The 47825-nt window shown below is 43.3% G+C and carries 44 protein-coding genes, 11 tRNA genes, 1 rRNA gene and 1 riboswitch; of the genes, 9 read left to right on the top strand and 47 right to left on the bottom strand.

The annotated features are described in order from the left end of the window. Window positions 1-27: 27 nt before the first annotated feature. The 13 genes from E2L07_RS10325 to E2L07_RS10265 form a co-directional block, all read right to left on the bottom strand. Window positions 28-1577, bottom strand: a 16S ribosomal RNA gene (locus E2L07_RS10325). A gap of 191 nt (window positions 1578-1768) precedes the next feature. Next, window positions 1769-1845: transfer RNA gene (locus E2L07_RS10320), tRNA-Ile, on the bottom strand. Between the two features lie 39 nt (window positions 1846-1884). Next, a tRNA-Gly gene (locus E2L07_RS10315) sits at window positions 1885-1958 on the bottom strand. 6 nt (window positions 1959-1964) lie between these two features. Beyond that, window positions 1965-2041: transfer RNA gene (locus E2L07_RS10310), tRNA-Pro, on the bottom strand. A gap of 20 nt (window positions 2042-2061) precedes the next feature. After that, window positions 2062-2138, bottom strand: a tRNA-Arg gene (locus E2L07_RS10305). A gap of 9 nt (window positions 2139-2147) precedes the next feature. After that, window positions 2148-2232 (bottom strand) — tRNA-Leu (locus tag E2L07_RS10300). Between the two features lie 15 nt (window positions 2233-2247). Beyond that, window positions 2248-2330 (bottom strand) — tRNA-Leu (locus E2L07_RS10295). A 27-nt stretch (window positions 2331-2357) separates the two neighbouring features. Further along, a tRNA-Asp gene (locus E2L07_RS10290) sits at window positions 2358-2434 on the bottom strand. 7 nt (window positions 2435-2441) lie between these two features. After that, a tRNA-Val gene (locus E2L07_RS10285) sits at window positions 2442-2517 on the bottom strand. Window positions 2518-2553: 36 nt separating this feature from the next. Next, window positions 2554-2625: transfer RNA gene (locus tag E2L07_RS10280), tRNA-Glu, on the bottom strand. Window positions 2626-2635: 10 nt separating this feature from the next. Next, a tRNA-Ser gene (locus E2L07_RS10275) sits at window positions 2636-2726 on the bottom strand. 2 nt (window positions 2727-2728) lie between these two features. Then, a tRNA-Asn gene (locus E2L07_RS10270) sits at window positions 2729-2803 on the bottom strand. A 133-nt stretch (window positions 2804-2936) separates the two neighbouring features. After that, window positions 2937-3392, bottom strand: a complete 456-nt coding sequence (locus tag E2L07_RS10265) for a SprT family protein (RefSeq protein ID WP_134229523.1) — start codon at window positions 3390-3392, stop codon at window positions 2937-2939. A 91-nt stretch (window positions 3393-3483) separates the two neighbouring features. Between E2L07_RS10265 and cmpA the strand changes: the two genes are divergently transcribed. Beyond that, window positions 3484-3618, top strand: a complete 135-nt coding sequence (gene cmpA / locus E2L07_RS10260) for a cortex morphogenetic protein CmpA (protein ID WP_134229522.1) — start codon at window positions 3484-3486, stop codon at window positions 3616-3618. A 69-nt stretch (window positions 3619-3687) separates the two neighbouring features. Here cmpA and E2L07_RS10255 read toward each other — a convergent pair whose 3' ends face one another. The 14 genes from E2L07_RS10255 to acpS all read right to left on the bottom strand — a co-directional run bounded on the left by E2L07_RS10255 (window position 3688) and on the right by acpS (window position 14839). Further along, on the bottom strand, window positions 3688-5874 hold the full coding sequence (locus E2L07_RS10255; RefSeq protein WP_134229521.1) for a Tex family protein: 2187 nt from the start codon (window positions 5872-5874) through the stop codon (window positions 3688-3690). Window positions 5875-5993: 119 nt separating this feature from the next. After that, window positions 5994-6614, bottom strand: a complete 621-nt coding sequence (locus tag E2L07_RS10250; RefSeq protein WP_053432228.1) for a PP2C family serine/threonine-protein phosphatase — start codon at window positions 6612-6614, stop codon at window positions 5994-5996. Further along, a complete protein-coding gene (sigB, locus tag E2L07_RS10245; protein ID WP_083445651.1) occupies window positions 6615-7400 on the bottom strand; it encodes an RNA polymerase sigma factor SigB in 786 nt (261 codons plus the stop codon). It abuts the gene before it with no gap. After that, on the bottom strand, window positions 7360-7848 hold the full coding sequence (gene rsbW, locus E2L07_RS10240; protein WP_053432226.1) for an anti-sigma B factor RsbW: 489 nt from the start codon (window positions 7846-7848) through the stop codon (window positions 7360-7362). The genes sigB and rsbW overlap by 41 nt, the downstream gene beginning before the upstream one ends. Then, on the bottom strand, window positions 7845-8177 hold the full coding sequence (locus E2L07_RS10235; RefSeq protein WP_053432225.1) for an STAS domain-containing protein: 333 nt from the start codon (window positions 8175-8177) through the stop codon (window positions 7845-7847). Before E2L07_RS10235 ends, rsbW begins: the two co-directional genes overlap by 4 nt. Window positions 8178-8248: 71 nt before the next feature. Then, window positions 8249-9262, bottom strand: coding sequence for a PP2C family protein-serine/threonine phosphatase (locus E2L07_RS10230; RefSeq protein ID WP_010896704.1), 1014 nt, complete (start codon window positions 9260-9262; stop codon window positions 8249-8251). Between the two features lie 14 nt (window positions 9263-9276). After that, window positions 9277-9696 carry an anti-sigma regulatory factor gene (locus E2L07_RS10225; RefSeq protein ID WP_053432224.1) on the bottom strand — a complete coding sequence of 140 codons (420 nt, stop codon included), beginning with the start codon at window positions 9694-9696 and terminating at the stop codon, window positions 9277-9279. A 4-nt stretch (window positions 9697-9700) separates the two neighbouring features. After that, window positions 9701-10057: an STAS domain-containing protein gene (locus E2L07_RS10220; RefSeq protein WP_053432223.1), complete on the bottom strand. Its 357-nt coding sequence runs from the start codon at window positions 10055-10057 to the stop codon at window positions 9701-9703. 14 nt (window positions 10058-10071) lie between these two features. Further along, entirely contained in the window at window positions 10072-10887 is an 816-nt protein-coding gene (locus E2L07_RS10215; RefSeq protein WP_053432222.1) for an RsbT co-antagonist protein RsbRA, read from the bottom strand. A gap of 181 nt (window positions 10888-11068) precedes the next feature. After that, entirely contained in the window at window positions 11069-11419 is a 351-nt protein-coding gene (locus E2L07_RS10210) for a type II toxin-antitoxin system PemK/MazF family toxin (protein WP_010896700.1), read from the bottom strand. Window positions 11420-11422: 3 nt separating this feature from the next. Next, a complete protein-coding gene (locus E2L07_RS10205) occupies window positions 11423-11719 on the bottom strand; it encodes a CopG family ribbon-helix-helix protein (protein WP_041820192.1) in 297 nt (98 codons plus the stop codon). 175 nt (window positions 11720-11894) lie between these two features. After that, window positions 11895-13061: an alanine racemase gene (gene alr, locus E2L07_RS10200; protein ID WP_134229520.1), complete on the bottom strand. Its 1167-nt coding sequence runs from the start codon at window positions 13059-13061 to the stop codon at window positions 11895-11897. A gap of 227 nt (window positions 13062-13288) precedes the next feature. Then, complete coding sequence (locus E2L07_RS10195) at window positions 13289-14293, bottom strand: LolA family protein (protein ID WP_134229519.1); 1005 nt, start codon at window positions 14291-14293, stop codon at window positions 13289-13291. A gap of 186 nt (window positions 14294-14479) precedes the next feature. Then, a complete protein-coding gene (gene acpS / locus E2L07_RS10190; RefSeq protein ID WP_134229518.1) occupies window positions 14480-14839 on the bottom strand; it encodes a holo-ACP synthase in 360 nt (119 codons plus the stop codon). Between the two features lie 221 nt (window positions 14840-15060). Between acpS and E2L07_RS10185 the strand changes: the two genes are divergently transcribed. Next, a complete protein-coding gene (locus E2L07_RS10185; RefSeq protein WP_134229517.1) occupies window positions 15061-15807 on the top strand; it encodes a rhomboid family intramembrane serine protease in 747 nt (248 codons plus the stop codon). 60 nt (window positions 15808-15867) lie between these two features. On the opposite strand, the gene E2L07_RS10180 is transcribed toward E2L07_RS10185, so the two are convergent. The 5 genes from E2L07_RS10180 to E2L07_RS10160 all read right to left on the bottom strand — a co-directional run bounded on the left by E2L07_RS10180 (window position 15868) and on the right by E2L07_RS10160 (window position 22005). Beyond that, window positions 15868-16770 carry a metal ABC transporter substrate-binding protein gene (locus tag E2L07_RS10180; protein ID WP_053432218.1) on the bottom strand — a complete coding sequence of 301 codons (903 nt, stop codon included), beginning with the start codon at window positions 16768-16770 and terminating at the stop codon, window positions 15868-15870. 287 nt (window positions 16771-17057) lie between these two features. Beyond that, window positions 17058-17375, bottom strand: coding sequence for a DUF2325 domain-containing protein (locus tag E2L07_RS10175; RefSeq protein ID WP_010896693.1), 318 nt, complete (start codon window positions 17373-17375; stop codon window positions 17058-17060). 406 nt (window positions 17376-17781) lie between these two features. Continuing rightward, the gene (locus E2L07_RS10170) at window positions 17782-19461 is read right to left on the bottom strand and encodes an ABC transporter permease (RefSeq protein WP_134229516.1); all 1680 of its coding nucleotides are present in this window, start codon (window positions 19459-19461) and stop codon (window positions 17782-17784) included. Window positions 19462-19495: 34 nt separating this feature from the next. Then, entirely contained in the window at window positions 19496-20614 is a 1119-nt protein-coding gene (locus E2L07_RS10165; protein ID WP_134229515.1) for an extracellular solute-binding protein, read from the bottom strand. A 341-nt stretch (window positions 20615-20955) separates the two neighbouring features. Next, window positions 20956-22005 (bottom strand): ABC transporter ATP-binding protein, encoded by a 1050-nt coding sequence (locus E2L07_RS10160; protein ID WP_134229514.1) that lies wholly within the window; start codon window positions 22003-22005, stop codon window positions 20956-20958. Between the two features lie 246 nt (window positions 22006-22251). Here E2L07_RS10160 and mgtE point away from each other — a divergent pair, with 246 nt between their 5' ends. Next, window positions 22252-23613, top strand: a complete 1362-nt coding sequence (gene mgtE / locus E2L07_RS10155) for a magnesium transporter (RefSeq protein WP_041820189.1) — start codon at window positions 22252-22254, stop codon at window positions 23611-23613. A 216-nt stretch (window positions 23614-23829) separates the two neighbouring features. Here mgtE and E2L07_RS10150 read toward each other — a convergent pair whose 3' ends face one another. Next, entirely contained in the window at window positions 23830-23976 is a 147-nt protein-coding gene (locus E2L07_RS10150) for a BH0509 family protein (protein ID WP_010896687.1), read from the bottom strand. Window positions 23977-24175: 199 nt separating this feature from the next. On the opposite strand from E2L07_RS10150, the gene E2L07_RS10145 reads away from it, so the two are divergent. The 4 genes from E2L07_RS10145 to E2L07_RS10130 all read left to right on the top strand — a co-directional run bounded on the left by E2L07_RS10145 (window position 24176) and on the right by E2L07_RS10130 (window position 27105). Next, window positions 24176-24484: a winged helix-turn-helix transcriptional regulator gene (locus E2L07_RS10145; protein ID WP_010896686.1), complete on the top strand. Its 309-nt coding sequence runs from the start codon at window positions 24176-24178 to the stop codon at window positions 24482-24484. 71 nt (window positions 24485-24555) lie between these two features. Further along, entirely contained in the window at window positions 24556-24807 is a 252-nt protein-coding gene (locus E2L07_RS10140; protein WP_010896685.1) for a DUF1292 domain-containing protein, read from the top strand. A 63-nt stretch (window positions 24808-24870) separates the two neighbouring features. Next, window positions 24871-25653, top strand: a complete 783-nt coding sequence (locus tag E2L07_RS10135; protein ID WP_134229513.1) for an SDR family oxidoreductase — start codon at window positions 24871-24873, stop codon at window positions 25651-25653. A 132-nt stretch (window positions 25654-25785) separates the two neighbouring features. Beyond that, the gene (locus tag E2L07_RS10130; RefSeq protein ID WP_166740056.1) at window positions 25786-27105 is read left to right on the top strand and encodes a globin-coupled sensor protein; all 1320 of its coding nucleotides are present in this window, start codon (window positions 25786-25788) and stop codon (window positions 27103-27105) included. A gap of 15 nt (window positions 27106-27120) precedes the next feature. Here E2L07_RS10130 and E2L07_RS10125 read toward each other — a convergent pair whose 3' ends face one another. Beyond that, a complete protein-coding gene (locus tag E2L07_RS10125) occupies window positions 27121-27510 on the bottom strand; it encodes a hypothetical protein (RefSeq protein ID WP_134229512.1) in 390 nt (129 codons plus the stop codon). A 280-nt stretch (window positions 27511-27790) separates the two neighbouring features. Between E2L07_RS10125 and E2L07_RS10120 the strand changes: the two genes are divergently transcribed. Beyond that, window positions 27791-28315: a GNAT family N-acetyltransferase gene (locus E2L07_RS10120; protein ID WP_134229511.1), complete on the top strand. Its 525-nt coding sequence runs from the start codon at window positions 27791-27793 to the stop codon at window positions 28313-28315. A 65-nt stretch (window positions 28316-28380) separates the two neighbouring features. Here the strand turns inward: E2L07_RS10120 and E2L07_RS10115 are convergent, their stop codons facing one another. The 4 genes from E2L07_RS10115 to E2L07_RS10100 form a co-directional block, all read right to left on the bottom strand. Further along, window positions 28381-29418, bottom strand: a complete 1038-nt coding sequence (locus tag E2L07_RS10115) for a ribonucleotide-diphosphate reductase subunit beta (RefSeq protein WP_010896680.1) — start codon at window positions 29416-29418, stop codon at window positions 28381-28383. Between the two features lie 14 nt (window positions 29419-29432). Further along, window positions 29433-31607, bottom strand: a complete 2175-nt coding sequence (locus tag E2L07_RS10110; protein ID WP_243854941.1) for a ribonucleoside-diphosphate reductase subunit alpha — start codon at window positions 31605-31607, stop codon at window positions 29433-29435. 161 nt (window positions 31608-31768) lie between these two features. After that, window positions 31769-31965, bottom strand: a riboswitch (cobalamin riboswitch). 222 nt (window positions 31966-32187) lie between these two features. After that, window positions 32188-32739, bottom strand: coding sequence for a shikimate kinase (locus E2L07_RS10105; RefSeq protein WP_053432210.1), 552 nt, complete (start codon window positions 32737-32739; stop codon window positions 32188-32190). Between the two features lie 19 nt (window positions 32740-32758). Continuing rightward, complete coding sequence (locus E2L07_RS10100; RefSeq protein WP_134229509.1) at window positions 32759-33400, bottom strand: restriction endonuclease; 642 nt, start codon at window positions 33398-33400, stop codon at window positions 32759-32761. Between the two features lie 208 nt (window positions 33401-33608). On the opposite strand from E2L07_RS10100, the gene E2L07_RS10095 reads away from it, so the two are divergent. Further along, window positions 33609-33758 (top strand): YjcZ family sporulation protein, encoded by a 150-nt coding sequence (locus tag E2L07_RS10095; RefSeq protein ID WP_010896676.1) that lies wholly within the window; start codon window positions 33609-33611, stop codon window positions 33756-33758. Between the two features lie 57 nt (window positions 33759-33815). On the opposite strand, the gene E2L07_RS10090 is transcribed toward E2L07_RS10095, so the two are convergent. The 9 genes from E2L07_RS10090 to istA all read right to left on the bottom strand — a co-directional run bounded on the left by E2L07_RS10090 (window position 33816) and on the right by istA (window position 47672). Beyond that, on the bottom strand, window positions 33816-34559 hold the full coding sequence (locus tag E2L07_RS10090) for a Cof-type HAD-IIB family hydrolase (protein WP_010896675.1): 744 nt from the start codon (window positions 34557-34559) through the stop codon (window positions 33816-33818). 89 nt (window positions 34560-34648) lie between these two features. Continuing rightward, entirely contained in the window at window positions 34649-34975 is a 327-nt protein-coding gene (locus tag E2L07_RS10085; RefSeq protein WP_010896674.1) for a cupin domain-containing protein, read from the bottom strand. Between the two features lie 92 nt (window positions 34976-35067). Continuing rightward, the gene (locus E2L07_RS10080) at window positions 35068-36192 is read right to left on the bottom strand and encodes a prenyltransferase/squalene oxidase repeat-containing protein (RefSeq protein ID WP_134229508.1); all 1125 of its coding nucleotides are present in this window, start codon (window positions 36190-36192) and stop codon (window positions 35068-35070) included. A 373-nt stretch (window positions 36193-36565) separates the two neighbouring features. Continuing rightward, window positions 36566-37879, bottom strand: coding sequence for a transposase (locus E2L07_RS10075; protein ID WP_243854939.1), 1314 nt, complete (start codon window positions 37877-37879; stop codon window positions 36566-36568). A gap of 339 nt (window positions 37880-38218) precedes the next feature. Then, complete coding sequence (locus E2L07_RS10070; RefSeq protein WP_243854940.1) at window positions 38219-42433, bottom strand: bacterial Ig-like domain-containing protein; 4215 nt, start codon at window positions 42431-42433, stop codon at window positions 38219-38221. A gap of 88 nt (window positions 42434-42521) precedes the next feature. Then, window positions 42522-43805 carry a glucuronate isomerase gene (locus tag E2L07_RS10065; RefSeq protein WP_134229507.1) on the bottom strand — a complete coding sequence of 428 codons (1284 nt, stop codon included), beginning with the start codon at window positions 43803-43805 and terminating at the stop codon, window positions 42522-42524. After that, window positions 43789-45327 carry a tagaturonate reductase gene (locus tag E2L07_RS10060; RefSeq protein WP_134229506.1) on the bottom strand — a complete coding sequence of 513 codons (1539 nt, stop codon included), beginning with the start codon at window positions 45325-45327 and terminating at the stop codon, window positions 43789-43791. Before E2L07_RS10060 ends, E2L07_RS10065 begins: the two co-directional genes overlap by 17 nt. A gap of 198 nt (window positions 45328-45525) precedes the next feature. Then, on the bottom strand, window positions 45526-46251 hold the full coding sequence (istB, locus tag E2L07_RS10055) for an IS21-like element helper ATPase IstB (protein ID WP_134229505.1): 726 nt from the start codon (window positions 46249-46251) through the stop codon (window positions 45526-45528). Then, window positions 46248-47672 (bottom strand): IS21 family transposase, encoded by a 1425-nt coding sequence (gene istA / locus E2L07_RS10050; RefSeq protein ID WP_134229504.1) that lies wholly within the window; start codon window positions 47670-47672, stop codon window positions 46248-46250. The genes istB and istA overlap by 4 nt, the downstream gene beginning before the upstream one ends. Between the last annotated feature and the right edge of the window lie 153 nt (window positions 47673-47825).

Raw genomic sequence — 47825 nt, 5'->3', positions numbered from 1 at the left:
GGTCGACTAGAGTTAAAAACTCCGTAGAAAGGAGGTGATCCAGCCGCACCTTCCGATACGGCTACCTTGTTACGACTTCACCCCAATCATCTGTCCCACCTTAGGCGGCTGGCTCCAAAAGGTTACCCCACCGACTTCGGGTGTTACAAACTCTCGTGGTGTGACGGGCGGTGTGTACAAGGCCCGGGAACGTATTCACCGCGGCATGCTGATCCGCGATTACTAGCAATTCCGGCTTCATGCAGGCGAGTTGCAGCCTGCAATCCGAACTGAGAATGGCTTTCTGGGATTGGCTTCACCTCGCGGCTTCGCAACCCTTTGTACCATCCATTGTAGCACGTGTGTAGCCCAGGTCATAAGGGGCATGATGATTTGACGTCATCCCCACCTTCCTCCGGTTTGTCACCGGCAGTCACCTTAGAGTGCCCAACTGAATGCTGGCAACTAAGGTCAAGGGTTGCGCTCGTTGCGGGACTTAACCCAACATCTCACGACACGAGCTGACGACAACCATGCACCACCTGTCACTTTGTCCCCCGAAGGGGAAAGCCCTATCTCTAGGGTGGTCAAAGGATGTCAAGACCTGGTAAGGTTCTTCGCGTTGCTTCGAATTAAACCACATGCTCCACTGCTTGTGCGGGCCCCCGTCAATTCCTTTGAGTTTCAACCTTGCGGTCGTACTCCCCAGGCGGAGTGCTTAATGTGTTAACTTCGGCACTAAGGGCGTCGAAACCCCTAACACCTAGCACTCATCGTTTACGGCGTGGACTACCAGGGTATCTAATCCTGTTTGCTCCCCACGCTTTCGCGCCTCAGCGTCAGTTACAGACCAGAGAGTCGCCTTCGCCACTGGTGTTCCTCCACATCTCTACGCATTTCACCGCTACACGTGGAATTCCACTCTCCTCTTCTGTACTCAAGTCTCCCAGTTTCCAATGACCCTCCCCGGTTGAGCCGGGGGCTTTCACATCAGACTTAAGAGACCGCCTGCGCGCGCTTTACGCCCAATAATTCCGGACAACGCTTGCCACCTACGTATTACCGCGGCTGCTGGCACGTAGTTAGCCGTGGCTTTCTCGTTAGGTACCGTCAAGGTGCCGCCCTTTCGAACGGCACTTGTTCTTCCCTAACAACAGAGTTTTACGATCCGAAAACCTTCATCACTCACGCGGCGTTGCTCCGTCAGACTTTCGTCCATTGCGGAAGATTCCCTACTGCTGCCTCCCGTAGGAGTCTGGGCCGTGTCTCAGTCCCAGTGTGGCCGATCACCCTCTCAGGTCGGCTACGCATCGTCGCCTTGGTGAGCCGTTACCCCACCAACTAGCTAATGCGCCGCGGGCCCATCTGTAAGTGATAGCCGAAACCATCTTTCAAAAAAGAACCATGCAGTTCTTTTTATTATCCGGTATTAGCACCGATTTCTCGATGTTATCCCAGTCTTACAGGCAGGTTGCCCACGTGTTACTCACCCGTTCGCCGCTAACCTCCAGGAGCAAGCTCCCTTTGGTCCGCTCGACTTGCATGTATTAGGCACGCCGCCAGCGTTCGTCCTGAGCCAGGATCAAACTCTCCATAAAAGTTTGATAAAGCTCATATTTCACAGGATGTTGTTTCCTGCGACACTTCATATAATGAAGTAAATTGACGAGATACCTTGTATCTCTTTATTTCGCTTGGCTTTTGTTCAGTTTTCAAAGAACTGTAGTCGTTTAACAGCGACTTCTCCATAATAACAAGCGTCAAATCATTTGTCAACACTTTATTTTTATGGTGGGCCTGAGTGGACTTGAACCACCGACCTCACGCTTATCAGGCGTGCGCTCTAACCAGCTGAGCTACAGGCCCATAAATGAAGGCAAAAAAATAAACCTTACATAACATTTATGGAGCGGGTGATGGGAATCGAACCCACGACATCAGCTTGGAAGGCTGAGGTTTTACCACTAAACTACACCCGCATATGATGGTCGGGAAGACAGGATTTGAACCTGCGACCCCTTGGTCCCAAACCAAGTGCTCTACCAAGCTGAGCTACTTCCCGGACAATTCTCACTCAAAACATGGCGCGCCCGAGAGGAGTCGAACCCCTAACCTTTTGATCCGTAGTCAAACGCTCTATCCAATTGAGCTACGGGCGCTTTATACTATGCGGTTGAGAGGACTCGAACCTCCACGGGGTCAACCCCCCACTAGGCCCTCAACCTAGCGCGTCTGCCATTCCGCCACAACCGCTTATTCATTTAAAAGTGCGGGTGAAGGGAGTCGAACCCCCACGTCACAAGGACACTAGATCCTAAGTCTAGCGCGTCTGCCAATTCCGCCACACCCGCATGGAATCTTTGAAAATAATGAAATAATGGCGGTCCGGACGGGACTCGAACCCGCGACCTCCTGCGTGACAGGCAGGCATTCTAACCAACTGAACTACCGGACCAATAAAATGGTGGAGGATGACGGGATCGAACCGCCGACCCCCTGCTTGTAAGGCAGGTGCTCTCCCAGCTGAGCTAATCCTCCGAATGCTCAGGGCGTCGAAGACACCCTTAAAAATGATGACCCGTACGGGATTCGAACCCGTGTTACCGCCGTGAAAGGGCGGTGTCTTAACCACTTGACCAACGGGCCATTTTGAAAATGGCGGAGAAGGAGGGATTTGAACCCTCGCGCCGCTCACACGACCTACTCCCTTAGCAGGGGAGCCCCTTCAGCCACTTGGGTACTTCTCCATTGGCTCCGCAGGTAGGACTCGAACCTACGACCGATCGGTTAACAGCCGATTGCTCTACCACTGAGCTACTGCGGAATGTTTCTTCACTTTCGACTTTTTATATTTTAAAGAAAGTCATCCATTCTGTCAATGACCTTTTTAATATTCATTTATAAACAAGTGTCTCGTTCAGCGACTTCTATAATATAGCACATGACAAATTCAAAAATCAACCCTTAATTTTTTTTAGTCTTCCATTGCATTTTCCGCAAACATAACGAGAGGTATCAACCTTACGCTTGCGTTCAAACCTTGTCCCGCAACCCGTACACACATAGAGATGGCGAGTCTTTACACTGTTCTGTGCATGAGGAATTTTGGCACAGTATCGAGGCGCATCGACTTCTTTTAATAGTAATTTAAAATCTGCATCACGATGGCGGTATCCCTTCTTTTGCAGATGCAAGTGATAATGACACAATTCATGCTTAATGATCCCGATGAGTTCGTCAAGACCAAATAGCTCAAGATGCTTCGGGTTTAGTTCAATATCATGGCCATGCAATAAATACCGCCCTCCTGTTGTACGTAGCCGAGGATTAAACCGTGCCTTGTGACGGAACTTCATTCCAAATGACTTTAAGGAAATATCCTCTACTAACTGTTGCAATTCCTGCTCCGTCATATCCTGCGCCTCCATAAAATAGTGTTAAACACTGACAAACTGTATCACATATAATGTTTCATACGATCATACCGTTAGGGGAGATGGCAAAATGCCCAACTGGCTCATCAACCAATTGCGAACTGCATTTGCTCATAAAAATCGCTACAAAGTCAAATTGTTGAACCAATGTTGGTTTTATTACCAAAAAAAAGAATATCCGAAGCAAACTTCACGAAACATATGATTTACACCCTCGTTGAAATCTCTTCTATCATAATCAAAGAAGAAAGGCGAAATACACGCCTTTCCTTCTTTACAGGTTTTGGTCCTCTGGTCTAAGCATCGTTAATGCAATTCGACCTTTTTTTATATCCACATCTTCAACCCAAACTGTTACAATTTCACCAACTGTGACTACTTCTAACGGATGCTTTATATAGCGGTTCGCCAATTTTGAAATATGGACAAGACCGTCTTGTTTAACCCCGATGTCAACAAATACACCAAAATCGACAACGTTCCGTACGGTCCCTTGCAACTCCATCCCTGGCAAAAGATCTTCTAATTGAAGAACATCTTGCTTTAGTAAAGGCTTTGCCACTTCATCACGCGGATCTCTCGTCGGCCGAATGAGTGCATCAATCATGTCCTTAAGTGTCGGCACACCAACGTCTAATGTGGCTGCCATCGCCGATACATCTAATGCTTGAAGCTTTTTCTTTAAATCTTCTGTTCCAACATCAGCAGCGGTAGCACCTACTTCAGACAGAAGCTTACCTGTTACCTTATAGGATTCTGGATGAATGGCTGTCGCATCTAATAAATTATCTCCATCCATAATACGGAGGAAACCAATGCATTGCTCATATGTTTTTGCACCTAATCTCGGAATATCCTTTAACTGTGCCCGTGCTGTAAAACGACCAGCTTCCTCTCGCTTTTTAACAATGTTTTTCGCAACCGTCTTTGATAAGCCCGCCACATATTGAAGTAAAGAAGGGGAAGCTGTATTCACATTCACCCCCACTTGGTTAACCACCGTTTCGACGACAAATGTTAGCGACTCATTTAACCTTTTTTGTGATACATCGTGTTGATACTGACCCACTCCAACGGATTTCGGATCAATTTTAACTAATTCCGCCAATGGATCTTGAAGTCGTCTCGCAATCGAAACTGCACTCCGTTCCTCTACTTGCAGATCTGGAAATTCTTCACGTCCGATTTCAGATGCTGAATAAACACTAGCCCCCGCTTCATTTACGATTAAATAGTAGATCGTTTGCGGTAGATCCTTGATTAAATCCGCAATAAACTGCTCTGACTCACGAGAGGCTGTCCCATTTCCAATCGCAATCATTTCTACACCATAATCAGCGATCAACTTTTTCACGATTTTTTTTGCCGCTTCTACTTCATTTCTTGGCGGCGTCGGGTAAATGACTTGGATATCAAGAACCTTCCCCGTCTCATCAACGATCGCTAGCTTACAACCCGTACGGTACGCAGGGTCCAACCCAAGCACGACTTTTCCTTTAATTGGCGGCTGCAAAAGAAGACTGCGCAAGTTTTCAGCAAAAATATGAATGGCTTGCTCTTCTGCTTTTTCTGTCAGCTCATGACGAATTTCCCGTTCAATCGAAGGTACAATCAAACGTTTGTATCCATCTTCAATCGCCGCTTTTACGTAAGGAACAGCAGGAGAACCAAACCGACGTATGAACGTTTTTTCACTCATTTCGATGATTCGATCAACAGGAAAACGAATAGTTACTCGCAATACATCTTCTTTCTCACCTCGGTTGAGCGCTAACGTACGGTGAGGAACGAGCGTGCGGACAGGCTCTTCGTAGTCATAATACATTTCATAGACGCCTTTTTCATCCAACTCTTCTTTTTTAACTTTTGCTATGACCGATCCTTCTTTAAAGCCGAGCGATCGAATGCGCTTCCGCAAATCTGCATCGTCAGCGATCCATTCAGCTATAATATCTTGTGCCCCTTGAAGGACGTCTTCTACTTTCGTTAACTCGTGCTCGACAGAAAGATACACTTCTGCCTCCTGCAAAGGATCACCATCTCGCGGTAAGGAAAAGAGCCATTCCGCCAAAGGCTCTAACCCTTTCTCCTTGGCTACTGTCGCACGTGTCCGCCGTTTTTGTTTATATGGGCGGTAAAGATCTTCAACCTCTTGCAGCTTTTGTGCTTGTTCAACTGCTTTCTTCCATTCATCGGTTAACTTCCCTTGCTCCTCCACTAGACGAATAACTTCTTCCTTTCGCTCATGGAGCTGATTTGCATAGGTCCATTTTTCCGATACTTCTCGGATTTTGACTTCATCCATCCCACCTGTCAATTCTTTACGGTAGCGAGCTATAAACGGGACTGTATTTCCCTCATGTAATAATTGAATGACTTGCTTTATGTAATTTGGCTTTAATGATAACTCTTTGGCAAGTGTTTTGATCGTATGTTCTTCAAATCCCAGTGATACACTCATATAAACATCTCTCCATCTCACATAACATTGGCTTCATCATAGCACAGTCATCCATTAAGGTAAAAGACCGTCAGGCGATGACAGCACCAAAGTTTTCAATTGCTCAAAAGCGAAAAAACCTACTCCGATCGAGCAGGCTTACTCAGTTTACCGACTAAAATCGTTAAGTCATCCGTAGATCCTTTCTCTTCCAGCATTTCGATAAACAGGTCTGGAGTCACAGTTGAATCTAACACAGAGTATAGCAAGAATTTTTCATCCTTCACTCCGTCTGAATGAAGGATAAACACGCTCCCCTCCTCGTACGGAAACACCTTTTCCTCTACAGTTAAGTCTTTTTTTCCTGATAAATAGCCTTGCACAGGAAGGGGCCTCACCCTCTTACCGCTCGGGGCACATAAATGGAAGCAGACATTTCCAATGTTCGTATACTTAATATGCTGCTGAAGGTAGTCAATTTTTAGAATGGTAAGAACAGCCCCCCTTTTACTAAAAAGAGATTCATTGCAGCGCTCCATAATAGTTGGAAGGTTCTCTGCTGCATGTTCTTTAATGGTCTGTACAGCCGCTAACGCTGATTCTGAAGCCCCTTGTCCACTGCCAAGACCATCAACGACGGCACAGAGTGTATATTCATCCTGATTTACGACGACATGTGCATCACCGCAGCAGTCATTTCCTTTTTTCGTTCTTTGCCAAACAACGATCGTCGCACGCTCATGATTATACGTTTCAACCATTTATATGCACTCCGACAGTTCAACCCGAATGGAGTCGCGTAGTTTTTTTAAGGCGCGTCGCTGCAATCGAGAAACATGCATTTGTGAAATCCCCAAACGGTGCCCTGTCTCCTTTTGACTCAAATGCTCAAAGTACGTGCAAAGCAAAATTTGCTTCTCCCGCTCATCTAACACTTGAAACGCTTTTTCCAGCAACATTTGCTGATCCGCTTTTTCATAGCCCCCATCTTCTTGACCGACTAAATCTAAAAGGGTCACCTCACCGCCCTCTGGATCCGCTTCAAGGGAACGATCTACAGATAGGGCTTGATAGCTTTTCCCCATCTCCATTGTTTCAAGCACTTCTTCTTCAGATACTCCTAGAAAGTCTGCAATTTCTTCAACTCTTGGAGAACGTTGAAGTTCCGATGCAAGCTCATCTGCTGCTTTTTTGATTTTTGGCCCTAGCTCTTTTATGCGACGCGGAACATGGACGCTCCATGTTTTGTCGCGAATGAATCGTTTAATTTCACCAATGATCGTCGGGACTGCAAAGGATTCAAAACTTCGTCCGTACTTTGGATCATATCGTTCAAAAGCCGCAAGTAACCCAACCATCCCCACTTGAACCAAATCATCGTCATGGGCACGACTGCGGGAAAATTTTCTTGCAAGGGAATGGACAAGCGGTTCATAATGCTTTACAAGCTTAGTTTGGACCTCCTCGTCAGCCCCTTGCTGATAAGATTCAATCCAATCGTATACATCATCGTTGTTCCGTTTGTGTTGCAGAGATTCCTTCGACACGATTGTCCACCTCATCTCTTTGAAGGAACTTGGTCATAGCTAAGACCACCCCTGAGTCCTCTTTCATTTCTACTTTATCCATAAGCGTGTTAATGAGGAAAAGCCCGAGTCCTCCTTCCTTTAAATCCTGAATTGGTTTTGAACCATCAATTGGGCCTAACGATTCGCGAAAAGCATCCATATCGAAACTTTGTCCTTGGTCGGTCACAATGACCTCCATTCGATCCTCGTATAAATGAAAGGACAACCCCATGGTCCCACCTTCGTCATATGCATGGTCAACAACATTTGTACAAGCTTCCGCTACAGCGATTTTAATATCTTCAATATCGTCATACGTATAGCCTAAGCGATTCGCAATGCCAGATACAGTTAAACGAACAACACCAACAAACTCCGATTTCGCTGGTACTGTCATCTCAATCGTTTCAGGCTGATGAACCCTCATCTCGCTTCCTCCCTTTCATGATCGTCAATTTCAATTACTTCATCGAGCCCTGTAATATCAAACAGACGCCGAACACGCGGTGTTACCCCTGTTAATTTTAAGAAGCTCCCGTGTTGGTGAGCTGACTTCAATGCCCCAATAAATATTCCTAATCCCGTACTGTCAATGTAATGAACATCGGCTAAATGGACAACCACTTGGCGCCCCTTGATTTCTGTAAGGGGCAACAGCTTCTCTCGTAATTCTTGAGCCGTATATGCATCAATCTCACCTTCCACATTGAGCAAAACGGTGTCTTGATCTTTTTCAAGGTGAATGTCTAAGTTCATTTGATTACCTCCCACATGGTTCCGGTCATTGTAAAGCAATGTTTTTACTCCATACCACGTTTACGATTAGCTTAAACCTTTCTCCTGACAATCATAAGTGTAAAATCATCACGGAGGTTGTACCCTTGAATTTGAGCAAGCTCTTGATATACTTTTTCTACCATATCCTGCGCGGGTAATTGTTTATACTTTCTCAAATAAGACACCACTTCATCTCGCTCAATAAACTCATCTCCCACACGGCATTCGGTGACACCATCGGATAAAAAGACGATAAAGTCGTCGAGGTTCACATCACGCTTATATTCATGAAATACCGCTTTGCGGGATACGCCTAACACGAGCCCCTTCGCCTTTAAATCCTCGAACGTATCTGTGGCAGCACGGTAGTAGAAGCCCGGCTCGTGCCCTGCACTAGAATAGTGGAATTGATGAGCTCTCGCGTCGTAATAGCCGTACATCATTGTAATAAACATACTATCTCCAATATTCTGCTCTACAACTTTGTTCAAATTCTCAAGCAAAGCAGCTGGCTGTAGGCGTTGCTCAGGCAAGCTATCCATTCCGTACTTAATCATTGACATGCAGAGGGCTGCTGGAACCCCTTTGCCGATAATATCAGCAATGGCAAAGCCAATACAATCGTTCTCATATTGAATGTAATGATAGAAATCGCCGCTCATTTTTTCCGCCGGGACACTGATGATTCCTATATCTAATGATGGAACATTTAGTTTCTCTTTGGGTAATAATGTTTGCTGCATATTAGCCGCCACGTCAATTTCAGACTCCAGCTCCTGCTGCCTGTCACGTAAGCTTTGATGCTCACGATAGGCGAGACCATAGCCAACCATGACTTCTAGCAAAAACTCAAATGAATCTTGGACGTCTTTAGATAAGGAAGGAAACAAGTCACTAAGCACTGTTCGATGAAGACTGACCAACTCCTCTGGTGACACTTTTTGCTCTAACAATTGTTTGCTCAGTTGTTCCGCTTGATAAAGCCCTTGTTCTGATTTGTTTTGCAAGTATCGTGTTAAAATGGTTCGATATTGTTCGTTTAACAGATCTTTTGTATGCTTCAAAAGCGGACCCTCCCTTATAAACGAAGCCACTTAATAGCAGTTATCACAGTACCTTGCCCTTTAGTTGATTCAATGTAAAACTCATCCATAAGCCGTTTAACCCCTGGCAATCCAGCACCTAATCCGCCTGATGTTGTAAAGCCGTCCTCCATGACTTGCTTTATATCTTCAATTCCTGGTCCTTTATCCTCAGAAATGATTTTTATCCCTTTGGTCATCCCATGCTTTCCTAGTCGTTCGACTTCCTCTAAGACAATTTGGCCACGCTCGGCGTATAAATAAATATTTCTTGCTAATTCTGAGATCGCCGTCGTAATTCTTGCTTGATCTACATTTCCAAAGCCAACTTGCTTTGCTAGGGCCCGTCCTTCTTGCCTTGCTGCAACTATCCCCCATTCATTCCTAATTTCGACACTACAGGAATGGGCTTTCATTGTGTTATCCCTCCAATTCCTGCTGCAATTTCTCTAGACCTTGATCAAGGTCTAGTGCCGTCGGAACATTTTCTAGCTTAATGCCCATGTCGATCAGCGTAATTGCAACAGCTGGTTGAATGCCCGTAAGGACAACCTTCGCCCCCATCAGGTTTGCCATATTCACAACATCCCCTAAAACTTTGGCAATAAATGAATCAATTGTTTCAACAGATGTTAAGTCAATCACGACCCCTTCTGAGCCTTCTTGATGGATTTTCGTTAAAAGATCTTCCTGAAAACGCAACGCCATTTGGTCATCTAATTCCACCTGTATGCTGATGAGTAGATACTGTTTGAGCTTCAAAATAGGAATTCTCATGTTTAACCTCCACGTTACTTATCCACCATTTTCTTTCCCAGTTGTTCAAGTGCTGCTTCGATGCCTTTCTGCAATGTACTTTTTGTAGGGAACTGTTGTAAGTTAATCCCTAAATTCACAATCGTTTGGGCGATCTCAGGGCGTATACCAACAAGAATACACTGAGCACCAACGAGGCGAACGGCCTCAGCTGCTTGAATAATATGATGAGCCACCATCGTATCAACCACAGGAACACCGGTAATATCAATGAGAACCACTTGAGATCTATGTTTAATCACACCATCTAATAGGTTTTCCATAATAAGCTTCGCTCGCTGTGTATCAATCGTTCCGATGAGAGGCATTACGGTAACCCCTTCAAATACAGGCATAAGCGGAGCGGATAATTCTAATAACGACAGCTTTTGCATTTCAATTGTATCTTCCCATGAACCTGTATAATCGTGGACAAGTTCATTCACCATTCTGTCGACCCATTCCTCTACTTCATAGAAATACTTCAACACTTGCTGTAAATCCTTCTCCTCTGCTAAAACGGCAAGTACTGTGCGGCGAAATGCCTGCAAGCCTTTCGTGAAATAAATGAGCGGCCAACCGCCTTGAATCAGCCGTTCTGTAAAGGGAGCCAACCGTTCGCCGGCTTCCTGTTGAGACGTTTGGATCGCAGCAAAAGTGTGCTCCATGAATTCCTGGCTTGTCCGCAGAAAAAGGTCATCTGATATTTTATCGAGATAGATTTCACTGCGAATTTCGTGTAATTCACTCTCCCATTGTTTCACTAGCTCATCTTTCTTCTCATTAACAAATGACACAATAAAGGATTCCATTGACCTTCCCCCATTTTTCATTGTTACTGTTATTATTTCATGACACCTTCATACTTGCCAAGCTCACACATCTACTCTCATGTAAATAAGAGCGTTATTTGAAAAGTTCTCACAAAAACACAAAAAGCCTATACACCATTGTGCTAGACTTTTTAAGTTATTTCATATTTTTTGTTTCAACTTAGAAGTCGATTAGACCTAAACTAATAAGCAGGGCATCATTTACCTTCGACATCATATCATCGTCAAGATGGGTAATCTTGTCCGTCAGCCTCTGTTTATCAATTGTTCGAATTTGCTCAAGCAAAATAACGGAATCGCGATCGAAACCATAGCGCTTCGCATTAATTTCTACATGAGTCGGCAACTTCGCCTTTTGGATTTGTGCGGTGATTGCAGCCACAATGACAGTGGGACTGAACCGATTTCCAATATCATTTTGTATGACGAGAACCGGCCGAACTCCGCCTTGTTCAGAACCAACGACAGGAGACAAGTCGGCAAAGTACACGTCGCCTCGCTTTACAATCAAATTCTACACCCCACTTACTAAGCGATCTAGGGTGTGCTCAGCTTCCTCCTCAGCCAAAAAAGCTTCAGACGCAATATTAAGATTAATTTTCGCCATCTCTAAGTAGCCCTGCTGCATTTTTTCACGAATTTGACGTTTTTTTCGTTCACGTAAATACATTTTTGTGGCTTGAGAGAAAAACTCACTCCGATTAACCTTCTCTTGTTTAATAACGCCGTCCACTTCATTTAGCAAATGTTGTGGTAAATTCACGACAATTCGTTTTGTGCTTGATTCTGACACAAAGGACACCCCCAACATCACCTTCAACCTAGTCATTCAATCATTCTAACTTATCATAGCATTTGCGACAACCGATTGCAAAGAGCCTTTTCAACTAAACAGGCTATATTTTTCGGCAAAACTCCCTATTATTCTCATGGGGATAGTCGACAAACAAATGATTGACGGAGAGCTGATACACCCTATATCCGACTCACAAAAGGTTATTTTTAACAGATATTATTTGTCCATCTCGAAAATATATACGCGGTACCCGCCACGAAATCACGCAAGGAATTTCATAGTTAATGGTGTTCAGCCGTTTTGCTACTTCGTCCATCGTAATTTGCTTCCCATCACTTTCCCCGATTAACGTTACTGTATCGCCAATTGAATGTTTTTTCGGTAAACGAATCATGCATTGATCCATACAAATCAGACCAACAAAAGGAGCCCGCTTTCCATCGATCAAAACATGCCCTCCAGCATTGGAGTGATGGCGAATCCAACCATCTGCGTACCCGATCGGCAGAGTACCAATCCATTCAGCACCCTCTGTCACATAAGTAGCTCCATAGCTAATGCCTTCTCCTTTCGGTAGTTTTTTCACGTTGGAGAGGCGGGATTTTAATGAAAAAGCCTGCTTTAATGGGAATGGAAGCTCATCTGTTATTTCAGGGGATGGGGTGAGCCCGTACATGGCGATGCCAAAGCGGAACATATTAAAATTTTTCTCAGGAAACCTAAGGCCTGCTGCACTATTGCCGCAATGAACGTACCGAATGGGCAACTGCCATTCACGAATGTACTCAAGCCACTGATTAAATCGTTGACATTGCTTCTTAAAATACGTTAAATCCTTCTCATCAGCTGTGGCAAAATGGGTAAAAACTCCTTCTAATTCAAAGCATTCGTGGGATGAGATAAAATCCATACATGAGCGAATATCCTCTTCTCGCCGTAATCCAATTCGTCCCATTCCAGTATCTAGCTTTAAATGAATGGCTAGCTTGTCTCTAGTGTGCAAGCGAGAGATCGCTTGTTCCAGCCAGTCCAATTGATAAACGGTTAACGTAATACGATGTTTGATGGCTAGCTGAACATGCTCAGCGTCCACTAGACCCATGACCAGAATGGGGGCATCGATTCCTGCTTTTCGCAATGCGAGGGCTTCATCTAAAAAAGCGACAGACAAATAAGACGCCCCTGCGCGTAAAGCAGCTTGACTGACTTCTACAGCACCATGACCATAACCGTTTGCTTTTACGACAGCCATCAAATTCATTTCCCTGTCTTTATAAAGACGAAGAGCGTTCGTTACATTTTGTTCAATCGCATCTAAGTCAACTTCTACCCAAGTGTCTCGATAAAAATGTTCCACGTCTCGTGCTCACCATCCTACACTACATCTTATCCCTAGATTATCAAACTCTTCCCTCCCATTGTCAATTCTCATTATGACCTTTAGAAAAAACCTTACTCATCGCTAAACCTCTTCACGGAGCGCTCGTTTTCCTTATTATTTTCATCCATTGTCGTAGGTAAACCTTCTTAAATGTGCAAGTGAAAACAAGCCCAGTCTATCCAGTGACTGAGCTTGCCCTCCTATTATTTTTCTTGGGTTCCATAGACTGAACGAGCAATCGCCATCATCTCTTCTTGATCCATATCTGGGGCTGCTAAGAAGAAATCGACACCGTTATAAGACCACATAATGGAATCCTCAGACATCACACCAACTGTGAAGCCAAGATCCACTGGTTCACCGTCTGCATGCATTGGCGTTGATGCCGGAACAATGCGGCTTTGCTCTTGGATAATGGTATAGGACTGTTCTCCACCATATTGGAGCACAACCCGCTTTCCGTCTTCTGTCTCAATTTCCTTCGAACCGATATACTCTGACCCTTGAGGCTCATACATCGGGTAATGGACAACAAACGGTTCGGACGGTTCGGCCATTGTTGGTTCATCGATTTGCGCCCCCGTCATATTGCGCTCCATTTCAAAGTCTCCCTCATTAAAGCTAGCCTCGAGTTCAAAATCTCTAAAATCAACTTGAACGAGTAATTCTAAATCCGCATTCATAATTTTAACTTGAACTGGTGTTAAATCTCTCTTATTCAAAGTAATCTCTTGAGCATGTAAGTTTTTGTTTTGATAATTGGTCTTTGTTTCGAAGACGTAATGATCCTCCGTAGACGTAAATGTGCGCTCCCCATCAATTAAAATGTCTTGGATAAGCGACTCATACAAATAGACTTGACTGCTATTCGTCGGCCAATCGCTTTGAAAACGGAAGCTTTTGTTTAACGATGGTGTCAACACAAACACACCGTCGTCATTACGAAGAATAATTTGACTTTGGTCTTTGTTTTCATTTTCTAACGCTACGCGGTAGTAGTTCTTTTCTTGATGCCATACTTCCACATCATACGTTTGTGGGTCCTTTCCTGTTTGCAAGGTCATCGTTGCATGGGTTTTATACCCGGACATGTCTGCTAGCCGCTTCTCCAAATCCGTAACCACTTCATCTTGTGACTTCTCCCCGCATCCTGTTAGCAAAACTGCAAACATAAGGCCGAGGATCATAAACCAAGATACTTTTCTCAAATCATTTCACCCCTTCGTCTCATTTGAACGATTAGAAAACAACTCCACCCATTGGTCCGTTGTTTTCCTTTCAGCTACCGAGAAAAATAAAAATAAGGTGCACAATGAGGCACATTTCTTCTCTAGGTTAGCTGCTCACCCTAATCGCACTACATCTATATGAGACAAACTGGGGCAATATGCAGACTAGCTTGACAAGCGTTCCAAAATTACTTGAGCAATCGCATAAGATTGGCTATGGGAAATGGACACATGAATGGTCGCATCAAGATTCACACTTAAGACTGGCTTCCCACGCTCATCAGAAAGAACCTCCACATCATGCCAGCCATACTCAGCGGAAATTCCTGTCCCTACAGCTTTCACAAATGCTTCCTTGGCCGCAAACCGCCCGGCAATATATTCGAGCCTTCTCCTTCTTGAAAGGCGAGCAAAGACTTCCTGTTCATTTTCAGTCAAAATCTTTTTTACGAACCTCGGATGCTTCTCAACCATACTCTGGATTCGTTCTAACTCAACGATATCGATGCCTGTTCCGATAATCATAGATCGCCCTCTTTTCTTCATAGTTACAACACCTAGGTAATATTATTAGTTGAATCCAAGCGACTCGCAACCATGTTTTGTTATACTATAAAGTGAAACTTCATTCTGCATCTCCACAGTTGCCTATTCCCACACACTTCGGGGCACACAAACGTTGCAACAGAACATGGCACACGCAGTTTTTGTTCGAACCGAATCACTCCATTAAAAGGAGGAACACGATGTTTATTCGCAACGAATCGTTTTACACATTCAGACGAAGTTACCCAATTATTACTGCCCTTGTCTTCATTCATATTGCTCTGTTTGTATGGATACACCTTTTACCTGGTGGCGCTTGGGTTTACGCAACAGGCGTTGGCTTTAATTTAGCTGTCAGCCAAGGTGAATATTGGCGACTCATTACTCCTGTTTTTCTTCATGTCTCGATCGGCCATCTCGTATTTAACTCGTTTGCCCTCGTCATTTTTGGGCCAGCCTTAGAGCGAATGCTAGGGAAAGGAAAGTTTTTGTTTGTCTATCTCCTTTCGGGGTTCATCGCTAACGTAGCAACCTATTATCTTGGTGGTCTTGCTTATCCGTATCATCTAGGGGCATCAGGAGCCATTTTCGGCTTGTTTGGTATCTTCGTATACATGGTTATTTATCGCAAGGACTTAATAGACCCAGCTAATACCCAATTGGTCATCACCATCATTATCATCGGCTTAGTCATGACCTTTTTGAGCTCAAACATTAATGTATTCGCCCATTTGTTTGGCATGATTGGCGGTGCAGCATTAGCCCCTATTGTACTTGCAAAAGCAAGACCCTTTTATGCGTTTGCTGTTGCTGCTGATGATCGGCAGGTTCGTTTTGATCCGAACCGTTGGAAAAAGCGACGCTTCACGAGAGGGATCGGAAAGAAAATTCTCTGGGTCGGACTCGGTTTACTAATTGCCATCGGGATCTTAAGCCGATTATTTTAAATAATTGTCAGCAGAACAAAAACGAAAAGAGCTCCCAATAAAGGGTAGCTCTTTTTCAAATTACTGAGACAATCCACTCACGAAAGTATCAACATTGTGCTTCATCATATCGATATAAGTTTCCGCACCTGATCCTTCTAAACCGACAGCATCGGTATACACTTCACCAGCAATATCTACACCAGAATCATTGGATACTGTCGTCATGAAGCTTTTGTTTACCGTTGTTTCCACAAACACGGCTGGAAGGTCAAGTTCCTTTACAATGTCTACAACCCGCGAAATTTGACCAGGCGTCCCTTCTTCATGAGAATTCAGTTCCCAAATTCCTACTGTATCAAAGCCGTACGCTTCTCCAAAATAGCGATAGGCATTTTCGCTGATCACAATTGTGCGTTGTTCCTCTGGAATGGTCGTTACTTGATCATGAATCCAGTCCTCTAATTCCTGCAAATCTTGTAAATAAGCCTCGGCATTCGCCACGTAAATCTCAGCTCCGTCTGGATCCCTTTCGACTAAATCATCTCGAATCACTTCTACGTATTTCATAACATTTTTAACATCTAACCAAGCATGTGGATCCAGTCCGTCCGATTCTTCAAGTGGCAAAGCATCTATCGTTGGACTCACTTCTACGACATCCACATCTGATGTGTTTTCCACAAGTCGCTGTAACCATTCCTCTAAACCGAGGCCGTTGACATAAAATACGTCAGCATCAGAAACGGCTTGAAAATCACTTGGGACTGGTTCATACTCGTGGGGCTCCTCTCCAATTGGAACAATGTATGTGACGGAAGACCGTTCCCCCGCAATATTCTCAAGGACATCTCCCAAAATAGAAAAGCTTGTGACAATCTTTAAGCCTTCCCCATCCTCACTAGTACCCGTATCTTCTGCTCCGCATCCAGCAACGATTAGCGCAATGACCATCATGACAAAACTAAAACAAACCTTTTTCATCTTCATCCCCCTTCAATTTCACTAATAGCCAAAAAGTTTCCCCAAGGCAAAACAAGCTACAAAAAAATAGATTGTCTCAGGACAAACTTTTTTGTTCCTTTTAATTATTTTTACCTCACGCAACTTATTGTTTCATATTTTTCTCCATAAGTCTAGTGAAAATTAGTTTTTCTTTTTTATTTTAGTAGATAAAATTTCCAAATCATTAAGTTCTCTTTGTTCAGCAAACATGAAAAACACTACTAAAAAAATTATTAGTAGTGCTTTTCCACATCACCTAGAATCTTCTATTTGAATTGACAGCTGTTTCGTTTCGGACAGTAGGCATCACATTGCCCAATCACTTTGTAGATCGAACACCAAGAACGTTTGGCATAACAGATTGGAATGTCTTGCTCGGACGCTCGTTTTTTTAATACTGACGTTAAATTGTGGTTTATGTAATCCGTCAGGACTAAAATTAAATCCACATGGCTAGGAATTTCCTTTTTAACGGCCTTTACCTTTCTTCCTGTCACATGCATAATTTCACTAAAGCCGATTTCATTCAGTTTTTTCGGAATCGTTCCTAAGTGATCCGCACCAACAATCATAATCGAGGACATCCGCCTTCACACTCCTTTACTTGAAAATGATTCTCAATATGTTAGTTCTCATTTTAATTGATAATGATTATCAGTGTCAACAGTTTCCCTGAATAAATTTTTTGAATAAATCATGAACTCGCATATACATTCTTATGTTTTTCTTACTCTACGAACCGAACTCTTTTATACGCTAACAATTCAGCAAAACGCAAAAGCGTCGCCTATATACATAGCCACTGGCGAAGCACTGGAGAGAAAGGGTTCACGGATGATCGACGCCCTCGCTAGACAGCTCTCTATACTTCCTTATTGGAGAACTCGTCTTAGCACCAAGTTCTCACGTCAGAGTCTCCCCTTATGATAATTCCATTTCTTTTAAGGTACAAAAAAAACGCTAAGGGAAAAGCCTTAGCGTTAATAACAATTAATATTTCTTCAATAAATAACGAAGTGGCAACGCCGAAACAAGAACGATGAGTAAAGCAGCAGGTGCCGCCGTGTAATACGTCGCTTCACTCGTTTCAACCCAAATTCGAACCGCAAGTGTATCAAAGCCTGGTGGTCTCAATAGCAATGTTGCTGGCAATTCTTTTATCGAACTAACGAATACGAGTGCTCCTCCTGCTAATACCCCCGGCAAAATCGATGGAATAATGACGGTGAACATTACCTTCCAAGGCGGTTGGCCTAGACTGCGCGCCGCTTCATCAATGCGCGGTGAAATAAGGCTGAGAGAAGCATCCGTCGATTGCATAGCTTGAGGTAAAAATCTCACAACAAAAGCAATCGCAATTAAATAAAACGTATTATACAGTACAGGAATGTATTGATTAAATAAATAGATAATTCCGAGGGCTACGATTACCCCTGGAAGTGCATATCCTGCATAGCTTAACTTTTCGATAAAATGAGATACTTTTGATGGGTAACGTGATCGTAAGTATACAACTGGTAAAGCAAGCAGCATACAAAACAAAGCAGCTAATCCAGATACTTTTAAGCTGTTCCACGCATACCCCCAAAATTTTGCATCGAGAACCCCGCCTCCAACACCGATAACGGTCCAATAGACAAGGACGATCACTGGAAGCAAAACGGATATAGTGAACACGCCGGCGACAAAAAAGAATGCAGGCCATTTCCATTTGCCGAGAGATAATATCTCTGGCTCATGATAGCTGTTCGTTGTTTGATAGTATTTTTGCTTTTTTCGAGTACGTGCTTCGAGCCACAAAATGATGAGCGTGAGTAAAATCAAGACGACACTTAAAACCGTCGCAGAGACATTATCGTAACTTCCCATCTGATAATAGATTGCAGCTGTAAAGGTCGTATAGCGCATCATTGCGATCGCACCGAAGTCTGAGAGCACATAAAGAGCAACTAAGATCGCTCCTGCACCAATCGCTGGGCGAAGAAACGGAAGATTAACCCTCCAAAATACTTGTCCTGTCGTCATTCCTTGCGCACGAGCCACTTCTTCAAAATTTCGATTCATTTTACGAAGCGATGCACCTGCAATCAAATAGACATACGGATACGTGAACATTGTTAAGACAAAAAATATGCCTGCAAATGTGTACACATCGATAGGATAATCACCAAATCGTTGCTGTAGCCACTCTTCTTGCTTCCAGTAACGCCATAGCCAACCTCTAGGGCCGAAAATAATGATGTAAGTGACCGCTCCAACGTACGGAGGGATCACTAGTGGCAATGCTAGAAGCCACTGCCACATTTTTCGACCAGGAAGGCTTGTCCGATTCACGAGCCATGCTAGCGATACTCCAATCGCTACCGCAAACAATGTCACCATGACCGTTAAGGACAATGTATTCCAAAGCAATTGGGGAATTCTCGTATCTAACAGTCGGAGCCAGCGATCAGCACCTGCAAATAACGATTCCCACACGACATAAACAATCGGAATAGCCATTAACAATCCAGTCACAGCCGCAAAGCTTAGTAAAACAGCTCCTGGTGGGGAGCCATTCCAGAGTTTAAGCCAATATGTATTAAATAAACGGCGAGAGGTTGGTGAGCGATGCTCACCAACCTGGCGATGTCCAACCTTCTTTTTTTGATTATGTGGATCAACATTCATGATGTGACATCTCCTACTCACCTATAGAAACGCTTTATAGATCAAGGTCAAGACCAGCTTCTTCAATTAGTTCACGCGTATCTTCCCACACTTCGCCTAGTTTGCTTAACGGCATGTCATGTGTTTTGTAGTCACTAATCGTAGCTGCTCCTTCTGGCGCTTCAATTTCAGGATTAATTGGTACTTCTAACGACTCAAAAGAGAATTCACGTTGATTTTCAGGAAGAAGAATCCACTCAAGGAAAGCTTGTGCATTTTCTCCGTTAGGTGCATCTTTAATTAAACCAACACCTGCTGCGTTAACGACCGCACCCATTTCATCGTCTCCTTGATCAGGATAAATAACGCCTACATTGTTGTCTGTTGGCTCACGCAATTGCTGATGGTAATAATAATTGTTTACAAGACCAAATTTGAACTCGCCAGCACCAACGGCACGGCGAATGTCTCCGTGACCCTCAAGAATTGCGCCTGCATTATCCTTCACTTGAGAGATCCATTCTTTCGTCTCTTCATCACCCAACTCTTGACGAAGTGCAGAAACATGTCCAATCATACCACCGTTACCTCCACGGGTAATCGCGAAGTCGCCTTCCCATTTCGGATCCGTTAATTCTTCAATTGTTTTTGGCATTTCTTCTTCTGATATTAGATCTTTATTATACATTAAAACACGTGTACGTGCGGACAATGCAATCCAAGAATTATCTTCGGCACGATATTTCTCATCGATGGACTCAACGCCTTCTGGATCAGATCCTTCTAACAATCCTTCCAAACGAAGATGCTCAAGAGCACCGATGTCATTGGAAATAAAAATATCCGCTTGAACGTTGCCTGCTTCCCCTTTAATACGGTTCACTGCGTTGTCTCCTGCATGAAGGGGTTGTACGGTAATCCCTGTATCTTGCTCAAATTTTTCTAAAAGAGCATTAACGAAATCTTCGTTACGAGAAGAATAGACAACAAGCTCACCAGTGCCTTCAGCCACTTGCTCCTCTTGCTCTTCCTCCTCAGCACCTTCTGTTGTTTCTTCGGTCTCCTCTGCTGCTAGTTCTTCATTTCCTTCTTCTTCAGTTGCTCCGCATGCAGCAAGTGCGAATAAGGCAACTGCCATTAAAGCAAAAAACAATAGACGAAAACGCTTTGCCATAATCTGGAATAGCCCCCTTGTGATCTTTGTAAAATGTTAACAATAATAAGAAAATAGTTAACACTTTAAGTATATTGAGAATGATAATCGTTGTCAACCAGGTATTTTCTGGGTTGTTTTGTTTTTGAGCATATAATAAAGTGAAACAATATTCAGCGGGATTTTTTCATCCCCTTTTGAATGATCGCTAAGTCTCCTACACGATGTGGACACATAGACGTTGTCATAGTTGCCTTGTAGTGCGAGTCCTAGCTCCAGTTATACGGGGCAAAAATATGCCTTCCAACAGCAAGTTAAAGACTCCAACCGTATGGGAACAGTTGGAGTGTGCTGTCTCCCGTTTATTCCACGAGTGCTACGAGCTCTGGGGTTATATCAAACGAGACAACGATCCCTGGCTGAACATCTTGATCAATTGGCGCATAAAGGATCATCGGTTCAGTCGTCCCTGCTCCGAGGTTGACCACGACTTCCTGATATTCACCGCTATACGTTACCCGCTCCACTTTTCCAGTAAATCGCCCTTCTTCAGCCAACTTACAGCCTTCTGGTCGAATGGAAACCTTCACATTTTCAAGCATTACTTCTGATTGAGCAGGTAATGATACACGGCCGATATGCGTATCGACATGCCGCATGTCTTCACATAACCGTCCTGAAAGAAGGTTCGTTTTTCCTACAAATTGAGCCACAAAGCAATTTTTCGGACAGCGATACATCTCTCTTGGTGTGGCAATTTGCTGGATGACACCTTCATTCATGACAACCACCCGGTCAGCTACAGCAAAGGCATCCTTTTGATCATGTGTGACAATAATCGCCGTTGCATTGGCTTTTCGTAAGATAGTCGTCACTTCAAAACGCATTTTCTCACGAAGACCAGCGTCTAGGTTACTAAATGGTTCATCCATAAGGACAACGTGAGGCTTCGGTGCCAAAGCTCTCGCCAAGGCTACACGTTGCTGCTGACCGCCAGAAAGTTCATGTGGGTAGCGTGCCGCATAGTCAGCAAGCCCGACTAGCTCAAGCACTTCCTTCGCCCGCTCTCGTTTTGCACGTGTCCCCCATTTTGATAACCCAAACATGACATTTTTTGCAATTGTCAAATGAGGAAACAGGGCATAATCCTGAAAGACCATACCAATGCCACGTTTTTCTGGTGGCACAGTAAATTGATTTTCATATACAACCTCACCACCGATCTTAATCGAGCCACTCGTCGGTTGCTCAAAACCAGCAATCATACGTAAGGTTGTCGTTTTTCCGCAGCCACTTGGACCAAGCAGAGCGATAATTTCGCCTTTTTCAATTGTTAAATGAACCGAATCAACAGCCGGTTTTAAAGTGTGAGGAAATGTTTTTGTTAAGTCGCGAAGCTGGATAAAGCTCATGGGGAACCTCCAAAACTCGATCTATCCCTCAAAAATGAGAATGATTTTCATTATGATTGATTATAGCATAGGCTCATGTACATCAGCAACGGAATCCTTATATTTAACCAAATTTTCAAACTTTACTCATCATATTAAAAGAGTAGTTTTCGGTTTTGTCGGGTAATAATGAAGAAGAGATTTACTTCTTCTTTCTTTTTTTGTACAGTTATAGACGCACAGAAACTTGTAGGCAGGTGAGGCGACATGGTGGCAAACATGACAGAAGATCAGCTTCTCGTTCTCATGATTAAATATCTTAAGGATTCTAAACGCGGTGCCCTGCAGCAAATGCTTGATGAGTTGCATCCTTACGACGTTGCACAGCTTTATCGCAGTTTACCGGATAAGCATCATCACAAGTTTTTAACCTTTTTAACACCTGATCAAATTGCCGATTTAATTCAAGAGCTTGATTCAGATATGCAAATCGAGATTTTGCACAGACTCGGGATTGAACGATCATCAAAGGTTATGAACCTTATGGACAACGATGACCTTGCTGACTTGTTGAATGAACTATCCGTTGAACGCATTCAAGAATTTCTCGATGCGATGAAAGACGATGAATCGGAAAAAGTTCAGTCACTTATGGGGTATGATCCAGAAACAGCTGGCGGCCTAATGACAAACCAATTCATTTGGATCAAAGAGGACTATACCGTTCGTCAGGCCGTAGACAAATTAAAAGATTACGCGAGCTTCAGCGAAAACATTTATTATTTGTATGTCATCAATGAGGAAAAGAAATTAGTTGGTGTTGTTTCGTACCGTGACTTATTAATTGCTCATATTGATGATAAAATTAAAGACATTATGTTTAACAGGGTCGTCTCTGTACCGGTTGATATGGACCAGGAAGAAGTCGCTCGAACGATTGAACGCTATGATTTTATTGCGATCCCTGTCGTTGATCAACAGAACACACTTCTCGGAATTATTACGGTGGACGATGTAATCGATGTTGTCATCCGTGAAGCGAACGAAGACATTGAAAAGCTATCTGCTTCTGGTAAAGATATTGACTTCCAGACGAAAGCGTTGACGGCTTCAGCACGCCGGCTTCCTTGGCTCGTACTCCTGTTGTTCATCGGGCTCGTATCAGGTAGCATCATTAGCAACTTTGAAGAAACACTTGAACAAGTCGTCGCTCTGATCTTCTTCATGCCGATGATTGCCGGAATGACGGGGAACACTGGAACACAATCACTTGCAGTTGTCGTTCGCGGGATTGTTACGCAAAACCTGGATCGAAAAACCATCATCCATCTCGTTTTCCGTGAGCTTCGAGTCGGTATCTTAATCGGTCTTACTTGTGGTGTTTTGATTTTTGTTATTGGAACGATTTGGATTAACATTACGTTAGGGTTTGTCGTTGGAGTCTCTTTGCTCCTTACGTTAATTACAGGGACATTGGCAGGAACGATCATCCCTCTATTTCTATATCGGATGGGAGTTGACCCTGCTGTCGCTTCCGGTCCATTAATTACTACCCTTAATGATATCTTTTCATTGATGATTTATTTCGGTATCGCAACCGCCTTCCTTACTCAGCTCCAAGGTCTATAAGATAAAAAACACTGACGAGTCCCCCCTTCGTCAGTGTTTTCTCTTATCGTGTCAAAATAAAATGACCGATGATCCAATAACCAAATCCATACATAAGGACAATGACCGTTATTAAAATAAACAGCGCCTTATTTGACAATCTCACGATACCACCTGCTTAGCGTAAAAAGTTTTTTCCAACAAGTAGTATACTATAAGGCGCGCCCACTTACGAACCTAACCTCGTTCATGATGGCTGTATGCCCGCTCATAAAGATGCTCGATCTCAGCATCTGTCATGACCATTAGCTTCTCCGTTGAAAAATCTTTCCTCTGTGTCAAAAACTCAATCATGTTCTCACGTTCTTGTCGACTCATCATCATGTTCCTTCCTCCTTTTATTATGTGTGTTATAACATAGTATTTATTTTTAAGTTATTATATAACAGAGTTCTGAAAATGGTCAATCTTTTTTGCGAAAATTTAATCAATTAATAAAGTTTAATTGCCTTTACCTACACTCCCCTGCTATTTATCTCGACTGAAAACATGTGGTAAACTAACGTTAGATGAGGTGAAGAAAATGGATTACAATACAATGTGTCCAAAATACGAAGCCGCGATCGATTTATTAGGAAAGAAATGGACAGGGCTTATCATACGAGTGCTTTTAGCTGGTCCAAAACGCTTTAAAGACATTAAAGCGCAAATTCCTGGTATGAGTGATCGTATTTTAACCGAACGGATGAAAGAGCTTGAACAGCTTGAAGTTGTCATTCGTCACGTTTATCCAGAAAAGCCCGTGCGGATCGAGTATGAACTTACGGAAAAGGGGAAGGATTTAACACCTGTGATTGAAGCGATTCAGCAGTGGGGAGAAAAATGGGCATAACCATGAATCCTCACGTTTCTCATTCCTTTCATTGGGCAAACTAAAACGAGACGAAAGGAAGAGGTGACATCATGGTAGATAAAGATCACATCACAATTCGTGATGAACAAGGTAATGAGCATGAATATGAAGTAGAAGCTGTTTTTGAAATGGGAGGACAGCATTACACAATGATTTCTTCTGGTCAGGAGATGGAAATCATGCGAATTGAAGAGCACAATGGCTCCCAGTCGCTTGTGAATGCAACAGAAGACGAAATTGAACAGCTCGTTGCCGCATATGAAATCGCAATAAACGCTGACGAAAACTTCCCAGAACAATAAAGTAGGAGCCAGGTCAAAACGACGGCCTGGCTTGTTTTATTCATTTAATACAGGAGGGAATCGATGAAAAACCTTCATGGAAAACGTGCTATTGTTACAGGGGTTAGTCGTTTAAGTGGGATCGGAGCAGCCATTTGCCGTGAATTTGCCAAACGAGGCGCTGATGTGTTTTTCACTTATTATTTTCACTATGATCAGACCTTAGGCGTAAAGGGAGAAAACGATGAGCCAATGCGTTTGGCGAAGGAACTTGAGTCACATGGAGTTGCCGTAGCACACCTGGAGCTGGATCTATCAGAAGATAATGCATACGTACAAATCTTTAACGCATTTGAACAGCGGTTTGGGACAACAGCCGATATTTTGGTGAACAACGCTTGCGTTTCCGTTAATGATTCCTATGAAACGATTACAAGTGAGAATCTTGATGCCCATTACGTTATCAATGTGCGGGCTACGACATTATTAACCTCTGAATTCGCGAAGCGCTTTTCAAAGGGGCATGGCGGACGAATCATCCAACTAACGACAGGGTGGTCTCAAGGGCCGATGGCAAATGAGCTTTCTTATGCTATCACGAAGTCAACCGTGGAAGCTTTAACGTATACGTTGAAAACCGGGCTGGCAAAAAAAGGGATCACAATCAATGCTGTAAATCCAGGCCCCACCAATTCTGGTTGGATGTCAGATCAGTTGAAACAAGAATTGCTTCCTCGCTTTCCATTCGGTCGTCTCGGTGAGCCAAAGGACGCAGCTAACCTTATTGCCTTCCTTGCAAGCGATGATGCCGAATGGATTACAGGGCAAGTGATTCATTCTGAAGGCGGCTTCCAAAATACCTTGTGAGCGAACTACGAGTCTTTGAATAAAAGGCTCGTTTTTCATTTCACTTTAGAAAATTTACATTTAACCGATAGTATAGATAGGTCTCATTAAATCAAAAGACCCATTACTTATATCATAAAAGGAGTGTAAATGTTGCCCTTATTTACTCGACAATCTAAACCAAGCAAGCGAGAATCTTATTTTTCACACCAGTTCGAACAAGCTGCTGTTAAGTTTGAGCTCCCTGCTGAATCCGAGCTTTCTGCACAGCTCCGTATGATCCACTTAACGCTGGATGATTTAAAACGAATGAAAGCATTACAACCTCTCGTTGAAGAAAACATGGAGGTTCTCGCTGATGCTTTTTATTCAAATATTATAAAGCAACCAAACCTAAACGAAATTATTGAAACTCACAGCTCTGTTGAACGGCTAAAAGAGACACTAAAACAGCATATCCTTGAAATGTTTAACGGAGAAATTGATCAAGCGTTTTTACAAAAGCGCTTACAGATTGCTCAAGCCCATGTCCGTATCGGGTTACAAACGAAGTGGTACGTGTCGGCTTTTCAACAACTAACCGATTCGTTGATTCAACTTCTTGAGCAGCACCTCCAATCACCTTCTGATATTGTCTTGGCCACCCGCTCATTGATAAAGCTCCTTAATCTTGAACAACAGCTCGTGCTGGAGGCGTATGAAAACGAGAATAAGCGGATTGAGGCTGAACATGAGCGTCAAAAAAGAGAATTAATTCAGCATTTAACAGCTGCCGCTCAAGAGTTAGCCGCCATTTCTCAACAAACGAGCGCAGCAAACAAGCAGCTCGTCCATCGCTCAGAAACAGTGGTCGCTTCCGCCAATGAAGGGACTGATTTAGCAATCAAGGCTGAGACACTTTCATTGAATGGTAAAGCACAAATTACGACACAGAGCTCGAACATGGATGCGATTTTACAAAGTGTTAAACATATTCAGACGATCTCGACTGATCTCAATGACCGATCCATTGAAATTACAGAATTTGTTGACGTGGTGAAAGGCATTGCCGACCAAACGAATTTACTAGCGTTAAATGCGACAATTGAAGCATCGAGAGCAGGAGAAAAAGGTAAAGGCTTCGCTGTTGTGGCCAACGAAGTGCGAAAGCTTGCCGATCAAACAAAAGATTCAACAAACACTGTGTCTCAATTAATCGAAAAAACAACAGAGCAGATCGCATCCGTTGTCGATTCAATCGGTACCATTTATCAACTCGTATCAGAGGGCTCAAAAGGGATGGATTCGACGGCTGGAACCTTCCATTCTATTACTGAGGCGATGAATGAGGTCAAAACAAAAAATGAGCAGATGAAAACAGACTTACAGCAACTTCTTTCCGTCACAAAAGAGTTGGATGAATCGTCGCTGCAAGTTTCTCAATCTGCTAATCAGCTCAATCGCTTAACGACTGAGGTAGAAAGTGGTGGATGATGCGTCCACCCTTTTTTATTGAACGAGCATTTTGACATATCGCCCTTCAAGGCCATTGCCACGGACGCCTCCGTATCGGTTGTTATAGCCTTGCTGTACTAAAATTTTTAACAAAGTGGTTCTTCTGCTCGACTCAAACTCAATTTCTGTAAAATCTAATTCTAGGGCAAGGCTTTCTAAATGAGAGATAAGCTCTCTAACTTGTAGTTGATACCTTGACCAATCAACGTATTGATATTGCTGAATACGTACGGTTAAACAATGCTCTGAGCGTGCTTTAAAGATCAAAGAAAGAGACTCATTGATATCAAAGGTGATGCAGCTTGCTTCCTCTACGACCCGTTGCGGCTTTTGTCCAATGAATTGTGGAAATGGTTGCAATACTTCTTTTGTTAGCTTCATCATTTAACGTTCACCCCTTCTATTCATCTTGTACTCTTCCTAGCGTCATCATATCAAAGACTGTATTTCTCTGCTTTTTGCATTATGCTTAAAAACAGCGGAAAAAAAGCCCTCTTCCCCTCCATTTCTTGTCATTCACCGAGCATACATAAACATATTTATCATTTCTGAACAAAATCTTTACAAGTCATTTCCTTCCTCCTAATCCAATCGGTAAAATCCGTTGAAACGTACAACCCCTTGTCCTACAATAAGAAAAAATACTAGAGAAGAGGGACATGTGATGGAGAACGCCACTTTAATTCTACCAAGCCTTGCGTATCAAAACGCCTATCTCGACATGCTTAAAGAATGGGGAAATTCAGGAGAAACGCCTATTCCTTTTACCTTAAGATTAAATCCTATCCCGTTTGAGCATTTACTGAAGACGCTTAAGGATTATCAACACGGAGTTAACCTTCCAGCGAATCGAGTCGCCAACACAACCTATAGGCTAGTTCATGAACAGAAGCGCTTAATTGGAGCAATTAATATTCGCCACACACTTAATGACTGGCTACACCATCGCGGCGGACATATCGGCTATGGAATCCGCCCAAGCGAACGTGGCAAAGGTTACGCGACTTTGATGTTAAAGCTCGGACTCGAAAAAGCCGCTGCACTTGGCTTGGAAAAAGTTCTCATTACATGTGATAAAGAAAATCTTCCATCGGCTCGGACCATTCAAAGGAACGTCGGTGTTCTCGACTCAGAGGTAGTAGATGAGCGGGGGATTGCGATCCAGCGTTATTGGATAAAGCTAACCTAATCTATGTGTGTTTAACGTGAAAAAGCAACCGGGGGATTGGCATGTCCCAGTTGCTTTTTTGTACTTTATAATTCATCGAAACCGTTATCGGCCGATACTTTTGCATATTGGCGTGATTTTTGTTCGAAGAAATCACTCTTCCCGCTATTAACATCCTCATAGGCACGGATCCATTTCATCGGATTGTGCTTAATTTCAGGATAAGGTTTCTCCATGCCTAGCTGTACGGCTCGCTTATTCGCAATAAACGAAATGTAAGTCTCCATATCCTCTGGATTGATTCCTGGAATTTTGTCTCCGATAATGTAGCGGAACCAGTCTTTCTCAAGGTCAGCTGCTTTCATTAACGTTGTTTTTACGAATGTTTTGGTTTCTTCCGTATTCAATTCAGGAAATTCAACGAGCAACTCTTTAAAAATGTTCGTAAATAAGTAGACGTGTAGTTGCTCATCCCGATTAATGTAGTTGATCATCGTTGACGTGGATACCATCTTTTGATTTCGGGCTAAGTTGTAGAAAAACGCAAAGCCCGAATAAAAGTTAAGTCCCTCTAAAATAACATCGTACACAATTGATTCGAGAAACGTTTTCGGTGTTGGATTGTCCACAAACTTCTCGTATCCATCTATGATGAATTCATTGCGTTCCTTCAATACGTCGTCATGCTTCCAATATTCAAAGATCTCATCTTGCGTCGCTTTCGGTACTAAGCTGGACAAGACATATGAGTAACTTTGGTTATGGACGACCTCTTGGAAGGAGAGAACGCTCATCAGGGCGGCAAGACTGGAATCTGTTAAATATTCTGCTGCTCGCATTGAATAGTCGGTCTGTACGCTATCTAAAAACGCGAGCAACCCAATGATTTTTTTGAACGCCTCTTGTTCCGTTTCCGTAAGAGTAGGAAACTGCTTGGCATCATGGCTCATATTGATTTCAAATGGTGTCCAAAAGTTGGCGAGCATATTTTTATAGAGAGGGTACGCCCACGAGAAGCGGACGTCATCCCAGTTTAACACGTTTGAGCTCTTACCGTTTAAAATGCCTGTTGATGCATTGGATGCGGTTGTATCATAAATTTTTCGTTTCTGTAACTGCTCCATTTTAAAAATCCTCCTTAGCTTGCGCAGCTTTCACAATCTTCTATCTCCATTGAAGTGGAACGTAGGTAGTACGTAGTCTTCAATCCTTCTTTCCAAGCAAGTAAGTGGAGCTCCAGCAGTTCTTTCGCACGAATCGTATTGGACACATAGAGGTTAAACGAAATTGATTGATCGACATGTCGCTGACGGGCTCCATTTTGGCGAATGCTCCATGTTTGGTCAATATGGTACGCAGATTTATAATACCATGTCGTCTCTGGCGAAAGGTCTGGCGCCGTCACTGGAATGCGATAGTTTTTCTTTTCTTCCACATACGTCTTTTGAAAGATCGGGTCAATGGAGGCCGTCGTTCCGCCAATTAACGCTGTCGTCGCATTTGGAGCAACTGCAAGTAAGTATCCGTTACGCAGTCCTTTTTCTTTTACTTGTTCTGCAAGCTCTGTCCACTTGTCAGTTGTATACTGACGCCGCTCAAAATACTCACCGGTCTCCCAGTCTGATCCGGCAAACATCGGGTACGCTCCCTTTTCCTCTGCCAATTTCATGCTTGCTTGAATGGTTAAATAGTTAATCGTTTCGTATAGTTCATCTGCATAGCGAATCGCTTCCTCCGATTCCCACGCAATTCCTTTTTTTGCAAGAAGGTGGTGCCAGCCGTACGTCCCAAGGCCGATCGCACGGTATTTTTGGTTCGTTTGCTCCGCTTGCTTCACCTCGATACGGTTCACATCAATCACGTTATCGAGCATCCGTACTTGAATTGGTATGAGCCTTTCAAGCACATCGTCTTCGACTACACGAGCAAGAGACAAGGAACTTAAATTACACACGACATAATCGCCTGGTTGCTTCGTAATTAAAATTTTTCCGTCTTCTGTTTTTTCCTCTACAACTGTCGTAGGACTCATATTTTGAATGATTTCCGTGCAAAGGTTCGAACCATAGACCATGCCTTCATGCTTGTTCGGATTCATGCGATTTGCTTCATCGCGGTAATACATGAATGGGCTTCCTGTTTCAAGCTGGGAAATCATAATTCGTTTCATGATTTCGATCGCTGGTACTTCTGTTCGGCTTAAATCTGGGTTGTTTACACACGCTTCATAACGCTCGCGGAACGTCCCGCTCCCCTTTTGCTCGTCATAGCTGTCCTCAAGAGAAAAGCCCATTTTCTGACGGATTTCGTGTGGATCAAACAAATACCAATGGTCTCTAGCTTCCACTGCCTCCATAAATAAATCTGGAAGGCTAACGGCCGTGAACAAATCGTGTGTTCGCTGACGCTCGTCTCCGTTATTCAGTTTCGCATCAAGGAAAGAAAAGATGTCTTTATGCCAAATGTCTAGGTAAACGGCAATGGCTCCTTGTCGTTGACCTAGTTGATCAACGCTCACCGCCACATTGTTTAACTGTTTCATCCATGGCAAAACACCCGATGACACATTTTGATAATTTTTAATCGACGATCCTTTGGCACGAATTTTTCCTAGGTAAATCCCAAGCCCACCACCACTTTTACTGACGGTCGCAGCATCAGTACAACTATCAAAAATGCCTCGCAAACTATCATCCACTGTATCAATGAAACAACTGGAAAGTTGCCCTACCGCTTTTCCTGCGTTAGCAAATGTCGGTGTCGCCACTGTCATATAGAGGTTTGAGAGAGCCCAATAGGCTTCCTTCACTAACGAAAGGCGCTGGCTATTTACTTCTTTTTTCATGAGAGACATAGCAATGACCATAAAGCGTTCCTGTGGTAATTCCATCAACGTCCGATCATATAGTCGGGCAAGGTATCTGTCCGCTAATGTTTTTAAGCCAATGTATGTAAACAGCTCGTCCTTTTCTTGATTCAAATGCTCTCCGAGTTCATTGATCTCCTCTTTTGTATAACGATTGAGCAGATCCTTTTCATAAATTCCTTTGTCTACAAGTACTTCAATTAGTTCGTAAAACTGTGTATATGGTTTCACCAGCCCTCGTTGCTCTTTGACGCTGTTGTACAGCTCTTCCAAATAAATACGTGCAGTAATAAACGTCCACTCCGGCTGTTCGGCGGAGATTTCATCCATCGCCTTCATTCGCATCGATTCAAGCGAAGCCCCTTGAGAAAGAACATCCTCTACCTCTAGTTGCGGAAACCTTTCTTTCAGTCGCTCTTGCCAGTGGAGCTCCTTGTTAATCGTCATCGTCATCTTATTTCCTCCCTATCAATCCAAATAAAAAACCTTCCTTCGAGAGAAAGGCTTGAAACGACAGTACAATACACAAGCGTGTCCCCCTCCCTTTCAGTCGGAATACACGCACTGCCTTATACTTGCCGCCTCACATGCTCAACCCCCGAAGATGCGAAACTTGTGGAAGTAAGGCAGGTCTCCTGACTCGTGCTTTACCTACTTAGAAGCCTTCCCATACATTTCTCAAGAAGTAGAGGATGTACAGTGGCAAATCGTTCCGTTCGTAGCACTCACAGTTGCGGGGACAGCTCCGGATTTGCACCAGATTCCCTTTTAAGCCGCTTCGGGCACCTTACCGTCCATAAACACTAGATATTGTAATGTTTAATTGCTTTTGACTCTATATATTGTATGGTAAAGAACATACATCGGAAATGCAAGGAAAATTTTCTAACCGATTTATGAACAAATTGGAACCTGAGACGAACCCTTTGCTAGGTCTGGTTTACAGTTAATATCATTAATTTGGTTTCGCAGATTAGTGATTTGCTGAACGCTTATTACCCATGCATAGATTTGTATAATTAATCATTTATGATCCGTAAATTTCCCACCCTAACTTGATCACTTCTTCTAGATAGGATACTATCTCTGCTACCTCTCGGCCATCTGTTTCTACTTGAAAGCTATTCTTTTGATAGGTCGGTTGCCGCTTCGTAAAGAGCTGTTCCATTTCTTCTACTTTTTTGTCTTGTAGAACGGGGCGATTGTCTATTAATACATTTAACCGTTCCTTCCATAAGGACCAAGACAAATCTAAATAAATGACGATGCAATGGTCGAGACACGCAGTGCGAATCGCATCTTGCATGTAGGCGCCGCCGCCTAACGAGATCACTTTAAGTGATGTATTCGTACAATAATCAATTGTCATTTCCCGTTCAATTTTACGGAACGCTTCTTCACCCTTCAAGCGAAAAATATCGGAAATCTTCATTTTCCATGTTTTTTCAATTTCCTGATCGACGTCAATAAAATCACGAAATAACCGCTTAGCCAGCTGTTCCCCAACGGATGTTTTCCCTACCCCCATAAAACCAATCAACACAATGTTCCGCTCTCTAACCGATGGAATTCGCTTCATGTATCTTTCCCTCTTTCTCTTACCCACTTCGTTTGAAGAATGACGATGGCTTTTTATAATAAAACTCTCCACTTCGGATCACTTGCTGATCTTGTTCAGGATAAACATAGCTATCCTCTGGTGTCGTTTTGATCTTTTCAGGTGGTGCTTCTATGACATCCTGAGCCTGCTTCATTTGCTCTCGTTTAAAGAGAGCGATAATTTCCTGTAAAGCTTCCCGCTCAATCAGCTTAACTTCAGCGGCCGACGCTAGACGCCTGCACGGATCCGAGATCGTTTCCGTTGACGTAATGACGATTGCCTTTTCCGCTTGATAGTAAACTTTAGCGGTAAAAACTTCTTGGATCGCCTTCACTCCGAGAGCATCAGATAGACATTTCGCCTGAACGACCGTGCGTGCTCCAGATGAATCGTTAAATAATAAATCAGCTCCGAAGTCTCTGCTCTTTTTTGTCTGGTATGTCTCATTATAGCCGAGTCCCGCTAAAAGAACGAACAAATAATCTTCAAATTCATGCCCGTCCATTCGATCAATGTCACGGATCGTGATCTTTGCCACATCGTACCGCTTCTTTTCTTTTAGTCGATAAACCACCCAGCCAACCAAAAGCACAACTGTGATGACAACGATTATTCCAATTTGCCATGTGAATTCCATCATTAATTTCCCTTCCATTCGCTTTCCTTTCTATGTTAAAGGGATTAGAGAAAAGAAGCAAACAGATGTTGTCTGTGTCTAATGGCCTCTAGTCAAAGGACATAGCGCGTCCCTAGTTTTGTGAATCGATAACAAAGACTGTGTATTAGCCCAACCACATTGAATGGGAAGTGCATACGGTGTAGTAAGCTCATAGAAAGGTGGTGCTTGTATGTACGGGTACGGACCTGTTGCTGGTGCAGGCTTTGACTGCGGTTTTGGTTATGGACCTGTAGCTGGCTATCATGGCGGGAAAGGATTTGCGTTAATCGTTGTCCTTTTCATCTTGTTGATCATTGTAGGTTGCTCTTGGTTCAAATAAGATCTCTCGACAAAGAACGCTCAGGGTGCTTTCTTCCCTGAGCGTTTTACATAGCTATTAGCTATTGTCTAAAACAAACTTGCGAATCGCTTGGGCCACCCCATCCTCATCGTTTGTTCCAGTCACCCAATCGGCGGCTTCCTTGACGATCTCTTGGGCGTTTCCCATCGCGACTCCACAGCCCGCCTCTTCAATCATCGCTAAATCATTTAAACTATCTCCCATTGCAAGCACATTTGCCATCGTAAGCCCTAGTCGTTCACACACTGTGGCTAGAGCTTTTGCTTTGCTAACGCCCATAGCGTTAATCTCTAGATTCGTAGGGCTTGAGTTTGTCACTTCTAGCTCGGAATGAGCCTGTAATTCCTTTTCGATCTGCTCTCTTATTTCCTGATTTGGAACATCATAACCAAATTTAAGCCATTCATGCTCATGAATGTTTTCAGGAAATTCTCCCCGCCACACCTTTTCGGTTGAAACAGCCCAAAAGGTTGTATTGTGTTGCTCTTTTAGTTTCCACATCGTTTCAATATGTTGCCCGTGAAGCATTTGCCGTTCAATCAATTCTCCTGACGTATGCCAAATTTCACTGCCATTTACGGTAATATGGTACGAGTCAAGGGCCAGTGATTCCATGTATTCCTTGGATGTCATGAAGCTTCGTCCTGTACTCAAAATCACATGTACTCCATGATTACGAGCTTCTTCAATGGCTCGCCGATTTCCCTCTGAAATTTGATGATTGCTTGAAAGTAACGTTCCATCCATATCCAATGCAATAATTTTGTATGGGCCTCCCACATCGTTCTCCCCCAATTCCCTTTGTTTCTTTCATCTTAGCGAAAATACACAGGACGCTTCAAGGGAGAGTCTGCATGTTTACAAAACCATTACACAGAAGATGTGTCGGAAAGCAAATCTTCTCGAAGTGGAGTAAATACATCAAGGATAATCGATGGCGCCAACGCCTTCGCTCCATGAACAGCATGAGGTGGGATGGTGAGCACTTCTCCTTCTTGTATGCGCTTCACCTTTCCTTTAATTGTAAACTCCATATCCCCTTTTAAACAGTATGTCAGTTGTTCATGAGGGTGAGAATGACTCGCCCCCTCTGCCCCTTCCTCAAAGACGACTTTCATTATCATAAGTTTTTCACCTGGTTTATACAGCTTGCGCTTGATCCCTGGCTCTGGATACTCCCAAAGTTCAAAATCCATTATTTATTCACCCCTTCTTATTCCTTGTACCTTTTACTGTCCAAAATACAGTCTATAACCGTTTCTCTTTCGGTAGTGGATGCACGAGCATGTTAGGCCTCCTTTGATTTGATCAGCGAGTAAAAGGGTACTCCAGCCATCTTTGCAAAAGGAAACGGGCGCTTCGCCAGCTGATAACACAATCGATGAATGAGCACCGCTTGGGTTGTTGCATTCATGTCTCCTTCCATTAATCCAGCACCAAGGATGACCGGCTGTGGCAACTCCGAGTATTTCTCCTCTTTTTTCACTTGCCCTACATTGGGAGCTGGCAGTGAACCTGAAATTTCCCGAGAAAATCCCCCATCCTTTTGCTTTAATCGTTTTAGCTGTAGGCCGATCGCCTCGAGTACTATCGTCACGTCGGGCAGCTCTATCTCTCGCTCCATTGCAGCTAGCAAATTGATAGAATTTCGCACATAACACATGTCTTTAGCGGGCTTTTCGGTAAGTGTTTTCATAACGCTTTGATAAATCGCTCCCTCATTAGGAAGCTGCCTTTGAAACTGTTGGTAGAAGGTGAATAGCTTAAACGTACCAGAAATTTTTACATAGTCATTCCCTTGGCCCCATAGACCTGTTACTGGATCTTGTATGCTAGCAAAATAGGAGAATGCTTCGTGTAAGTACATTGGTCGCTTCTCCTCTGTTAATTGTTTAATGTACACGCCCGAGACACAGAGCCGATCACAGCCACGCCAACTATTGCTTAAACTCACCGAGCGGAGCCACTCGCCATAAGCTTCTGGGGTTTTCATATAGCTTGGCAACGCCCCTGCTGTGTTTGGTAATCGATGCAGAGGCTTTCCCCCTAACTTCTTCAAAGCACCCAAACTGTAGCTTAGAGCTCTTGCAACCATCACATCATCTTCTGCCATCATTGGATTGTCATCGAGAAAATAACCCGTGTCTTGTTGCTTCATCTGAAAAAAACCAATTAGTTGCTGCCTTACATCATCAGGCATTCCGCTTAAAAGATCGTACCTTTCTAAAATGTTTAACGCCTGGGCTGTCGATTCGATATCAGGGATCTTTACATTCACATGCTCTGAACTTTGAGCATAGAAAAATCCCCCAGAGGAGGAATCATACCTTTGTGCTAACCAATAAATAACCGATTCCATGAGCTCCTCAATTTCGATTAAAGCCCAAACGACCCGTGATTCATATGATGCCATCGCTCTCCCCCCAATGGTCAGTATGGCTTCATGTTACCCTTTGTTTCTTCATAACTGAACAATCATTGCATCTGACTCTACAAGTAAACGACAACAACTGAAGAAATGATTATATTTCAAAGAAACTAAGACTCACCGCTCCTTGATCGTGCGCGGTGAGTACATGACTATTTAAGAGCGTCCGGACAAAATTAATTTCTGCTTGGTTGATAGCGATTTTTACAGAAGAACTAGCGTAGAAAAAAATTAAATTAGGCTAAGAGCGGAGAGTGAGTTTACATTTTTTTGAAATTATATTAAAAAAGGGCAGACTATCCCCTTGAGGTTGTATGGATGGATAATTTCCATATATTGGTTTTAAGTGGATTCTCTATTATGCCGATAATTTCGTCCAGCCTCGATATAGTTGCCCAGTTCCTTGAACAGACATATAAGCCAAGGCATGTGCAGTGATCATACATCGATCGACATGAGCTTCGACTGCCAAGCGACCTCTTTTATGTACTCTTCGCATACTAAGTCCGTCTTTGGCAATTCCAATAACACGCTCTATCGCAGTTCGTTCTGCGTATTTCTTTTTGAACGATTGGAGGTGTTGTGGGAACTCCGTATCAATTTGTGGTGTCATCGATTGATGGATACGAAGCGTTCTACCAGTTTTCGCGCCATTACAGCATTGAATATGCTGTTCATTCGAACAGGAAAGTCCTTCTTGCTTGTATTTTGGATCAAAGACTGGGCAAGTCCAAACATAGTGTTCTTTTGCTTCATCCAACCCTTTCAATTGTAACTTATGGCCACTAATACAATGAGGAACACCATACCTATCCAGCTTGGTCATGCCACAAGATTCAAGTGCTTTATCTTGAATTTTACGTGGATTTATGGGAGCCAATAGCTTTGCTTTAAGAATGGATTTTGTGTGTTGTTGATTGTCCGCTGATTGATAAATCCCATCTGCGCTCACGTATTGCACTGTTTTTAGGAACTCTTCAGGAAGATCTTCCGTTACCTTTTCCAAAGTGGGTTCTAGTGTTTTTGCATCATGTTCGTCTCCTTTAAACACACTTCTGGACAAAGGAAGTTCAGACTCTACACCACAGACCAAGGAGATTTTATGTGCAATGTACGTGACGGTATTGCTTTTTCTCATCACGCCTACGTTATCATCCGTAGGAATCTTTGGGCAATGACATGGCTCAGAATGGCTACATTTCTTCATTTTATGGACAGTGGCTTCCGCATCTACATGGGTGGTATCTACAGCGAGTTGTTCTTCTTTTCCTACGATACCGTGAAAAAGATTGTAGCTCACCATAAGTTGCCGAGCTTTCTCCCAAAGTCCGTTTTCAATCATGATCTGATCAAAACGTTCAAATGTTTTCAAGGATGGTCGTGTATCAAAACCACAGACCATCCGGAAGTCAGAGTTCCCAATAACTTGAAGGTGTACACTGGAAACCATTACTTCCACATAGAGGAGTGGAGCCAAGAGGAAAGCTTTTAATAAAGCATAAAAGTTCACTCCTTTTCGTCCTTTGGCAGATCTCGTAGGCAATGTGCTCAAGTCCTGTGGAATATCTGGAAATAATTCTGTTGAAGATGGGGCTGCATCCGTTGAAGTTCGTTTTTTAAAATGATATTCAAACCGTGCTTGGAGAAATTCTTGTTCAATGGGAGAGAACACCTCCTCCCAAGGAAACTCCAACCCTAATTTAACATAAGGAAGGTGACGTAAAGAAGAAAATGAATCTTCTGTAAATGAAAAAGAAGGTTGAAGATAGATTACATTTGAATAAGATTTTGGTATGATAGAGGTAGTCATAATGAACTCCTTTCGTGATAGTTGCTAGATACTTCTATTCTACCAAAGGAGCACCATTATGGCTTTTCTTTTTGCCTGAATGATCAAAGTTTCCGTTTTCCATAAAAATCCTGTAAATAACTAGAATGACGATATGGTGAAATGGCTGATTATGGCCAAAAATCGCTAAAATTGAGGTTTGACAAAACATAAAGAACTTGATCACGTAAAAAGGTATGGGAACACATCTATAGTAGCAAATTGAATGGAATCAGTAATATCAAGGGTTACAGAAATTTGTCCTGTGGCTCTAACGAAAATGTGCGTCGTGCCAACAAATGATTCACCGGTTTGAAGCATGCCTGTCACTTGTATTTCTACTTTATGTCCACGCTCCAGTACACGCGCTAAATCGGATCGCTGGAACTTTAACATCATTCGATTACCGGTTTGCATCGTACGAACCGGAGTCACCTCCCCATTTAAAATTAGAGAGGAAACGTCAATATCTTTTGCCTTATAAGGACCTGGTAAAGCTAACGTCACAAGTGCCACCCCTTTCCCACGACCGGTAGCTAGCAGGAAAATCGGCGGTGAAAACGAAACGTTTGCCTCAATGATCTCTTTCTCTTCATCTTCTTCGCTTGGAGGAATGAAGGACAGGAAGTCGCCCCAAATAATGTTACCTGCATCGTCCCGTTCATATGGAATGGTGGGCTCTAAGCTTTTAAAATTCGCATCCGTTAAACGAACCCCGTTCTTATTTTCCGAATATTGGCCATTAAACAAGAAGTTACGGTCTGATGCCAGTTCTTCCGGGTAACGATCTCGTGCACTGGCATCGTGCTGGTACGAAATAAATCCGTCTATTGTGAAGTCTGGCTGAATGTTAGGATAAGTAGTAAAGTCTAAGTTTCCTCCTCCATTGTTGAAGGCGATGTTTTGCTCTGCGATTACACCTGGGTTGCTGTTGCTCGTAAATCCGTAGGCTCCGTTTCCGAAAGCCATGCTACCTCGGATAATATGTGGCACACGGATGCCTTCACCGCCTAATTTAAAGCCATTTTTATCCCCTGCTCCGACCGTTCCATCGGTGAGAAAGCCGTTATTATAGGCGATGCTATCTTCAATCAAGACTGGTCCTATTGCCCCCGTCCCTACTTTCGTATAAAGATCCCAACCGTCATCAATATTGTTGTGGGCAATACATCCTCTAAATACATTCCCAACTCCTACTGTCAGCTTTGCGGCAAAGCCGTCGGCGTTGTTTTCAGATGGGTCGCGGTTGTCAAACGACGTGCTATTTAAAATTAAATTATAGGACGGCCAGTCCGCAATATGTTCTGAACCATCGGTACGACTTATTTGCAGACCCGTATCCCCATTTTCATAAAAACGGCTATTTTCCACAATGTTGTGGCTACCACCGACGGTAAACCCTTTTGTGTTCCCAGCAGAACGGGTAAAATCAAGTCCCTTAATGTGCCAATAGTTGCCGCTTAAAATGACCCCTTCCGACCGCCTATCAAAATCTATAATCGGACGAGTGCCTGGCTCAGCCACCAGCGCTTTCATCGCATCAGGAGTCCCATCATTGTACTTGTTTATCTCAAGCTTCGAATCTCGTACATAATGACCATCCAGGACAACAATTGTTTGCCCTTCCATAATAAAATCAATCGCCGTATCAAGATCTAGCGGCGCTCCTCTTGTCCCATCCCCATCACTCGTACCATCAGGAGAAACATAAAGGTCCCCTTCTTCATTAAACGTCTTCATCGTCACCGTAAAGTTTCTCACGATCCGATCATAGGACGTCAGGAGCTGTGTATCGTCTGGAATAAAGGAAAGGCTAAAATTTGTCTTTTGATGGCTTGCCACCGTTGTAGGAACGGTCATCATTTCTCCTTTTTCGACGTTAAGGTTTTCTTCAATTGTTTGATTCCCTTTCTTAATCGTAAGGGAACCGCCCACATTTGCGCGGACGATTAGTTCATAATCCGTCTTTGAAACACGAGACAAAGAAAGAATATCCAATTCAGGTGCGGTTGGTTCCTCTGGTGGCTCTTGTTTTGGAAAATCTGTTGCGGCAGCAGTCACCTCCAGCTCAATATTGCTCACTTCAATCGTTGCTAGTCGTGCTGTATAAAAGCCTATATACATCTTCGAATCTTGAACATTCACGATGTCCGGTGTAAAAAATAGTTCTTCTTTCCCGTCATTTAATGCACCTATAAAGCCACTGTTCGTTTTCTTTAAAGTTAACCTGTATGAAGCCTCTGGATGAGTGGTTTCAGGTCTCGGCTTTTCTTGATCGAGCATTTTTTTTTGAATCCCTTTGCTTCCTTCACCGTCACTGGCTAACACACCGGTTCGAACAAAGAGCTGTGTCCCATTTGCTTCCCGCGTCCCCCCACTATAGCCACCGACAGCCGCGATGTTGGAGGCAAACACACTGGCATCATTCGCAGGTCCGATTGCATCCCGCGCCATCACCCCAAACGACTCTTGTCCATCATGGGGATTTTTAGCATACTCTTTCACCCTTACATCGGCAGATAACGTAAAATTGTCTTCTACCGCATCAAGCTCCGTGTAATAGAACGTGATCCCATCGTGATCCCCAGTAACCTTTCCGCCTCCTTCTAAGGCGATTAGTTCAACCGTCCCATCTCCGAAGTCATTCACAACATTTCGAGCATTGGACGTGGATTGTCCAAATCGAATCGACTTCCACTCATACTCGATCTCTTCCCGCACAGTGACCGGTAGAATGATCGATGCAACCTCTTGTCTAAGCGGATGGATAAACAGATCGTAAACCCCTGTTTGTTGCTGATTGTAAGCAGAAACATCCACCTCATATTCGTCTTCAGACACTTTCTCCACATCTCCATTATCAAACAGGTACCCTATTTCTAGACCTTCTAAAGCTAACGCCTCTCCGACCGTATAGGTCGTTTTTGGGTAACGAACAATCGTGAGCTCCTGTATCTCTCGTTCTTTTACCTCTACCGTAAACGACGCACTTACGCCTTTATACGTAATCGTCACCTTTTGCATGCCGCTGGTAGAAGAGTCTATTTTTGATACGTCATACTCACCTCTCAGCAATCGAACGCGCGATTGATCACTGTAATGGGCGTATACGATCGCCCCGTCCATCTTTAATTCCTCACCAATAAAATAAAGCTGCTTTTCCGGAGGGGTGTAAAGTTCTAAGTGAGTGACAGCCGCATCCCGTACCTCGACAGCGAACGAGGTGCTCATGGCACGGTCTTCCTTCAGCGTTACGTCGACGGCCAGCTCCCCCGGCCGTGAAAACGTAAACGACTCATCGATCACTTCCCCGTCCAACGATAAAAAATAGTCATCCTCAGGCACCTCTTGTCTCTCTCCTGTCGCTAAAGTAGCGATCACGACAAGCCCCTCTCTATCAAAATGATCGCCCAAATAATACGTCGTCTTCGCAGGGTAGTATAAAATCGCTAGGTCTTCCACTGCAGTCTGGTGTACTTTAAGCTCAATGGTTTCGGTAGCCCCTAAGTAATGGATCGTTAATGTCCTTGCCCCCGGCTCTGCACTCGAAAAGCCTGTCCAAAAATAATCATCAGGAGACAAAGTCTGTTCCTCTCCCGTCATAAAACGAGCGGTCACGAGTAGCCCAGTCGGATCGAACGGTTCCCCCACAAAATAATCTTTTTTCATGTCTTGATCGTCGACAATCAATTGTTCTACGACGCGATTATCGATGACGAGAGAAAAGTCGCGAAACGTCACTTCTGCGTCGCGAGCCACATAAAAGCCTGCAAATAAAGTCTCATCAAAGTTCCCTTCCGTCAAAACGACCTCAGACTCCTCGTTTGCCGTTAAAAGATACGCATCCCCCGACTTGGTAATCGAAAGCTCGTACGTTTCGCCTGAGATAGGGGGTCGACTAGACGAGAAAGGCGTTAATTTTGTTTGTACACCTTGTTCCTTATAGAAACCCTTCATAACCGTATCTAGCGCTCCGTTTGCCACATAGTTGGCCGTTTGCACTGCACTGTCCCCATCTTCTCCCACTGCATCGCGTACCATTAACCCGAACGATTTTTGGTTCGGCGTGCTAACCGACTGATTGCTATTAAAATGTTGAACATCAACCGAGGCATGAAGGGTAAAGTTTACGTCATGTGGAAGCTCCTGATACATAAAAGACAGACCTTCATCCCCGCTTGCGATCTTTCCTCCGGTCGCTGTCATTGTGACCGAACCATCCTCGTGAATGACAGGTGGAGGATTCCGTTCCTCACTTGTATTACCGCCAAAAGCACGAAACGACCAACCTGCTTCCAACTCTTCCTGATTTGCACTGACACCTAGCCTAGGGAAGTGAGAAAAAACAATGAGAAAGACCAATGTGACGATACTGATTTTTTTCAGGTATATGCTCAAGAAAAGCTCCTCCTCTCCCTTAATGGAAAGCGCTTACATAATCCGTTTTAACAAACGAGCAGCAGGAAGCTGCCCGTTGTACCTGTCTTTACGTTTGCTGCTCCACCTTCACTGATGTGACGTGATCATTCCGGCCAACGAATCGCCAAAAATTACGTGAGAATAGATCTGCTACATCGCGCTTAATCTCTTCTTCGGTTACCTCCCAGCCGGCTTGCAAAATGTCATCGTATTTGTCAATAAGCACCTCGGCTATGATCGATTTTGAGTGATGCCATTTGTAAATGAGCTGCTCCAACACACGAGCGTCAGAATGTTGCGGAATAAAGCTAGTGCCGAGCATCTCCATCCGCATTCTCGTCATCTCATTAATGATTTCAGGGTTATTCATAAACCACCAGCAGCCGAAAATCATCAAGTTGGAGAACTTTCGGGCAAGGACGACGAGCTCATGTTGATTTTCGCGCGATAGCATCGTGACTAAAAACTTATTGTTTGGGTATTCACGGAGCAAGTGCTCCACTCCATCCATTGACGCTTTGCCGACAAAATCGCCAGCATCCCCTAGCGCCGGATGAACTCGCTTCTTCACCCCGATCATCATCGCAAATGGGATGTTGTGCTTTTCGGCAACCGGTAACAAACAATCACGAATGATTCTCCCACGGTTCGACTCTTCTGGAAAGGAGAACGTCGGTGGAAGGGAAACAGCCATATAAACAGGGTCCATTCGCTCAATCCAGTCGGTTAAAAATCGCTTGACTTCTTGAATCGACCCTTCGTTCCATTCATCGTTCACCTTGTAGCCCCAATCGCGCAAACGATGCTTTGTTTGTTCATACTCATTTAATAACGGATCGAGTCGCAACGCTGCATGAAACCGAGAATCCGGCTGTTTCCCTTCCAGCCAGCTTATGCGCTCATTGTCATCAAACGGGTCATTAGTCATGACAACATCGGAAACGTTCGCCAACTGCAACACCGTATCTACTTGTTCTTCGCTCGTTTTTTTCGCAAAATACTCGCGATAGACTTGCAAATCACGTGTCGCTGGATCGAGCCCTAAGCCTTGCAAACACGTTAACACTCCGCGACACGCTTCACTGACAGGAGAACGTTTAATGAACAGCTCCTCCCAGATAAGATCTGCTTGTTCCCGTTTCGACATGGCCCAAAATGCCTCAATCGAAACATCGGTCCAACGCATCACCTCGGCTACGAGATAGTGGTACGTAAGCAACTCGTCTATATCCCAAAGCAAAATCTCCCTGAAGTTGGGTGAAAAAAGGTGTGTGTGCATATCCGTTACCGGTTGATTGTTGACAGCGTTCTTCACTTTTTCCGCTAACACTTCCCTACTGTTTATGGACATGGTTATTCCCTCCTATTTGATTAAGAACTCCACTGATCGCTTGACGCATCCCTTTTTCAACGATTATTTGTAAACTCTCTGCTACCTTGTCAACAACCTTTCGTTCCATTGATAGATCTACGCCCCAAAGTTCTCTTTTGCTTAATAAGTCTTCACATAACTGAGCAAGAGAAAGTTTACCGGTATTCACCTGTTGCCATCCCACTTTGAACGCTTCAATCACTTCTAGATCATCACGAATAAGATAAGAGTCTTCCCTACGTCTTCCGATTAAAAACGGTCCATCTTCCTCAACGCCACGGTAATAGTTTATGAGAGCTGCAAGGGAGAACAGCAGATAAGTCGGAGCTTCTCCTGTCTGCGCTACATAATCGTTGAATGTTGGCATGAGCCTCGTTCGAAACTTGTTCACCGCATTTAAACCGATATCGGTTAGTCGGTGTTGCAAAAATGGATTTTCGAATCGCTCAAGCACCGTTTCGGCAAAGGCGGTCACTTCTTGCTCCGGTGCGTCCACACACGGGATGATCTCTTCAAACAAGCCTTTGCGAATAAACGAGCACAACTGCTCATCTGCCATTGCTTCTCCTACCGTGTCCACACCTGAAAGATACGATAAGGCAAACATAAACGTATGAGTCCCATTCAACACGCGTACCTTCATGTTGCGATGCTTCTCCAGATGGTTCCATCTCACATGTAAGCCTGCTTCGTTAAAGGGAAGTAGCTTGCGGACACGCTCCGACCCCTCGATTATGAAGAGGTGATACGGTTCTGCGACAGTAAGAAGGATGTCTTCGTAGCCTAACCTTTCGAAACATTCATCTGCAGTGTCACTCGGAAATCCTGGGACGATTCGATCGACGAGCGTATGGCAAAACTCGTTTTCTCGCTCGAGCCAAGTAAAAAACTCTTGCGGAAAATTCCACGCTTTTGCATAGCGGCAAACGAGCTCCTTCAAGACTTTCCCATTTTGTTCAACAAGCTCACACGGAATAATCACGAGGCCCGACCCTTCACCCCACCCTAATGTTTCGTAGCGGTGCCATAAGCATGCAGCAAGCTTCCCTGGGAATGAAAGGGGTGCCTTTTCTTTGTCATAACCTTCTTCTAAATACGTCAGCCCAGCCTCGGTCGTATTCGAGAAAACAACCGAAAGGTCTGGTGATGCGGCGACTTCAAGAACGTCCTGCCAATTTGTATATGGATTGATTCCCCTGGAAATCGACGTGATCACCTCATGATGATCGACCGTCTCTCCGTCCGCAATTCCTCTAAGCCAAACCGTATAGAGACTATCCTGTGCCAGTAGCTTCGGTACGACTTTTCCGTGAGGCGTTGGTTGGATCGCCACAACCCGGCCGTTAAAAACGTTTTGCTTATTCATTTGCTGGATCATCCAGTCGATAAATCCACGTAAAAAGTTTCCCTCGCCAAATTGAAGCACACGCTCCGGCAATTGGGAGCTTTTATAACGAATCATATTACGGCTAGTCACAAGCCCATGTGATAACTTTTCCATCGTTTCACCCCTTCATCCATCATCGTATTGTCAAAACTTTATATAAAAATAGGCTATTAAATCCTATGTTAGAGGGCTTTATAAGCAAAAAAATTGCCACTCCCTGATTTCTGTAGATAATTGAGGTTACCACACATGTATTTTGCAATAGAAAAGTGCAGAGAAATGCAATGAAAAATGCAGAGGTTTGCCACCCATTTAATTCCTTTTCGACAATGCGTGGGACAGTCTATAGCTCTCGCCATGAAAAGAGATGATATGGGCGTGATGAATTAGCCTGTCCACTAACGCTGCTGTTAAACGAGAATCTGTAAAGATCCGGTTCCATTGACTAAATTCTAAGTTAGATGTAATAATGACGCTTTTCTGTTCATAAAACTCCGATATAATTTGGAATAATAATTCAGCTCCTTCTTTACTAAATGGTAAGTATCCCATTTCATCTAAAATGACCAAATCAACCTTCTCCATCCGTTTTCTAAATGCTGATAAACGGTTGTTACGTAAAGCTTGCTCTAATTCCTCAACTAGGTGGGCAACACGGTAAAAACGAACCTCATAACCTAGTTCACAAGCTTTTCTCCCTAGTCCTGTGGCTAAATGAGTCTTCCCTGTCCCGGGTGAACCAACTAAAACTACATTTTCTCGATTCTCAATAAATTGTAGGCTACACAAATCCTCTTTGGTTAAGTGAGGAGGGAACCGAAGTTGTTCGGTCCACTCGTAATCATGTAAACTCTTTTTATCTAAGAACTTCGCCTTTTTTATCAAGCGGATTGCTCTCGCTTTTTCTCTTAATCTTATTTCCTCCTTAAGTAGCCCATACAAGAATTGTTCCGGAGTTTCAAACGGTATTTGCTCGTATACATCCGCAACATAAGCTAACCTCAATGACTTACACAATTCTTTAATGTCCTGTTTCAATTGACAGCCTCCTCTCTAGGAGCTAATGAATCGTATTTACTCCAGTCCACTTCATAAGGATTATTATCACTAGGTAGCTTATCCTGTGCAATTAATTCATAGAACTCTTCATTAATCTTCTTCATGTCATGAGAAACTAATAAACTAGCTAGAGCTTCTAATCGTTTTCGTCGAATAATTAAATTATCTACCAACAAAAATTCTTTAATTCTTCCCGGTAAATACTTATGATAGCGCGAATATTCTACAACCCTTGGTTTATGAATCCATGTTTTAATTATTGAAAGCCATGGTAATGCTTTTCGCTTTTTCATATATGGCCGATAGTCATCCAATAATATCTCCCCATTAGGTGAAACAATCTTTAATTGATCCCATGTTAATATCATTTGTAATTGACTATAGTTGCCACCCTTAGGGACATGAACCAACGTCTGGTCCACTTTCACTTCATTATATTTGTTTACTTTAACAAGATGCTCTTTAAATACAGGATAGGGCTTTTCTGGTAAGGCTAGAAGATAATCCCGCTCTTCCTGCCATAAGTCCTCAATACGTACGTTTTTGGCATAATGAATTCTATTTCTGTCCGCCTCTAATTTATGAAATAATTGATCCGTTAAACCCTCATAGCTGTCCATTATTGGAGCTGAAGTAAAAAAGTTATAGCGTATATATCCAACTTTATTCTCAACATTTCCTTTTTCATGGCCACTTCTTGGATTGCATACCTGCACATCAAAGCCATAATAATTCTGAAATTGAACAAATTCATCAGTTAATTGTGCTTCTTCATTTTTTGTCCTTTTTTTCTTCACAGCGGGGGTCAAATTATCGATTCTTATCCTTTTAGGTACTCCCCCAACCTGTTTAAAAAGAATATTGAGGCCATGTAAGAAGCATTCTTGATTTTCAGCTGGTAACGGTACTGCAAATCCAGCATTACTATGAGGAAACGTCATAACTAAAGCATGAATATCCACAATTTCTCCATCTTGTACAGCTTCCATTACTCCAAAGTCTACTTGAGCTTCACCCGGAGGATGTTCTAATCTTTCATACCCTTTATCCTTTTCTTCTTGGTGAGTATTCATCCATTCAGAGATAAAGTAACAAACAGTACGATAAGAACCTTGGAAACCCATTTCCTTTAGTTCTTCAAATATTTGTTTCTTTGTTCTTCTTAATTTTTTCCTTAACTTTAAATCCTCAAAAAGCCAATCTGAAACAATTTCTCCCCACTTTTCCTCATACATCATCCCTTTCTTTTTAAATGATTTCTGTTTAGGGAGTTGATCTTCATCCGCATACTTCTTAGCTGTTCGCCAATTAATTCCCATTGTTCTTTGTATTTCTGAAATAGATAAACCTTTGTTATTTCTTAAATGTTTGATACAATTAATATCAGACATTGCTAGCATCCTTTCTTACCTCCACTACCAATTGCTTGACACAATTACTGTAGTGGGACTTGGGGTGACTGGCAAGTCTTTTTTTGTTTACGCACAAAAATTTAGTGCAGGACTCTGCATTTTTCCTTTGCAAAGCTCTGCACTTTTATTTTGCCATACACA

The organism is Halalkalibacterium halodurans (genome assembly GCF_004376175.1).
Classification (GTDB): Bacteria; Bacillota; Bacilli; order Bacillales; family Bacillaceae_D; genus Halalkalibacterium; species Halalkalibacterium halodurans.
This window is presented reverse-complemented; position numbering and strand designations above follow the sequence as displayed.

Excerpts from the sequence above, each read along its gene's own strand:
- E2L07_RS10265 (WP_134229523.1), bottom strand. The coding sequence starts at position 3,392 with ATGACGGAGCAGGAATTGCAACAGTTAGTAGAGGATATTTCCTTAAAG.
- E2L07_RS10120 (WP_134229511.1), top strand. The coding sequence starts at position 27,791 with ATGGAGAACGCCACTTTAATTCTACCAAGCCTTGCGTATCAAAACGCC.
- E2L07_RS10150 (WP_010896687.1), bottom strand. The coding sequence starts at position 23,976 with ATGATGATGAGTCGACAAGAACGTGAGAACATGATTGAGTTTTTGACA.
- E2L07_RS10115 (WP_010896680.1), bottom strand. The coding sequence starts at position 29,418 with ATGGAGCAGTTACAGAAACGAAAAATTTATGATACAACCGCATCCAAT.
- E2L07_RS10185 (WP_134229517.1), top strand. The coding sequence starts at position 15,061 with ATGTTTATTCGCAACGAATCGTTTTACACATTCAGACGAAGTTACCCA.
- rsbW (WP_053432226.1), bottom strand. The coding sequence starts at position 7,848 with ATGAGGGTTCATCAGCCTGAAACGATTGAGATGACAGTACCAGCGAAA.
- E2L07_RS10100 (WP_134229509.1), bottom strand. The coding sequence starts at position 33,400 with ATGATGGAATTCACATGGCAAATTGGAATAATCGTTGTCATCACAGTT.
- E2L07_RS10180 (WP_053432218.1), bottom strand. The coding sequence starts at position 16,770 with ATGAAAAAGGTTTGTTTTAGTTTTGTCATGATGGTCATTGCGCTAATC.
- E2L07_RS10060 (WP_134229506.1), bottom strand. The coding sequence starts at position 45,327 with ATGGAAAAGTTATCACATGGGCTTGTGACTAGCCGTAATATGATTCGT.
- E2L07_RS10140 (WP_010896685.1), top strand. The coding sequence starts at position 24,556 with ATGGTAGATAAAGATCACATCACAATTCGTGATGAACAAGGTAATGAG.
- E2L07_RS10255 (WP_134229521.1), bottom strand. The coding sequence starts at position 5,874 with ATGAGTGTATCACTGGGATTTGAAGAACATACGATCAAAACACTTGCC.
- E2L07_RS10125 (WP_134229512.1), bottom strand. The coding sequence starts at position 27,510 with ATGATGAAGCTAACAAAAGAAGTATTGCAACCATTTCCACAATTCATT.
- E2L07_RS10250 (WP_053432228.1), bottom strand. The coding sequence starts at position 6,614 with ATGGTTGAAACGTATAATCATGAGCGTGCGACGATCGTTGTTTGGCAA.
- E2L07_RS10215 (WP_053432222.1), bottom strand. The coding sequence starts at position 10,887 with ATGGAATCCTTTATTGTGTCATTTGTTAATGAGAAGAAAGATGAGCTA.
- E2L07_RS10225 (WP_053432224.1), bottom strand. The coding sequence starts at position 9,696 with ATGAAAGCCCATTCCTGTAGTGTCGAAATTAGGAATGAATGGGGGATA.
- E2L07_RS10080 (WP_134229508.1), bottom strand. The coding sequence starts at position 36,192 with ATGGCATCATATGAATCACGGGTCGTTTGGGCTTTAATCGAAATTGAG.
- E2L07_RS10085 (WP_010896674.1), bottom strand. The coding sequence starts at position 34,975 with ATGGATTTTGAACTTTGGGAGTATCCAGAGCCAGGGATCAAGCGCAAG.
- E2L07_RS10160 (WP_134229514.1), bottom strand. The coding sequence starts at position 22,005 with ATGAGCTTTATCCAGCTTCGCGACTTAACAAAAACATTTCCTCACACT.
- E2L07_RS10065 (WP_134229507.1), bottom strand. The coding sequence starts at position 43,805 with ATGTCCATAAACAGTAGGGAAGTGTTAGCGGAAAAAGTGAAGAACGCT.
- E2L07_RS10145 (WP_010896686.1), top strand. The coding sequence starts at position 24,176 with ATGGATTACAATACAATGTGTCCAAAATACGAAGCCGCGATCGATTTA.
- E2L07_RS10105 (WP_053432210.1), bottom strand. The coding sequence starts at position 32,739 with ATGAAGCGAATTCCATCGGTTAGAGAGCGGAACATTGTGTTGATTGGT.
- E2L07_RS10110 (WP_243854941.1), bottom strand. The coding sequence starts at position 31,607 with ATGACGATTAACAAGGAGCTCCACTGGCAAGAGCGACTGAAAGAAAGG.
- istA (WP_134229504.1), bottom strand. The coding sequence starts at position 47,672 with ATGCTAGCAATGTCTGATATTAATTGTATCAAACATTTAAGAAATAAC.
- E2L07_RS10175 (WP_010896693.1), bottom strand. The coding sequence starts at position 17,375 with ATGTCCTCGATTATGATTGTTGGTGCGGATCACTTAGGAACGATTCCG.
- cmpA (WP_134229522.1), top strand. The coding sequence starts at position 3,484 with ATGCCCAACTGGCTCATCAACCAATTGCGAACTGCATTTGCTCATAAA.
- E2L07_RS10170 (WP_134229516.1), bottom strand. The coding sequence starts at position 19,461 with ATGAATGTTGATCCACATAATCAAAAAAAGAAGGTTGGACATCGCCAG.
- E2L07_RS10205 (WP_041820192.1), bottom strand. The coding sequence starts at position 11,719 with ATGTTGGGGGTGTCCTTTGTGTCAGAATCAAGCACAAAACGAATTGTC.
- E2L07_RS10095 (WP_010896676.1), top strand. The coding sequence starts at position 33,609 with ATGTACGGGTACGGACCTGTTGCTGGTGCAGGCTTTGACTGCGGTTTT.
- mgtE (WP_041820189.1), top strand. The coding sequence starts at position 22,252 with ATGGTGGCAAACATGACAGAAGATCAGCTTCTCGTTCTCATGATTAAA.
- E2L07_RS10165 (WP_134229515.1), bottom strand. The coding sequence starts at position 20,614 with ATGGCAAAGCGTTTTCGTCTATTGTTTTTTGCTTTAATGGCAGTTGCC.
- E2L07_RS10235 (WP_053432225.1), bottom strand. The coding sequence starts at position 8,177 with ATGAACTTAGACATTCACCTTGAAAAAGATCAAGACACCGTTTTGCTC.
- E2L07_RS10220 (WP_053432223.1), bottom strand. The coding sequence starts at position 10,057 with ATGAGAATTCCTATTTTGAAGCTCAAACAGTATCTACTCATCAGCATA.
- acpS (WP_134229518.1), bottom strand. The coding sequence starts at position 14,839 with ATGATTATCGGAACAGGCATCGATATCGTTGAGTTAGAACGAATCCAG.
- E2L07_RS10135 (WP_134229513.1), top strand. The coding sequence starts at position 24,871 with ATGAAAAACCTTCATGGAAAACGTGCTATTGTTACAGGGGTTAGTCGT.